Origin of the sequence: Streptococcus sp. HCA-5024 (assembly GCF_037890265.1) — a bacterium.
In the GTDB taxonomy this organism is placed as follows: domain Bacteria; phylum Bacillota; class Bacilli; order Lactobacillales; family Streptococcaceae; genus Streptococcus; species Streptococcus lingualis.
The window spans coordinates 1-51,711 of sequence record NZ_JBBKBR010000010.1 but is presented as its reverse complement, the minus strand read 5'-3'; the positions used below and the strand labels follow the sequence as shown (position 1 = coordinate 51,711).

Sequence of the window (51,711 nt, the reverse complement as noted above, 5' to 3'; positions counted from 1 at the left end):
TAAAAATTTTTTATTTTTTTGAAAGTTTTTTTTAAAAGTAATAAAGAAAAGCCTGTATTACAGGCTTTTCTATTATTCTAGTTCTTTGTTAATGATGAGAAATTTTTCTTCTCCGTAACCTCTTTTCATTAAACCTGCTTCAGCTATGTCTAGAAGATCTTTTGAAAAGGATTGGATCGCTTCTTTTTCTTCTTTACTTAGAATTTTCTTTGAATATTTCTTTCTAAGTTTTCGATAGTCCTGTTCTTCATTTTTAAAAAATGAACAATCTTCTAAAAAGTTTTCCAGTTTTTCTAATTCTACAAACAAGCCCAACTCAAAGGCAATCGGGGCAAAAGTGGTTTCTAATGGTTGCGTACAAACACTTCTAAATTCCACAGTCCCACGAGCAGTTAGATCTTGAAATTGGTAACTTCGATGTTGTTTTAGATCTTCTTTTACAGGGTTAATGATCTTCTCATTTCCATCAGCCGTATAGGCCGTAATTTCTTTTTGATCTAGATAGTTTTCCACTCGAATTGGTTTAAAATAATATGATTTGCCCTCTCTAATTGCCGTAAAAATAGCTGTTCTAGCGAGATTATTAAAAAACTCTTCTTCGCTTTGGTAGTCCTTAGGATAAATCCCTACATTTTCCTTATAATAACCATGTAAGGATTCTTCCCAGAAAATATCTCTGGCAATTTTTGTATCCCAAACCTCTGCTGAAAATTCTGAGTTAGAAAACAAATATGCTTTTACTGCTTCAATTTTATTAAATGCATTAATGATGCGAAGATAGTTATCGCGCCTTACATCCAATTGAACCTGGTTTCCGCATATAAATGCTCCGTACGAAGGATAGGAGTGTGTTTTCATCCCTGTACCATTCATTGCAAGGAAAGCCATTAACATCTTGTATCGTTCGATTTTCACTGGGCTATTATCATTTTCTTTCCACAAAGGATGGATTCCGCGCCCTTGGATTTCGTGATTATTTTCTTGCAAAATCGGTTGAATGATCTTTAAATAGGCCTCAAAACGTTTGGCTACCTCATTTATAGAATGAGCTCTCTCAAATGCAAATTCAATTGTATTGTAACTCAACTCGAATAGAATACGATCTTTAGAAGAGCAGTGAATCAATTGAATGGGATTTTGATCGTCATCTATTTTTTCAACTTCAAAATCTGATAAGTTGGCTAAGGTTCGAAAAAGATTTTTCGTCACCTCTATATTTGTTTTGTTTCCATTTGTTTCTACAATCGGAAACTCTAATTCAACTCCGACAAAGAGTTCCGAATCCTCTTTCATATTACTAAGGTACTTCTCTTTTAGTAATTTAATTGCTTGTTGTTTTGTCATTGAATCCTTTTTCTTCTATTGGAGATATGGGTTCCATTATATCATTTTTTGCTATTCTCGACTACTCATGAAAAAGCAAGACAAAACGCCTGCTTACGAAATTGTTTTAAATTAAAGCAATTTCGTAAACAAGCGTCTACCATTCATTCAATATGATGAGTGTTCCCGCTGGGGAAAATCCCCAGCGGTAGACCAGAGCTAGACTAAGAATAACAGTGTATTCCATCATCATAACACTCAACAAAATTGATGATATTATACCAATTCGATGATAGCCATTGGCGCAGCATCACCACGACGTGGTTCAGTTTTAAGGATACGAGTATATCCACCATTGCGCTCAGCATAACGAGGTGCTAATTCAGAGAACAATTTTTGAAGTGCAGTTGTTTCTGAGTATTTACCTGTTTCTTCATCAAAGTTTTGTGATGCAACTTCGTTACGTACGAATGCAGCAGCTTGACGACGTGCATGCAAATCACCACGTTTACCCAAAGTAATCATTTTTTCAACTGATTTACGGATTTCTTTCGCACGTGCTTCAGTTGTTACAATTGCTTCATTGATGATAAGATCTGTAGTCAAATCGCGAAGCATCGCTTTACGTTGTGAGCTAGTGCGTCCTAGTTTACGGTAAGCCATGTATTCCTCCTCTATTTATCGTTTTTTAACCCAAGGCCTAAGTCGGCAAGTTTGATTTTAACTTCTTCAAGACTCTTACGTCCCAAGTTACGAACTTTCATCATTTCTGCTTCTGATTTTTCAGTCAAATCGTAAACAGTATTAATGCCAGCACGTTTCAAACAGTTATATGAACGAACTGAAAGATCTAATTCTTCGATCGTACGTTCTAAAATGCGATCATCAGAAGTTGTATCCACTTCCTTCATAACATCTGTTGCAATAGCAATTTCAGTTAAGTTTGTGAATAGATTTAGGTGTTCTGTCAAAATACGAGCAGACAAACCTAAGGCATCTTCTGGAATGATTGTCCCATTTGTCAAAATTTCAAGGGTTAGCTTGTCAAAGCCATCGTTGCTACCAACGCGTGCTGGTTCAACTTGGTAATTGACTTTTGTCACTGGCGTATAGATTGAATCTACAGCAAGTGTTCCCACTGGTGCATCATCTTTTTTGTTTTGATCAGCTGGAACATAGCCACGTCCACTGTTTACAGTAAGCGTTGCTTTCAAAGATGCTCCTTCTCCGATTGTAAATAGATAATGATCAGGGTTTACAATTTCGATGTCACTATCAGTAAGAATATCTCCAGCAGTTACTTCTGCAGGTCCTTCTACATCAAGTTCAATAATCTTTTCGTCTTGGACGTAAGATTTAACGGCGATTCCTTTAACGTTAAGAATAATTTGCATAACGTCTTCACGGACTCCTGGAACGGTATCAAATTCGTGGAGTACACCTTCAATGTTGATTGAAGTGACAGCTGCACCTGGAAGTGAAGCCAGAAGTACACGACGAAGTGAGTTTCCAAGTGTTGTACCATAGCCACGTTCAAGTGGTTCTACGACAAACACGCCATAATCTTTGTTTTCATCAATTTTTGTTATATTTGGTTTTTCAAACTCAATCATTTGCTATACTCCCTCTTAAACGAAAAGCTGTGTAATTGTTGATGATTATACACGGCGACGTTTTGGAGGACGAGCACCATTGTGTGGTACAGGAGTTACATCGCGGATTGCAGTTACTTCAAGACCAGCAGCAGCAAGTGCACGAATAGCAGACTCACGACCTGAACCAGGACCTTTAACAGTTACTTCAACAGATTTAAGTCCGTGTTCTTGAGCAGCTTTTGCAGCAGCTTCTGATGCCATTTGAGCAGCAAATGGTGTAGATTTACGAGAACCTTTAAATCCAAGTGCACCTGCAGATGACCAAGCGATTGCGTTACCATGCACATCAGTAATCATAACAATTGTGTTGTTAAATGTAGCGTGAATATGAGCAATACCAGATTCGATATTCTTTTTCACACGACGTTTACGTGTTGGTTTAGCCAAGATTTTTACCTCCTTATTTTATTTTATTTTTTCTTACCTGCAATCGCAACAGCTTTACCTTTACGAGTGCGAGCATTGTTTTTAGTGTTTTGTCCACGAACTGGAAGTCCACGACGGTGACGGATACCACGGTATGAACCGATTTCCATCAAGCGTTTGATGTTCAAGTTTACTTCACGACGAAGGTCACCTTCAACTTTGATTGCGTCAACTTCACGACGGATAGCATCTTCTTGATCTGGTGTAAGATCGCGAACACGAATATCTTCAGAAACACCTGCAGCAGCAAGGATTTTCTTAGATGTTGGAAGTCCGATACCGTACACATAAGTCAATGAAATTACTACACGTTTGTCATTTGGAATGTCAACTCCAGCAATACGAGCCATGTTTTCTCCTTTCTATCTTATCCTTGACGTTGTTTGTGTTTTGGATTTGCTGGGCAAATTACCATAACACGACCATTACGACGAATTACTTTACAGTATTCGCAAATTGGTTTGACCGATGGTCTTACTTTCATTTTTATCCCTCCAAGTTTTTCGATTATTTAAAGCGGTATGTGATACGTCCACGTGTCAAATCGTACGGACTCATCTCCACTGTAACACGATCTCCCGCTAAAATACGAATATAGTTTTTACGAATTTTACCAGAAACTGTTGCTAAAATCTGATGTCCATTTTCAAGTTCAACCGTAAACATAGCATTCGGCATTGTATCGACTACTTTGCCTTCTACTTCAATCACATCGTCTTTTGCCACGCAAAAGTACCTCCATAAATTTCGATTCATTCCTCTGAGCACAGAGGTAACAATTATAAGTCAGACTAACTAATTGTAACACTAGTTGTCCAATATTGCAAGCATGAAAAACGCTTTTATTTCAAATTTGACAAGACTTTTTCAATGTCTGAAAATACATCATTGATATCTTGGTTCCCTTGGATGTCATGTACGAGTCCTTTTGAACGATAAAATTCAATGATTGGTTCACCTTGGGCAATATTAACATCCAAACGACGTTTTACTGTCTCAGGTTTATCATCTTCACGTTGGTAGTAATCTTCCTCTTTGTAATCAACTGGTGGATTGAATACTTTATGGAAAGTTTCTCCAGTTTGACGATGAATGATACGTCCGCTCAAACGCTCTAAAAGACTGTCTGGATTTACTTCGATGTTGATAACACCTTCAAGCTCAATACCAAGTTCAGCCAATGTTTTATCTAAAGCATGAGCTTGCTCAATGGTACGTGGATATCCGTCTAACAAGAAACCTGTTTCTTTAATATCATCTTGAGCAAGGCGTTCTTTTACAATTCCATTGGTTACTTCATCTGGTACCAACTCACCTTTATCAATGTATGATTTTGCAAGCACACCCATTTCAGTTTGGTTAGCCATCGCTGCGCGGAACATATCTCCAGTGGAGATATGCGCTACGTGAAACTCTTCAACGATTTTAGCTGCTTGAGTTCCTTTACCTGCTCCAGGCAACCCCATAATTAAAAGATTCATGATGAATTCTCCTTATTTTGTTTTTAAATGGAAGCAGGAGCGAATTCCTATTTCCATTTAAAAACAAAATAGAAGGCTGACAAAGTCAACCTTATTCTATTCTGTTGTTGTGTCCATAAATCCGACATACTTACGTTTTAATAAGTAGCCTTCTAATTGTTTCATTCCCTCAATACCTGTTGAAATAATGATTAACAAACTAGTTCCTCCAAGAGCAACTGCATCTGTCAAACCAAATAAATCTCGAGCCAGGATTGGAATGATAGTAATAAAGCCAAGGAATACTGATCCGACGCTTGCTAAACGACGTAGCAAACGAGACATAAACTCTTCTGTCCCCTTACCAGGGCGGACGCCTGGGATATAGGCACCACTCTTTTGAAGGTTTTCTGCCGTTTTTTCAGGATTGATCTGAACAAACGTGTAGAAGAAGGTGAAGAGAATGATCAATAAGGCATACATTGCCACACCAGTTGGTGTGTTTGTAGCCAACATGGCTTGAGCTGTTTTCACCCATCCTGCATTGTAACCCATAGCGCTAATCACTTGGAAAATTGCAGCAGGCGCTGCTGTAATCGAACTAGCGAAGATGACAGGAATAACTCCTGCTGGGTTTACTTTCAAAGGAAGGTAAGAACTTGATGGAGCTCCTTGTGCAATCTTTGTATATTGGATTGGAATCTTGTATTGTGCTTGCTCTACAAAGGTTGTAAAGTAAACAATAACCAAGACAGCAAGGATTAGTACCCCAACAAAAATGAGGGAATTGGTCATTTGACCAGAACGAACGTTCACAAATGCATTTTCATAGATTTCTTTAATCATCTCAGGAATCGATGACACAATCCCTGCAAAGATAATCATTGATACACCATTACCGTAGCCTTTATCTGTGATTTGTTCTCCAAGCCAAGTCACAATCATGGAACCGGTCGTTAGAATCGCACCGATTAATAGATAGGTCTTGGTATTTGGAGTTGCGACTAATTTCGCCTGAGACAAGGTGTGGAAGGTTGCTGTAATCCCGATGGATTGAACAAAGGCTAGAACCAAAGAAATATAGCGTGTTGCTTGGTTAAGCTTTCTTCGACCAACTTCCCCTTGTTTGCCCCATTCAACAAACTTAGGTAACAGATCCATTTGCAAAAGTTGCACGACGATCGAAGCTGTGATGTATGGGCTAACCCCTAATGCGAAAACTGAGAAGTTCCTCATGGCATTCCCAGAAACCAAACTGAGCATGTTCAAGAAGGACACATCTTGAAGGTTGTTCAGAATTTTCGCATTTACACCAGGCACTGTAATCGTGGTCCCAATGCGGAAAACAAGAATGATGAAGATCGTAAATAAAATCTTCGACCGTACTTGTTTCACCTTAAATGCATCTTTTAATAATTTAAAAAACATAGGTCACCTCACTTAGATGACTTCAACTGAACCACCTTTAGCAGTGATAGCTTCTTCAGCTGATTTAGAGAATTTAGCTGCTTTAACAGTCAACTTCTTAGTCAATTCTCCGTTACCAAGAATTTTGATACCTGATTTTTCAGCTTTTACAATTCCTGATTCTACAAGTACTACTGGAGTTACTTCAGCACCATCTTCAAAGGCGTTCAATTGATCAAGGTTCACAATAGCATATTCTTTAGCGTTGATGTTTGTAAATCCACGTTTTGGAAGACGACGGAACAATGGAGTTTGTCCACCTTCAAAACCAAGACGTACACCGCCACCGCTACGAGCTTTTTGACCTTTTTGACCACGGCCAGAAGTTTTACCATTACCAGATGAAGTACCACGACCAACACGGTTGCGAACTTTACGTGAACCTGTAGCAGGTTGTAATTCATGAAGTTTCATTATTAATTTTCTCCTCTTTTGTAAATTGCTAACGCATGTAATCAGGAAAAGGTGTCCTAACTACAAACTCGCCTATACTTATATTTAGTTTTAGGGGATGAGAACCTCTCATACCCCTGAAAACTTTGTTTCTATTTTTAAATAGATTATTTTACTTCTTCAACTGTTACCAAGTGAGATACAGCAGTGATCATACCACGTACTGCTGGGTTATCTTCTTTAATAACAGAGCTGTTCAATTTGCCAAGTCCAAGTGCTACAACAGTTTTACGTTGTGACGGGATGCGTCCGATTGGAGACTTAGTCAAAGTAATTTTAATTTGAGCCATTTGAATCTCCTTTCTTAAGCCAAGTCAGAAACTGAAATACCACGAAGGGCAGCAACTTCATCAGCGCGTTTCAATTGTGCCAAACCGTTAACAGTTGCACGAACGATGTTGATTGGAGTGTTTGATCCAAGTGATTTAGATGTAACATCTGCAATACCTGCCAATTCGACAACGGCACGAACTGCTCCACCTGCAGCAACCCCAGCCCCTTCGATAGCTGGTTTCAACAATACACGAGCTCCACCAAATACTGATGTTACTTCGTGTGGAATTGTTGTTCCAACCATAGGAACTTCGATCAAGTTTTTCTTAGCATCTTCAACAGCCTTACGGATTGCTTCTGGAACTTCTTGAGCTTTACCAGTACCAAATCCAACACGGCCATTACGGTCACCAACAACTACAAGAGCTGCAAAACGAAGACGACGTCCACCTTTAACAACTTTTGTTACACGGTTGATGGCAACTACGCGTTCTTCAAGTTCAACTGCATTATCTTTAAATGCCATTTTCTAGTGTCCTCCTATTAGAATTTCAATCCGTTTTCACGAGCTGCATCAGCCAAAGCTTTAACACGTCCGTGATATAGATATCCACCGCGGTCGAACACCACTTCAGAAATACCTTTAGCAACTGCACGTTCAGCAACAAGTTTGCCGACAACAACGGCTTGTTCAGTTTTAGTTCCTTTTGAAACTTCTTTGTCAAGAGTTGAAGCGCTTGCGAGCGTTACACCCGCTACGTCATCAATCACTTGAGCGTAGATGCCTGTATTAGAACGGAATACGTTCAAACGTGGGCGATCAGCAGTTCCAGAGAGTTTTCCGCGAACGCGACGGTGGCGTTTTTGACGGATTTTGTTTTTATCTGGTTTCGAAATCACAATTTTCACCTCTTAATTTTAAAATCATGTGCTAAGCACTGAGTTGGTAAGATGAAGGTTGGTTGAAAAACAACCAAACTACATTATTTACCTGTTTTACCTTCTTTGCGGCGAACGTATTCACCAACATAACGGATCCCTTTACCTTTGTATGGTTCAGGTGAACGAAGGCTACGTACATAAGCAGCTGTTTGACCAACTACTTCTTTTGAAATTCCGCTAACAACGATTGTTGTTGGGTTTGGAAGTTCAAAAGTAATTCCTTCTGGAGCTTCAACTTCGTCTGGGTGTGATTTACCAACAGCCAAAACAAGTTTTGATCCTTGAAGTTGTGCACGGTATCCAACCCCGCGCATTTCAAGTTCTTTCTTGAATCCTTCTGATACACCAGTAACCATGTTGTTCAAAAGGGCACGAGTTGTTCCGTGGATTGTTTTCATTTCTTTTGAATCGTTTGGACGGTGAAGTGTTACTTCATTACCTTCCACACGGATTTCAATATCTTTTGAGAACGTACGAGTAAGTTCTCCTTTAGGTCCTTTTACAGTTACAACGTTGTCATTGTTAGTGAGTTCAACACCAGCAGGCAACACGATAACTTTATTACCAATACGTGACATGTTTTATATTCTCCTGTTAAATTGTCAGGCCTTTGCGGGCCAGTTTTCACGGGGTTTAAGATACTTATTTAGTTCAAGAGCTGAACTGAACACGCTCTAAGAACTGTGTAAAATAGATAAGTTGGCTTGTTTGTCAACAAACTGCTCCAACTTCCTAATTTTGCTTTGTTCTTTACAAGCTTTGTATCTTGATTTTACCAAACGTAAGCGATAACTTCCCCACCAACGTTCTTTTGGCGTGCTTCTTTATCAGTAAGCAAACCTTCAGAAGTTGAAAGGATAGCAATTCCAAGTCCGTTAAGAACTTTTGGAAGATCTTCACGTTTTTTGTAAACACGCAAACCTGGTTTTGATACACGTTTCAAGTTTGTGATAACTTTTTCACCGTTTTGTCCGTATTTCAAGAATACACGGATGATGCCTTGTTTGTCATCTTCGATAAATTCAACGTTTTTTACAAAACCTTCGCGTTTAAGGATTTCAGCAATCCCTTTTTTGATGTTTGATGCAGGTACTTCAAGTACTTCGTGTTTTGCTTGGTTAGCGTTACGAATACGTGTAAGGAAGTCTGCGATTGGGTCAGTCATAACCATTATAATTTCTCCTCTTACTAGTAGTTTGCAAGTTGCACTTGCTAGTTAATGATTGAGCTAGGCTCAGAAAGTTTTGATACATGCAAACGAGATTATACTCATTTGAACACGAGCTACAACCTGGGCAAAAAAGATAGATTTGTCTTGGAGCAACGCTCCTGCACCAAATCTCCTATTTTTGCTGGGGTTGTTACGCTCTTTATATCATGCTATTACCAAGATGCTTTTGTGACACCTGGGATTTGACCTTTGTATGCCAATTCACGGAAGCAAACACGGCAAAGTTTAAACTTGCGGTAAACTGAGTGTGGACGTCCACAACGTTCACAGCGAGTGTATGCTTGAGTAGAGAACTTCGCTGGGCGTTTGTTCTTAGCAATCATAGATTTTTTAGCCATTAGTTTTACCTCCTATATTATTTTGCAAACGGCATACCGAGGCCAGTAAGCAATGCACGTGATTCTTCGTCTGTGTTCGCTGTAGTTACGATTACGATATCCAAACCACGAGTTTTATCAACATCATCAAAGTTGATTTCTGGGAAGATCAATTGTTCTTTCACACCAAGTGTGTAGTTTCCGCGTCCATCAAATGATTTTGTTGGAACACCATGGAAGTCACGTACACGTGGAAGTGAAACTGTTACCAATTTATCCAAGAATTCGTACATACGTTCACCACGAAGGGTAACTTTTGCACCGATCGCAACACCTTCACGAAGACGGAAGCCGGCGATTGATTTTTTAGCCTTAGTGATCAATGGTTTTTGACCTGAGATCAAAGCAAGCTCTTCAGCAGCTTTTTCAAGGTTTTTAGCATTTGATACTGCATCACCAACACCCATGTTCAAAACGATTTTATCAACTTTTGGCACAGCCATAACTGATGAATAGTTGAACTGTTCAGTCAATGATGGTACTACTTCATTAAGGTATTTTTCTTTTAAACGATTAGCCATTATACTTCTCCTTTCCTTCGTGATTAGTCAAGCACTTCGCCTGATTTTTTGTTGTAGCGAACTTTTTTGCCGTCTACAAATTTGTAGCCAACACGTCCAGCAACACCGTTTTTGTCCAAAACTTGAACGTTAGAAGCATGGATTGGAGCTTCTTTTTCAACGATCGCACCTTGAGGGTTTTCGTTATTTGGACGTTGGTGTTTCTTAATGATGTTTACACCTTCTACAACAACTTTATTTACTTTTGGAAGAGCAGTAAGAACAACAGCTTCTACGCCTTTGTCTTTACCAGCGATAACGCGAACTTTGTCGCCTTTTTTTACAAACATTTTATTCTCCTTTTATTCTTACGCCCGATGGGCACCCTGGCTAAGCCAGGGGACTGTGTTTGTTTTTTTATTGATTAAAGTACTTCTGGAGCAAGTGATACGATCTTCATGAAACCACCGTCACGCAATTCACGTGCAACTGGGCCAAAGATACGAGTTCCGCGAGGAGTTTTGTCGTCACGGATGATCACTGCTGCATTTTCGTCGAACTTGATGTATGAACCATCTTTACGACGAGCACCTGATTTAGTACGAACGATAACAGCTTTTACAACGTCACCTTTCTTAACCGCACCACCAGGAGTAGCTTGTTTTACAGATGCAACGATTACATCACCGATGCTCGCGAATTTACGTTTTGAACCACCAAGAACTTTGATTGTCAAGATTTCGCGTGCGCCACTGTTGTCAGCGACTTTCAAACGAGTTTCTGTTTGAATCATTTACGTTTTCTCCTTTCAGGTATGATTAGATGATGACCGCTTCTTCAACGACTTCTACAAGACGGAAGCGTTTTGTAGCTGAAAGCGGACGAGTTTCCATGATACGAACGATATCGCCTTCTTTAGCAACATTGTTTTCATCATGAGCTTTGTATTTTTTAGAATAGTTGATACGTTTACCATAGACTGGGTGGTTACGTTTAGTTTCAACTACAACTGTGATTGTTTTGTCCATTTTGTCAGACACAACGCGTCCAACAAGAACTTTACGATTATTGCGTTCCATTGAAATTCTCCTTCCCTAGTCTATTATTTAGCTTCTGATTGAACAGTTTTGATACGAGCGATTTGTTTTTTCACTTCTTTCAAACGTCCAGTTTGTTCCAATTGACCAGCAGCTGCTTGGAAACGAAGTTCAAACAATTCTTTCTTCAATTCATTTTCACGCTTCGCGAGTTCTTCTTGAGAAAGACCACGAAGTTCTTTAACAAATTCTTTTACTTCTGTAAGTTTCATGACCTCTCCTTATTCTGCTTCACGTTTCACAAATTTAGTTTTAACTGGCAATTTGTGGCTAGCAAGACGAAGTGCTTCGCGTGCGATCTCTTCAGATACACCAGCGATTTCGAACATCACTTTACCACGTTTAACTGGTGCTACCCAACCTTCAGGAGCCCCTTTACCAGATCCCATACGTACCCCGATAGCTTTAGCGGTGTATGATTTGTGTGGGAAAATCTTAATCCAAACTTTACCACCACGTTTCATGTAACGAGTCATGGCGATACGAGCAGCTTCGATTTGACGGTTTGTGATCCAGTGGCTAGTTGTAGCTTGAAGACCGTATTCACCGAATGCTACTTCTTTTCCACCTTTTGCTTCACCGCGCATTTTACCACGGAATTCGCGACGGTGTTTTACACGTTTAGGTACTAACATTGGTTATTTACCTCCTTTAGCGTCTTTACGAGCCGGAAGAACTTCACCACGGTAGATCCATACTTTAACACCAAGTTTACCGTAAGTAGTGTCTGCTTCTTCCCAAGCGTAATCGATATCAGCGCGAAGTGTGTGGAGTGGAACAGTTCCTTCAGAGTATCCTTCTGCACGGGCAATATCTGCACCGTTCAAACGACCTGATACTTGAGTTTTGATTCCTTTAGCTCCAGCACGCATAGCACGTTGGATTGCTTGTTTTTGTGCACGACGGAAAGCAACACGTTGTTCCAATTGACGAGCGATTCCTTCACCAACAAGGTGAGCATCCAAGTCAGGACGTTTGATCTCAATGATGTTGATGTGTACTTGTTTACCAGTCAATTTGTTAAGAGCTGCACGAAGTGCATCAACGTTTGCTCCACCTTTACCGATAACCATACCTGGTTTAGCAGTGTGAAGAGAAACGTTAACTTTGTTTACTGCGCGTTCGATTTCAATAGTTGAAACGGCTGCGTCAGCCAATTCTTTTTGAATGAATTTACGGATTGTAAGATCTTCATGAAGGTAATCCGCGTATTCTTTTTCAGCATACCATTTGGCATCCCAATCACGGATGATACCAACACGCATACCAATTGGATGTACTTTTTGACCCACGAGTTTACCTCCTTATTTTTCTGCAACAGCTACTGTGATGTGAGCTGTACGTTTGTTGATTGGTGAAGCTGAACCTTTCGCACGTGGACGGAAACGTTTCATTGTTGGTCCTTCGTTTGCGAATGCTTCAGATACTACCAAGTTAGCTTTTTCCAAACCAAAGTTGTTTTCAGCGTTTGCTACTGCTGAGTTCAACACTTTAAGGATGATCCCTGCAGCTTTGTTTGGTGTGAATGTCAAAATAGCGATGGCATCGGCTACGCTTTTACCACGGATGTTGTCAAGAACAAGACGTGATTTACGAGGTGAAACACGCACTGTACGAGCCATTGCTTTAGCTGAAGTAATTTCTGCCATTTATGTTCTCCTTATTTTCTACGTGTCTTCTTGTCGTCTGCCGCGTGACCTTTGTAAGTACGAGTTGGTGCAAATTCACCAAGCTTGTGACCTACCATGTCTTCTTGGATGTAAACAGGTACATGTTTACGTCCATCATAAACTGCGATAGTGTATCCGATGAAACTTGGGAAGATCGTTGAACGACGTGACCAAGTTTTAATTACTTTTTTCTTTTCGTCGTTAGCTTGAGCTTCAACTTTTTTCATCAAATGCTCATCGACGAAAGGTCCTTTTTTAAGACTACGTCCCATTTTGTAATGTTCTCCTTTAAAATTTAGTACCACAGCGGCTTGCGCTGCTAAGCAGCGCTACCGAGCTGGCGGAAAGCGTAAGCTAGTTGCTTATGATTATTTTTGGTTGCGACGACGAACGATAAGTTTGTCAGATTTCGCTTTCTTGTTACGAGTTTTAAGACCAAGCGCAGGTTTACCCCAAGGAGTAGATGGCGCTTTACGTCCAACTGGTGCTTTACCTTCACCACCACCGTGTGGGTGATCATTCGGGTTCATTACAGAACCACGAACTGTAGGGCGAACACCTTTCCAGCGGTTACGTCCCGCTTTACCAAGGTTAACAAGTCCATGTTGTTCGTTTCCGACAACACCAACTGTAGCACGGCAAGTTCCAAGAATCATACGAACTTCGCCTGATTGAAGACGAACAAGTACATATTTACCTTCAGAACCCAATACTTGAGCAGAAGCTCCAGCAGCACGTACCAATTCTCCACCTTTACCAGGTTTCAATTCGATGTTGTGGATCAAAGTACCAACTGGGATGTTAGCAAGTGGAAGAGCGTTTCCGACTTTGATATCTGCTTCTGGTCCTGATACGATACGTTGACCTACTTCAAGACCTTTAGGGGCGATGATGTAAGCTTTCACACCGTCAGTGTAGTGTACAAGCGCGATGTTAGCTGAGCGGTTTGGATCGTATTCGATCGTTTTAACGACTGCTTCAACTCCATCTTTGTTACGTTTGAAATCGATCAAACGGTAATGACGTTTGTGTCCACCACCTTGGTGACGAACAGTGATACGACCGTTGTTGTTACGACCTGCTTTGTTTTTAAGAGAAACAAGCAAAGTTTTCTCAGGTGTGTTTGTTGTGATTTCAGCGAAATCCAAAGAAGTCATATTACGGCGACCGTTTGTTGTTGGTTTATAAACACGAATTCCCACGATATTTCCTCCTTAGATTATTCAGCTTCAGTAGCAAACAACTCGATTGCTTTAGAATCAGCTGCAAGCGTGATGATAGCTTTTTTAGTTTTTGAAGTAAAACCAGTGTAACGTCCAACGCGTTTTGCTTTAGGTTTTACGTTTACAGTGTTCACATTCGCAACTTTTACACCTTCAAACGCAGCTTCAACAGCTTGTTTGATCAAAAGTTTGTGAGCGCGAGTGTCAACTTCGAATACATATTTGCCTGCTTCAAGTTGAGCCATTGACTTTTCAGTGATAACAGGTTTTTTGATAACATCATACAAATTCATTATGCAAGAACCTCCTCGATTTTAGAGATAGCTGCTTGAGTAACAAGAAGTTTGTCACTATTTGCGATGTCAAGAACACTTGCAGTTGTAGCAGTCGCAACTTTCACGTTTGGAAGGTTACGAGCTGAAAGAGCTGCGAATTCATTTCCTTCTTCAAGAATAACAAGGACTTTAGAATCGATGCTCAAAGCTGCAAGAACTTTTGCAAATTCAGCAGTTTTTGGAGCTGTAAATTCAAGAGAATCAACGGCTACAAATTTGTTTTCAGCAACTTTTTCTGAGTAAACAGATTTAAGTGCAAGGCGACGAACTTTTTGAGGAAGTTTGTACGCATAGCTACGTGGAGTTGGTCCGAAGACAATTCCACCACCACGCCATTGTGGAGAGCGGATAGAACCTTGACGAGCACGTCCAGTTCCTTTTTGACGCCATGGTTTGCGTCCGCCACCTGAAACGGCTGAACGGTTTTTAACTGCGTGAGTTCCTTGACGAAGGCTAGCACGTTGGCTGATGATCACATCAAATACAACTGCTTGGTTTGGTTCGATACCAAAGATCGCATCGTTAAGAACAACTTCGCCCGCTTGTTTACCAGTTTGGTCGAATAATGTTACATTTGCCATTTTGACTGTATTCCCCTTTCCTTATTATTTACCAGCTTTAACTGCTGACTTGATAGTGATAAGAGATTTCTTAGCACCTGGTACGTTACCTTTGATAAGGATAACGTTCTTTTCTGGAACAACTTGTACAACTTCAAGGTTTTGAATTGTTACACGATCGCCACCCATGCGTCCTGCAAGGTTTTTACCTTTGAATACGCGGTTAGGTGCAACAGGTCCCATAGAACCTGGACGACGGTGGTAACGAGAACCGTGGGCCATAGGTCCACGTGATTGTCCGTGGCGTTTGATAACACCTTGGAAACCTTTACCTTTAGAAGTACCAGTTACATCAACAATGTCTCCAGCTTCGAAAGTGTCAACTGTGATTTCAGCACCAACTTCCAAGCCTTCAACGTTTTTGAATTCACGAATGAAGCGCTTAGGAGCCGTGTTAGCTTTTGCTACATGTCCTTTAGCAGGTTTGTTGCTCAATACTTCGCGTTTGTCATCGAAACCAACTTGGATAGCGTTGTAACCATCTGTTTCAACAGTTTTAACTTGAAGAACAACGTTTGGAGTTGCTTCGATAACTGTTACAGGGATCAATTCGCCAGCTTCAGTGAAGATTTGAGTCATTCCCACTTTTTTCCCTAAGATTCCTTTTGTCATGAGAAAATAGTTCCTTTTCTATAGTTTTTTATTCAAAAAGTTTTTAACGAGCGTTTTTTATGCTCTAGATCAAGCTTTAGATTAAAGTTTGATTTCTACGTTTACACCACTTGGAAGATCCAATTTCATCAAAGCGTCAACTGTTTTTTGAGTTGGGTTGATGATGTCGATCAAACGTTTGTGTGTACGCATTTCGAATTGTTCGCGAGAATCTTTGTATTTGTGAGTCGCACGAATGATTGTGTAGAGGCTACGTTCAGTTGGAAGTGGGATTGGCCCCGCAACTTGTGCACCTGTACGAGTAGCTGATTCTACGATTTTTGCAGCCGCTGTGTCGAGTGTACGGTGTTCGTACGCTTTCAAACGGATGCGGATTTTTTTGTTTGCCATCTTTTTCTCCTTTTCGTCTATTTAAGATAATAGGCTAGCTCCACAAGAAAACCGACGCGCGTTGCGTGGCAATGCAACCGAGCGTGTCGCAACCTCTTGCATCAAAGCTAATAGCTGTTTTTCACAGCACCATAGTAGTTTAACACAAACAAAGGCCCAATGCAAGGGATTTGAGAAGATTTTTTTCGTTTTTTTGATGAAAGTGTTTTCGAAAGAAATAGAGTGCTAAAAAAGTTGCTATTATATAGAAAAAAGTTCTACTTTTTAGCAAAGTAGAACTTTTTAACGTAAAGTGATACGCTAATTACTTCCTTTCACTTTTTATTTATTGATTTTCAAGGCCGCTTTTATTTCACCAATTGTTGATGCAGTGCTTGTATCTTGAAATGACTTTAACTCTTTATTCCCTCTCTCATCAATAGTTTCAACTGGATTACTATAATCATTTGTGGAACTCGTTGTAAATCCACCGGATTCATCAGCAATAATTACTTTACTATCAGGTAAATTCCCAAAATAATCATTTATTTCTTTTTCTGATTTACCTCTTAAGATTTTTTTATAAATTTGTATTGTTTGGTTTTCCTTTTGATCAATTCCTGTTGATTCAGCAATGGCGTTTTTTTGTAATGCATACGATACAATCCCAATAGATAAAACTATTGCTATTAGAGATATGATCTTTTTAGTTTGATTAGCCATTTTTTTCACCTACTTTCTTAATACACTTATTATAGGTTTTTGATATATAGTTTAACAGGACAAAAATGTCCTGCTATTTATTTAATATCCTGTTGCCATTCCTGTTTTAGTTTTTTTAATAGCATATCTTCTTTAATCATTTCTGCAAAGTGTATAGCTGATTCGTAATACTCTTTAGCCTCTTTTTTATCATTCTTGTAACTGAGATAATATTTCCATTCGAACATATCTATCAAAGATTTTTTTTGATAGTCTTGAGTTCGTTCCATAATTTGGATTAACCTGTCTAATATTTCTCTAACTTTTTTATAATCACCTAATCTAAAAAACAACCCTAAAGCTAGAAAAAGTGTATCTCTCAATACAAATTGCTGATAGATTAATAATTCACCATCATCTACCAATAACCTTTGTACAATTTGCGGTAACAATTGCCATCCTGGATTACAGTATATGTCATCATCGTGTATCATTATTATTAAAAGTAATTTAATCAACAATAGATCATTTAAGGTATATGTATTCTTCTTTTTTAGTTGATCAAGATAATCCTCCAATAAATGATTTCCAAGTTCAATCAATTCACTCTCATTAACATCGGATATAGTGGTTAAGATATCAACAATCAATTGCTCCTCTTCAGGCAAATCTTCATAATAATTCTCATATATGATTTCGAAACGTTTTTCCTCTTCATAAATCTTTCTTTTATCCGAATACGTCGTATTTCTTAATAATTGGTATTTTAAGTCTAAATATTCTTTTGGTAATTCTGTATAGTCTGGCATCAATGAAAATAAATTCATGTCTAGTCGTTCAGCTAAAAAATTTATCTTAGTTAATGTTGGTCTCGACAAGCCTGACTCTATTCGAGTTAATTGACGCACAGTCAACTCGCTCTCATCCTGACACAACTCTTCTTTGGTCATTCCTTTTTGTTTTCTATATTTTTTCACAAGAGTTGCAAATTTTCGAAGATCTTCTACCATAGTTATCATCCTTCCTGAATACATTATACCCAATAACAATTCTGCTTACAACAATATCGATGCTCTATGAAATTTAATCAAAAAAGTTCTACTTTTCAGTAGAACTTTCTTTATTTTTTATCTATTCCTAGAAATTCCGTCCTGATTTGTTATAGCCATATTTTTCGACGAAATGCTCCCGGAATTCTAAGAGATTGTCATCCATGATGGCTTGACGGACCTGTTTCATGAGGTTGATCAAGAAGTATAGGTTGTGGTAGCTAGTCAAGCGAATGCCGAAGGTCTCATCTGCCTTGAGGAGGTGGCGAAGGTAAGCTCGGGTATAGTTCTTACAAGTGTAGCAATCACATTCAGGATCCAGCGGTGTAAAGTCTTCTGCAAATTGCGCATTTTTCACTACTAGGCGTCCTTGGCTAGTCATACAGGTACCATTTCGCGCAATCCGCGTCGGCAAGACACAGTCAAACATGTCCACTCCACGAATAACGCCATCAATCAGACTGTCTGGAGCTCCTACTCCCATGAGATAGCGTGGCTTGTTCTCTGGTAAGAGCGGAGTTGTGAAATCTAGTACCGCATTCATCTCTTCATGGCTTTCCCCAACAGCTAAGCCACCGATGGAATAGCCTGGAAAGTCCATGCTGACCAAATCTTGGGCAGACTGACGGCGCAAGTCTTCAAATCCAGCCCCTTGGACAATCCCGAAAAGACCTTGATCATGAGGGCGACGGTGAGCCTTTAGGCCACGTTCTGCCCAACGACTGGTCCGTTCGATTGATTTTTTCACATAATCATAGGGCTGATAGAACTGAGGACATTCATCAAAGGACATCATGATGTCGCTTCCTAGATTGTTTTGGATGGAGATGGCCTTTTCTGGAGAGAGGAACATCTTCGAGCCGTTGAGGTGGTTTTTAAAGGTTACCCCTTCTTCGGTGATGTTGCGGGTATCCGCTAATGAATAGACTTGGAAGCCTCCACTATCTGTCAAAATTGGCTGGTCCCAGTTCATGAACTGGTGCAGTCCTCCTGCTTTTGCAACCAAGTCGTCCCCCGGACGAAGCCAGAGATGGTAGGTGTTGGCCAAAATAATTCCGGAGCCCATTTCCTTGAGTTCTTCTGGCGATTGGGTCTTAACGGTTGCCTGAGTCCCTACAGGCATAAACATTGGGGTTGGGAAGGTCCCGTGAGGGGTGATAATTTCTCCCAGACGAGCTCCTGTATGCTTTTCTTTTTTGATTAATCGATATTGAATCGGTGAATCTGTCATGGTTACCTCCGTACTGGGAAAAACATTCCCAGCCTTCTTATTCCTGTCACAGTTTTCCTGTGAGCACCTGTACGATTGTACCAAATTTTACCAGCTCTGTCACGGACTTATGTTATAATAAAAAGTACTACTATGAAGAGAGTGTCATCTATGAACCTTAAACTGATTCGCCTCCGGGCACGCACCATGCAAGTCCAGCAACCGGGCTTAGCTATCCTTTTTGCTCTTCCGGTCCTGTTGACCATTCTTGCTAACTTTCTCTTAAGCGGGCAAGATCTGATCGATCTACTACCGGATATGACCTTGCAGCAAGCAAGTATCTACATGATCCAGCGACAGCTCTTTCCTTCTGTCGTCTCCTTTGTCATCTCCATTTTAGTGGTTGGTGCGACTTTTAGCTATTTAGATACGATTAATCCCAAGATCGAACACCGAACACGCGTCTTAGATATCTTTAAACAAGATCGCTTTACCTCTGTATTTGCCACCTTGATCTTGAAGCAAGTCGTCCTCTTTTTATGGGGAGTCATTCTCTATGCGGGTAGTCTCATCAGCACCTACGCCAGCATTCGATTTTTGGCGATCTACGATAAGGTGAGCAACCCTAGCACTCTGAGTGCTTCCAGTCCTGAATTCCAATCTCTCATGCAACAAATGCCTCTGATGACTGCTGGTGTCATACTTGGCCTACTTGGCCTCCTCTTTTACCTGCCACAATACTACAGTCTCAGCCTGGTCGAATTGATCCTCTACGAGCAATTACGAGACGGCAACTACAAGGGAGCCTTTGGAGTCCTTCGCCAAAGTCGTGAAACCATGAAAGGGTTCCGCAGCAATCGCTTGGTGCTCGATCTAACCTTGATTGGTTGGTACTTCTTGAATTACTTCACGCGCGATGTCATCGGCTTTTATACCATGCCTTACTTTATCAACTGCCAAATTGCCTTTTATGATCAAATCAAGCAGATTAAACAAGGGCCGCGCCATTTTACAGGCCATCCAAACCATGAAACTGAATAAGAGTAAGAAGAAAACCCCAGCAAGCTGGGGTTTTCTTCTATGTCAATTGTTTATCATTTATAAACCGTATAGGGAGTCTCCTAAGATCAGTCGGGTGTGTTCCCGTTTGATACAGCGGTTCATGACAATATCTTCTCGTCCAGCTCCACGAAGGATTTCTTCTGCTTCTTGATTTTCCAGCTCCAATTGTGCCCAGAAAATTTTCGCATCCGTCTCAATAAAATCACGTGCCACATCTGGTAAAAACTCACTGCGACGGTATACATCGACGATATCTACTGGGAAAGGAATCTCCTGCAAGCTAGCGTACACCGTTTCTCCAAGAATCTGGCCACCGGCTGCACGAGGATTAACGGGAATAATCCGATAGCCCCGCTCTTGCATCTCCTTGCTAACACGATGACTGGTCGTGTCTTCACGGTCAGATAATCCAACCACAGCGATAATCTTGCTGGTTTCTAGGTAATGTTTGATAATGCCATCACTAGGATTGCGAAATGAATAAGCCATAAGAATCTCCTTTTGTATGCGTTTCCTTTCTTTAAATAGTATAACAATACGGAAGGCATTGCAAGTGTTTGTCGTTAAAAGCGGTAGGGAACTGAAAAGTCTCCTACCGCTTTCTGTTTTGGACAAACTCAATCTTATTTGGCTTCATACCATGTCTTGCCTTCGTTTTCATCGGCTTCCAGTGGTACTGCAAGTTCGATAGCGGATTCCATGGTCTCTTTGACGAGTTCTTTGATCGCCGTCAGTTCATCACTTGGTACTTGCAGAACGATTTCATCGTGCACTTGAAGAAGCATCTTGGTCTTGTATGCTCCTCTTTCTAGCGCTTGGTCCAAGTGGATCATGGCAATTTTCAAGATGTCTGCTGCAGATCCTTGGATTGGTGAGTTGATAGCTGTCCGCTCCGCAAAGCCTCGAACATTGAAGTTGCGAGAATTGATATCTGGAATCTCCCGACGACGCTTGAAGAGGGTCTCCACATAGCCTTTGTCACGCGCTTCCCGTACCACTCTCTCCATATAGTCCTTGATGCCAGGGTAGCGTTTGAAGTAAGTCTCAATGTAGGCCTTGGCTTCTTTTCGACTGATCCCTAGGTTATTAGACAGTCCAAAGTCGGAAATTCCATAAACCACACCGAAGTTTACTGCTTTTGCATTGCGACGGTCATTCGGCGTCACGTCTTCTGGTTTTTCAATATTGAAGACGCGCATAGCAGTCGATGTATGGATATCTGCCCCATGCTTAAAGGCATCAATCAAATGCTCATCTCCCGAAATATGGGCCAAGACGCGCAGTTCGATCTGTGAATAGTCCGAACTCAACAAGACACTGTTTTCCTCTTCTGGGACAAAGGCTTTACGAATGAGACGGCCTTGTTCCAAACGGACAGGAATGTTTTGCAGATTGGGATCCACGCTAGACAAACGGCCTGTCTGCGTCAAGTCTTGCACATAGCGGGTATGGATTTTCCCATCTTCCAAAATCCAGTCTTGAAGCCCGATGACATAGGTTGACTGAATCTTAGCAATCTGGCGGTATTCGAGAATCTTAGACACAATCGGTGCAATTGGAGCCAGGCGTTCCAAGACATCAACAGCCGTCGAATAGCCGGTTTTAGTCTTTTTGGTGTATTCAAGAGGGAGTTCCAATTTTTCAAAGAGGATGACCCCCAATTGTTTTGGAGAATTGATATTGAACTCTTCTCCTGCCAACTCGTAGATTTCTTGGGTCAGGCGCTCCAAGACTGCTTCGTTTTCCACCTGCATGTCTTGGAGGGTCTGGCGTTCTACTTTAATCCCTGCGATTTCCATCTTGGCTAGAACAGCCGCTAGTGGTTGCTCCATATCATAGAGCAAATCTAGTTGGTCATGGGCTTGCAACTGCTCCTTCATAGGCTCTTCCGTGTCTAGTAGAACAGCGACTTTTCGTGCCAAATGCTCTAATAGAACCGGCTTTTCTGGAATGGCTTTTTTGGCCCCCTTGCCATAAACAACTTCGTCGAGCGGTAGCGCAATCTGGCTATAGAGGCTCGCAATCGTTGAAATTTCATTGTCCTCTACGGTCGACAAGAGATACTTGGCCAACCGACTATCAAAAGCCGGCTTTTGCAGGGTAATGCCCAAGTGGCTGAGCAAGACCTTGGCCCGCTTGAAGTCATAAACCTTGAGGGGCGTTTTTTCGAGAAATTCTTTAAAAATCGGTGTTTGTAAAAGACTACTGTCTGTGCTAGCGTAGAGCTGACCTTTTGTCCCCCATGCAAAACCGATGATGGGTTCTATGTGGTAATTGTCTCCAAAGATCTCAAAATGGAAGAAACTATCTTCTGTGAGCATATCCGAGGTGACCTGCTCTACCTCCATGTAGTTAATGGTTACGGGAGCAGCTTCTTCTCCGCCTAGATCCAAGGCCTGACGGAGTTGCTTGAAGCCCATCTCCTCATAAAACTTAGCCAGATTTTCAAGATGGGGACCTGTATAGGTGATATCGTCCAGGCCAATCTCAATAGGTGCATTGGTATCGATGGTCGCAAGGGTCTTGGACAGGTAAGCCTGTTCCTTGTCGTTGATGAGATTTTCCTTCATTTTAGAAGGCTTCATCTCGTCAATATGCTCGTAAATGCCATCAAGAGAGCCGTACTCTAGGAGTAGTTTGATCCCGGTCTTTTCTCCAATCTTGGTAACACCTGGGATATTATCCGACTTATCTCCCATCAAGGCCTTGAGGTCGATAAATTGCTCCGGTGTCAGTCCCATCTTTTCTTTCAGATAGGCTGGAGTGAATTCTTCAAACTCTGCCACCCCTTTTTTGGAGATTTCAACCACCGTATTGTCATCTGTTAGCTGGATCAAGTCCTTGTCCCCAGAAACGATGGTCACATCAAAAGGAACAGAAGTGGATTCTGCCAACTTATCCAGCGTTCCAATAATGTCATCCGCTTCATACTGGGCCAGCTCATAATGACGAATTCCCAGATGGTCTAATTGCTCACGAATAAAAGGGAACTGCTCGCGGAATTCATCTGGTGTTTTTGCACGCCCCCCTTTGTAGTCAGCATACATCTCCGTCCGAAAAGTCGTCTTTCCTGCATCAAAGGCGACGAGGACATGGGTTGGTTGGATGCGCTCCAAGAGATGGCTCAACATGAGATTAAAGCCATAGACCGCATTGGTATGCAACCCATTAGCATTTTTGAAGCGATCGATTTGATTATAAAGTGCGAAAAAGGCACGAAAAGCGACGGAAGAGCCGTCGATGAGTAGTAATTTATTCTTTTTTTCCATAGGCCTATTATACCATGAATCGCAAGGTCTCTGGTACATAAAAACTCTACCCTTTCGGGTAGAGTCTTTTTTAGGAGTTTCTTATGAAAAATGAAGAGAAGTGTTTACTCGCCGTAACAAGAACCTTGTTGTGGCAATTTCTTAAAGCGTTTTGGATAATTAACTGAGATTTTCATTTTCTGTACCTCATTTCTTATTGGATGAGTACAGTATACAAGAGAAACCTAAACGATTCCTTATAGAAAGCTTCAAGAAAACTAAAAGCTGAGGCGCAAAACACGCGGTTGTTTTTTCCTACAAGCTGGTAACTGAAGATGGAGCCCTGTCTCATCTTGGCTCCAAGAAAGAAGCTGACTTTCTCCAAGGAGTTCTAGCTTTTGAATGCGCGCATGAAGAATTCTCGGTTGCTTGAGATCATAGGCGAGAGACGGCAAGGTCAACTCTTCCGTCCTTCCACTTGGTTCCAGCTGGATGGCATAAAGAAAGCCATCACGCATGGTATAGCGGAAATCTTGGCTGGTATAGAGTGGCGCTTGCCCGTCTGAGAAGGAACCTTCCTGGGCCTCGGTCGGTCCGTCCGATGACACCCGCCAAGGCCGACTCTGATAAATGGCTTCTCCATTTACCGCCAGCCAGTCCCCGATCTCTGTGAGGATGTCTTGGTCTTGCTCAGGTATAGTGCCATCTGCCTTGGGTCCAATATTGAGCAGAAGATTGCCATTTTTGGCCACAACATCAACTAAATTTTGTAGCAATTCCTTACTGGTCTTGTAGGCTAGATCCTGGGTATAACACCAAGAATTACGGGCGATCGCGGTATCCATTTGCCACGGAAAGGCTTGCGTCTCTCCGTATCCTCCCCGCTCCATCTCAACGATTCCTGAACCGAAAGGGAGGGCGTCCTGTTTGTAACAAACAGCCACCTTGCGATCCTCTTGTGCTGCTAGATTGTAATAATAAGCCAAAAAGCGCATCAAGTAGGGACGGAAACTCTCATGCTGGATCCACCAGTCAAAATATAGGAGCTCTGGTTGGTAGTCCCGCACCAGTTCACAGGTTCGCAACAGCCAATCTTCCAAGAATTCTTTACTTGGATAAGGCTTAGAAGTCAGATCAAAATGATCCTTGGGCTCTGGCTCCGCTGGCCAATAAAGGCTGTCTCTTGGGACTTCTTGCGGAATGTCACTAGTGAATTCCTTGCCATGTGAAAAGAAAAACTGGTGTTCTGCCCGGTGAGAAGACGTACAAAAGTGCAGACCACGTTTTTCTGCTTCCTCCCTCAGCTCTCCTAAGACATCTCGTCTCGGCCCCATTTCTAAGCTATTATAAGGCGAGAGAGTAGAGGCATACATCTGAAAACCATCGTGGTGCTCCGCAACTGGAAAAAGATACTGGGCTCCCGCTTTTTGAAAGAGATCTAGCCAAGATGCCGGATCAAAGCGATCGGCTGTAAAAAGAGGAATGAGATCCTTGTAGCCAAAGCCGGCCTGGTCTCCAAAATGCTCTCGATGATAGTCACAACAAGGATTCCCTTGGATATACATATTTCGCGAATACCATTCTGAACCAAAGGCAGGTACACTGTAGACGCCCCAGTGGATAAACATTCCAAATTTGGCATCCCGATACCAATCCGGACAGACTTGATGGCTAAGAGAGTCCCAGGTGGGTTCAAAAGGACCTGACTGGATGACTTGATCAATCTCTTCAAGGCTTATCATTCTCTTCTCCTCTTTTCTTGTTACTACCTCTATTGTAACGAGAAAGCCTCGTTTGTAAAGACCAACGAGGGGAATGTTTAAAATAGTAGACAAAGAGCTTGATCTAGGAGAATCAAGCTGATGATGAATGGAATGAAGCTTCTAACCCTTCACTGCTTGAGAAATAAAACGAGCAATGGCGTCTGTCTCCCCTTGGTGGAGAGCCTTAACGATTTTGGACCCCACAATAACCCCATCTGAGACCTTGTTGAAACGGTGAACATCCTCCATGCTGGAAACTCCAAAACCTGTTAAAACAGGAATAGACGCTATTTCATGTAATTGGGCCAAATGGTGATCCAAATCATCTCGATAGCTACCAGCTTTCCCCGTCACTCCATTGACGGCAACGGCATAGATAAATCCTTCTGCATCTTGGATCAATTTCTTCTGGCGCTTGATTCCTGTGGTTAAGCTCACTAGCGGCACCAAAGCGATGTCTTTATCCACTAAGAGAGGTTCTACCAGATCCGCATGCTCATGGGGGAGGTCCGGAATAATCACTCCCTTGACTGCTGTTCCTTCTACATCTCTAAAAAAGTTTTCTAGACCATATTGGAACAAGGGGTTGAAATAGGTCATGATGACCAAAGGAACACTTGTCTCTAAGTGCTGGATCGTTTGCACCAGTTCCTCTGTCGTCGTCCCATGGGCTAAACTTCGTAGTCCCGCCTCTTCAATCACAGGACCATCTGCCACCGGATCCGAAAAAGGAATACCAACCTCAATAGCTGAGACACCAAGTTCCTCCAAAAATTGGATGGTTTCCTGCAAACCTGCCAAGCCTTTTTCATGATCTCCTGCCATAATATAAGGAACAAAGATCCCTTGCTGCTGGTCTTTCAGCTTTTGTAAATGCTCTGTTAAGGTCTTTCCCATCTTACTCTCCTCTCTCTTTTTCTAGGCGGTCTTTGACTTGTACCACATCTTTATCCCCACGACCTGATAAGCAAACAATCATAGATTTTTCAGGTCCCATCTCCTTAGCCAACTTCACCGCATAGGCGATAACATGGCTCGATTCCAGAGCTGGAATGATTCCTTCTACTTTCGAAAGCAATTGAAAGGCTTCTAGGGCTTCTTGGTCTGTCACAGGCACATAGGTTGCCCGCTTGATGTCATGGAAATAAGAATGCTCTGGCCCAATCCCTGGATAATCGAGACCTGCCGAAATCGAGAAGGCTTCTAAAATCTGTCCATGGGCATCCTGTAAAACATCCATCAAGGCGCCGTGAAGGACTCCCGGACGTCCCTTGGTTAAGGTTGCTGCATGCTGGTCTGTATCTACCCCAAGGCCAGCAGCTTCCGCCCCATACATGGCAACAGAGGCATCCTCAACAAAAGGATAAAAGAGCCCAATGGCGTTCGATCCGCCTCCTACACAGGCTAAGACTGCATCTGGTAGCGCACCATCATTTTGCTCTGCAAATTGGCGTTTGGCTTCTCGACCGATGACACTTTGAAAATCACGGACAATCTCTGGGAATGGATGAGGCCCTAGAGCAGACCCCATGATATAGTGGGTATCCTCCACATTTGCTACCCAGGCTCTAAGGGCAGCATTGACCGCATCCTTGAGAACCCGTGACCCATCTGTTACTGATTGAACCTTGGCGCCCAACAATTCCATCCGAAAGACATTGAGGGCTTGGCGTTTGACATCTTCTTCCCCCATGTAGATGGTACATTCCATATCAAATAAAGCAGCAGCTGTTGCTGTTGCAACACCGTGCTGTCCGGCCCCTGTTTCTGCGATGATCTTCTTTTTGCCCATCCGGTGTGCCAACAAAACCTGTCCTAGAGCATTATTAATTTTATGAGCCCCTGTGTGGTTGAGGTCTTCTCTTTTAAGAAAAATCTTGGCTCCACCAACATACTTGGTTAGATTCTTAGCGTAATAGAGCGGTGTTTCCCGACCGACATATTGTTTCAGAAGCTGATCCAATTCTGCTTGAAAAGAAGGATCTGCTTGACTTTCTCTATAGGCTTCTTCTAATTCTAAAACTGCTGTCATCAAGGTTTCAGGGACAAATCGTCCCCCGAACCGCCCGTAAAATCCGTTTTTATCTGGTTGTTTATATGCCATGCTTGACCCTTTCTATAAATCGTTTTATCTTTTCTTGATCTTTTATTCCATTTGTCTCGACCCCACTGGATACATCCACCGCATAAGGATGAAAGAAGCGAATAGCATCTGCTACATTATCTACTGTCAAGCCCCCTGCAATAAAGAAGGGCTTTGTGAAATTTTGGGTTTCGAGTTCTTGCCAGTTAAAGGTCTGCCCACTTCCTGCTACAGGAGCATCAAAGAGCAGATAATCAGCACCAGTCTCAGGAAGAGTTGCGTCTTTCCCCACTTGAACAGCTCGAATCGTTTGTTGGGGAAGGTCTTGCAAAATGGTTTCATCCATCGGTCCATGCACCTGTATCAGGTCCAAGCCCACAACTTGGCAAGCTTGCTCCACTTCTTCTCTTTGTGGTGATACAAAAACACCGACTTTTTGAACTCCCTTTGGAATGCCTGTAGCCAACTGCCGAGCTTGCTCCAACGTGACTTGCCGTTTGCTTGGTGCAAAGACAAAACCAATGTAGTCCGCACCAGCTTCAACAGCTGTCTGGACAGCTTCTGGAGTGGACAGTCCGCAAATTTTAACCTTTGTCAATCTGCAACTCCTTTACTTTTTCAGCCACATTGTCTGCCTTCATGAGAGCTGTCCCAACGAGAATGCCATTAAAATAAGGAGCCAGCATGCGCGCGTCTGCTGCTGTGAAAATAGCAGACTCAGAGACGTAAACCGGTTCTTGTTCAAAATTGGTCGCTAATTCAAGGCTAGTATGGAGATCTGTCTCAAAGGTCACCAAGTTGCGATTATTGACCCCTATGATCTGAGCCCCAATCCGGTGAGCCACCTCTAGTTCTGTCAGATTATGGGTCTCCACCAAAACCTCCAGGCCCAGATGGGTCGCAAAATCGAAGAGTTCTTTCAGACGAGCCTCTGGTAAGGCTGCAACTATCAACAAGATCACGGTCGCCCCTGCGTTTCGCGCCCGAATCACTTGTTTTTCATCCACAATAAAATCTTTGTTGAGGGTGGGGATACGTACTTGACTAGATATTTCCCGGAGATACTCGATACTACCCTTGAAAAACACTTCATCGGTCAAGACAGAAATCATCACGGCCCCATTTTCTTCGTAAGTCTTAGCCTGCGCGACGATATCCACATCAACATGAATATCTCCCAGACTCGGACTAGCCTTTTTCACTTCCGCAATAACCTGAAGCTTTTCTGGATGACTCTTTAGGTAATCATACAAGCGGTAGGTCTCGCGCAAAGGTTGGAGTTCCTCTTCTTTCAGCACAGCCACTTCACGCGCCTTTTCCTTTAGAATCTTTGGCAAGAATTCTTGACTCATTTTTGATACTCCTGTAATAATCTCAATTTCTCAAGGGCGGCCCCACTGGCAATCACTTCACGTGCCAAGGCAATCCCCTCTTTGATAGAATCTACCTTGCCGTTGGCATAAAAACCAAGGCCAGCATTCAAGACAGTCACCTCTAAGAAGGGACTTGCTTCATTCTCCAAGACGCTGAGCAAAATTTCCGCATTGCGTTTGGCGTCTCCACCACGTACTTGATCAATTTCAATGCGCTCCATTCCGATATCTTTTGGTTGAAAGCTGGATAAGGTAACCTGTCCATTTTCCAGAATAGCGAGCTGGGTTTCCCCATCAAGACCTGCCTCGTCCAAACCTTGTGGACCACTCACCACCACTGCGCGTTTTCGACCCAAATTCTTTAGAATCTCCGCCGTACTTTCCAGCATATCTGGACGACTGGTTCCCAATAGCTGGGTTTCTAGAGGAATCGGATTGATAAGAGGACCGGTTAAGTTCATCACCGTTGGAACCCCTAGCGCCAAGCGAGCGGGCATAATATAGCGCATGCCAGGGTGCAGATTTTTGGCGAACAGAAAGACAATGCCCGCCTTTTCAAACACTCGTCCCAAATCTTCTGGACCCAAATCAAGGTTAATCCCTAGAGCTTCTAGTACATCCGCAGAACCAGATTTAGAAGAGATCGAACGATTTCCGTGTTTCGCCATCTTGATGCCACCACCAGCAAGAACGAAGGCAGCTGTTGTTGAAATATTGAAACTATAAGAACGATCACCCCCAGTTCCACAATTGTCCATTGCTCCTTGAACTTCTGTAGGAATAGCGACTGCATAGGCCTGCATCACTTTTGCAATAGCCGTCCGCTCTTCAACCGTTTCTCCCTTCATTTTGAGACCTAGAAGAAGGGCCGTCACCTGTGCTTCTGAAGCACGACCAGCAACGACTTCCTCCATAGCAGCTTCTAACTCTGCACTGGTTAGATCCATTCCTTCTGCTACTTTTGCAAGCACTTGTTTCATCTTCCGCTTCTTGACTAGTTTGACAAAATTTTCGATGGTCTTGAGCCCATCTGGCGTCCCAATACTTTCTGGATGGTATTGAAAACCATAAATCGGTAAGCTACGGTGTTGAATTCCCATAATGGCTTGATCATCCGTCGTCCGAGAGGTAATGACAAAATCCTCTGGCATGTCTTCAATCGTCAGCGAATGGTAACGCATGACTGGGACTTCTTTTGCGACACCCGCGTATAGAGGAGAGGGAGCTTCTAGCTGTATCTGGCTTTGTTTGCCATGCATGACCTGTGGTGCCAATCCCAAGCGCCCTCCAAAAACTTCCGCAATCGCTTGATGTCCCAGGCAAATCCCCAAGATTGGTTTGACCCCTGCGAAATCTCGGATCATCTCCTCCATCTTGCCCGCATCCTTTGGCCAACCTGGACCTGGAGAAAAGACCAAGGCAGCTGCTTCTTGGGCAACCTGGTACAAATCCGGATCATCATTTCGAAGCACCTGGACCTCATCAAATTTTCCGATATACTGTGCTAAATTGTAGGTAAATGAATCGTAATTATCTACTAATAAAATCATCCTTCTTCTCCAATCCTTGTCATTGATTTTGCCTTATTGACGGTTTCTTGGTATTCATTTTCAGCGATCGAATCATAAACGATTCCTGCTCCAGCCTGCACATAAGCCTTCTTATTTTTGAGGATCATGGTTCGAATCGCAATAGCAAAATCGAGATCCCCCGTCACAGAGAGATAGCCAATAGCCCCCGCATAGACCCCGCGTTTCTCTTTTTCTGCCTCATAGATTCGCTTCATGGCTCGAATCTTGGGAGCACCAGAAACTGTTCCAGCTGGAAGAGTTGCCTTCAGAGCCTCAATAGAGGCTAGTCCAGGAAGTAATTGCCCCTTGACCACACTGGTCAGGTGCATGACATAACGGAAGAATTCCACTTCCATATATTTGGTCACTTCAACTGACCCATTTTGAGCAATACGACCAATATCATTGCGCCCTAGATCCACCAACATCCGGTGCTCTGCGACTTCTTTTGGATCCCCTGCCAAATCAGCTGCCAATTTCCGATCACTCTCTTCATCGAGCCCTCTGGGACGCGTGCCCGCAATGGGATTAGTTGTCACCACTCGGTCCTTGACCGACACCAGACTTTCTGGACTAGCACCGATAATTTGGTACTCCCCAAAATCATAAAAGTAGAGATAATTCGAAGGGTTGGTCACGCGCAAATTGCGGTAATAATCTAGTGGTTTTCCTGAAAAGTCAGCTGAAAAACGTTGACTGAGCACGCATTGGAACATATCTCCTTTTCGAATATAGTCCCGCGCTAGGGCCACCATTTCCTCAAACTCTTTTTGCTCCAAATGATTGTGGAAATGAAGCGCATGCAGGTCCTTGTCCTGAAACTCTTCTTTTGCAGGTCTTGCCAATTGTGCTAATACTTGCTCCAAGCTCGACGCTTGCTCTGCTTCACTCCGTCCACTATAGAGGTTCTCTTCCACCACATAGACCTTTTCCTTTTTGTGATCAAAAATCACATAGCTCTCATATAAGAAAAAGTGAAGATCTGGTGTGCCAATCGTATCTTCAGGAATGGAACCAATGTTCTCATAGAGGCCAATCAAGTCATAGCCGACAAATCCAATCGCCCCACCGTTAAAAGGAAGCTCTTCAGAAGTTTTCGTTTTGACCGTGATGCGGTTCAAAAAGTCTAAAGGATCCTCTTCAACAATTTGATCATTGTAATAGAGGACGCCATGTTCAAACTTGACTTCACTGACTGGCCGATAGGCTACAATTGAAAAACGCGCATTCTCTTTTTCACGAGGAATTGACTCTAAGATCATTTTATGGGGCGCATCCAAACGCATATAAGCCAAAATTGGACTCAACACATCAGCAGATAAAACTTTTTTCATATCAGAAACCTCTCTTCTAGAACTCTTTTATTCTAAGGAATTCCGCCGGCCCATGCTTTTCTTGCTAAGGCGATCAAGGGTATCCCATCGCTCAATTCTCGCTTTGGGATCTATGTGCCTAAGCTCGCTTCGCTTGCTAAGGCACATAGAAAAGCCCTCACACAAAAACTGTGTGAGGGCGTAATGTCCGCGGTGCCACCTCTTTTATAGGGAAAAATAGCTGGTCTTTCCCTACATCTCTATCTCCTCTATCAAGGAGTTGCACGGTAAGGGGTGCCAACCGAATTCACATGGGTTAGAATTCATTAATCATAACAGTCCAATTTTCATCAGTCGCTATTGCTTGTTCACAATTCCCACAAGCTCCCTGGAAATAGCTGACTCATTACTTTTCTGTTGCTACCATTATAACCCTTTTTCTTCGAAAGTCAATAAAATTTTTAGTCTTTTTTTATACTTTTTTCTACACTTATTTAATACAATCAACTCAAAGTTCCCTATCGGCGCATCTTTTTTAACCCAAAAATAGGATACTTAACAAGGCCAAAATAGCAGGGCCACCTTGGGTCAAGATAATCTTTTTATTGGCTGTCATCGCACCGTAGGCCGCAGCTCCAATAATAAAGAGCACAAAAATCGTAACAACTTCACTATTTTTAGAGACAAACAATCCATACAAGAGGAACACCCCAATCAAGGCATTGTATATCCCTTGATTCTTAAATAAAGAGGTCACAGATGGACGAGCGAGTTCTTCTTTATCCATGTTGAAAACCCGACTTGTGGTATCAGATGTGGTTCTGATGCTCTCCAAATAAAAAATATATAGATGCTCCAATGCAGCAAGACTTGCTAAAATAATCGTCAGTAATGACATCGTAGATTCTCCTTTTTATTCAACTGTTATTTGTTCAATGCCAGATACTAATTTGTCCAGCAGGTAAGAAAATTGCTCTTGTTCTTGAGCAGTCAAAATCCGACTCATCTGTTCTTTCACCGCCACATGATAGCAAGGGGGATGTTTGACCAAACGATTATAGGCCGTATCCGTCAAATGAATTAAGATTTCCCGCTGGTTTTTTGGATTTCGACTCCGATGGACAAATCCTTCCTTTTCTAATATTTTGAAATGCCGGGTTAAAGCCGCTGGATCAATCTGCAAGCGCTCCTGAACCGCGATCTGATTGCAAGGTGCTTGTTCTAATAAATCCTGCAAAATTTGATAACGTGTTAAGCTAATCCCTAGGCGCTTTTCAAAGAGTTGCGTAGTTGATTGATCTGCCAAGCGTAGTTGGTAGAGCAAATCATTTATTTCTGCCATATTCCTTCTCCGTATTATTTTTGATAAATCAATAATTGACTAATCAATTATAAAATATTTCATATCCTCTTGCAAGGAAAAGAGCTTGCACTGTTTTTCCGCACAAAAAAAGCCGCCTGATTTGGCGACTCTTAGGGAGATTATTATGAAAAAGAAAAGTTTTAGGATTTTTCTAAACAAAGTTAGGAGGTCTTTGTTTATGGTTCTATTATAGCGGACATTTCTTAAAGAAAGCTTACGACTTTATTTCAAAATGAAAACAAATTCTTTACAGATTCTTTTCAGCGTTTAAAATAACTGGAATATCTAGTAAGGTGTTCATCTGATGATTACCTTGATAGTCAGACGCCAAGAAATTGATACTCTGAATCTGGCTATTTCTTGCAAAGTCAATATCCAGGCTCCGATCCCCAATATAGTAGGTATTTTCTGGCTCCACCCCGTACTTCTCCATCAGATACCTAGCAGCTTCTGGGTCAGGCTTGCGGGCAAAACCACTTTGACTGGTCAAAATCTCTGTAAAAAAAGATTCCAAACCCAAGTCCCGCAGGATGACAAAGGCGTTCTCTCCCTTATGGGTATAGACAAACTGCTCAATTCCAGCTTCTTGTGCCCAGGATAGGACATCAGGCGCCCCATCCATCAGAAGGACCTGGGCATTTTTCTCCGCTAGACTTTCTGCTCGACGATGATTCAAGTCAGTCACATCCAGATGATACTCCTCCGCCACGGCTACTAAAAGATCTTGGACCGAATGCTTCAAGATGAAATCTTTAATGCTGGCTCGGTCAAAGGGAAGCTGATAAGTTGCATAGGTCTCCTCAAGACCTGCCAGAATAGCATCATAGGAATCTAGCAAGGTCCCATCCAAATCCCAAATAAAGGCTCGTTTTGTCATTTTTTCTTCTCTCCTACTTTTCGTCTATATAGCTGACTCAAAAATAGCCAACGGAAGCCATTGTCGAGCAGCGTCCCCGTCCAGACCCCTGGAAGGCCAAAGCCAAGGGTTACTCCAAGCAGATAACCGGCTCCAATTCGAATGACCCACATGCCAATCGTCGTCGCATAAAATGGAAGCTTCCCATTTCCCAAGCCTTGCCAAACAGCTGTATAGATGACTGTCCCTGCCGTAAACGGCGTTCCTAACAAAGAAAAGAGGACAACCGATAAACTAGCTTCTACTGCTTTTGTATCTTGGGTGTAGAGATGGGTCAGAAGGGTGCCCCCAAAAAAGATTCCCAAGGCAATAGGTAACATTAACACGAAGGACAACCAGTAAGACTGCTTTCGAAGGCGAGCAATCTGCTCAAGATCACCTTCACCTAGGCTCCGTGCCACGAGCATGACCGTCGCTGTGGCCACTCCAAATACAGGCATATAGTTAAACTGGGTCAAGGTCTCTCCGATGGCATTTCCTGCGACTGCCTCGGTCCCAAAAGCAACCACGATCGCAATGATCACCACATCTCCAGCTCGCATCATCAGCCGCTCCCCGGCAGCTGGAAGCGCTAAGTTCAAGAGCTTACGATCCAATCCCCAACCAAGGGGGGCAAAGGGTAGCTGGACCTTTTGCCACAAGAGGATGACGCCCACCAGACGGGCCAGCACTGTCCCCAAAGCTGCACCAACAATGCCCCAACCAAAAAGGAAAATGGCTACAGAGGAGAACAGAGCGTTTAATAGATTGGTCAACAGGCTCACATACATAGGAAGACGTGGATTGTTGGCCACCCGAACCAAGGAGCCCAAGGTCGTCATCAATCCTAAGAGAACTATGGTCCCGCCAACCAAGGAAAGGTAAATCCCCCCGCTTTCGGCTACTGCAGCTTCAGTCCCCAACAGCGAAATCATCTGGCGTCCAAATAACAGCGAAGCCCCTCCTAGGAGAGCACTCAACAACAAGGTCACCTTCAGTGACTCTGTCGCATGGTAGGCAATGGTTTCTTTATTTTTTTCACCCAAGCTTTTGGACATTACACTGGCAACTGCCGCACCCAGTGCCAAAAAGATGGCTTGATAGATCGTGATGATATTCCCTGCGACGGAAACACCTGAAATGGCAATCAAGCCCAGGTGAGCCACTAAATAAGAGTCCACCATGCCCATCAGCATTTGTAAGAAATTTTCACCCATGGCAGGAAGGGCGATGTTTAAGATTTTTTTGTATGAATTCATGCGTATATAAAAGAGCCAAACGGCTCTTTTGATCTTTCTAATAGGAAGAATTAAAGTCCCAAGTAGTCTTCTACGGCTGCTTGCATGTCTTTGGCTGCCACGCTTGTACGATGGCGAACCGGTGCAGTTTCAAGGCCGTCTACAGCCGGTGGCACAGGAACACCTGAGAGTGTGTGTAATTTAGCCAAGGCTTCGAAATCACCTAGACCTGTCTCGCCCGTCACCGCTTCTACTGCCACAACCGGGAATTTATAAGGACTTGCTGTAGAGGCAATGACTGTTTTAGCAGTATCCCCTGTTTGGGTCCGGTATTTTTGATAAACGGCTGATGCTACGGCTGTATGAGGGTCTTCGATGTAATCAGACGCTTCATAGACCCGCTTGATCTCTGCAGCAGTTTCTGCTTCATCTGCGTATGCAGCCGCAAACAAATCTAAGATGTCTGCATCAAAGTTGGACAATTGGTACTGACCTGTTGCAACAAGGCTTTCCATCAACTCTTTGGTCTTTGTGGCATCATTGCCTACCAAGTGGAAAATCAAGCGTTCCAAGTTTGAAGAGACCAAAATATCCATTGATGGGCTAGTGGTCACCTTGAACTCACGTTTCTTATCATAGACATGTGTTTTGAAGAAGTCTGTCAAGACATTGTTTTCATTTGACGCACAGATCAATTTCCCAACTGGAAGACCGATTTGTTTGGCATAGAAAGCTGCCAAGATATTTCCAAAGTTTCCTGTTGGAACAGTGAAATTGACTTTTTCTCCCGCTGTGATTTGGCCTGTCTTGACCAATTGCGCATAGGCGTATACGTAATAGACAACCTGAGGCACCAAACGGCCAATGTTCATAGAGTTGGCTGATGAGAATTGCATCTTGTTGGCTGCTAATTTTTCACGGAGCGCCACATCATTGAACATGTGTTTGACATTGGTTTGGGCATCGTCAAAGTTTCCATCGATCGCGATGACATGGGTATTGTCCCCCGTTTGAGTCGTCATTTGCAATTCTTGCACCTTGCTGACACCATCTTTTGGATAAAAGACAATGATCTCTGTTCCTGGAACATCGGCAAAACCTGCCATCGCAGCTTTTCCAGTATCTCCAGAAGTCGCCGTCAAGATGACAATTTTATTTTCCAAACCGTGCTTTTTAGCTGCTGTTGTCATAAAGTAAGGCAAGATCGACAAAGCCATATCTTTAAAGGCAATGGTGGAACCGTGGAAAAGTTCCAAGTTGTATTGCCCATCGAGTTTGACAAGCGGAGCAATAGCTGGGGTATCAAACTTGCTGTCATAAGCATGAGAAATACAGTAGTCCAACTCTTCTGCTGTAAAGTCGTCCAAAAAGGCTGACAAAACAAGCTTGGCCACTTCTTGGTAAGAAGCGTCTTTGAGGGTATCAAAATCCAGCTCTACTTGAGGATAAGAGACTGGAGTAAACAAACCGCCATCTGTCGCCAATCCTTGAAGGATGGCTTGACTAGCTGTTACAGTATTTTTTTCATCTCGTGTTGATTGATAAACTAATGTCATGACTGTTTCATTCCTTTACTAGTAGTCTTCTCATTATATCATAAATGTCAGAAAATTTAACGGCTTTTCGCCAAATCTTGGCAAAGGTCGGCAAACAGAAGCTAGATAAAAGAGAGCAGGCGCAACGACTTTGCTCCTACTCCCATGCGAATCTGTTTTTCAGGTGTCTGCAAGACTTGATCAAGCCAATCCCAACTCTGCTAAAACAGATGGGAAGTCTTTCTTCAAGGTTTCAAGAGCTACCGTTACTTCTTGACGAGTTTGGTTATTTTTCACAGTAACTTGACCGCTCTCAACTTCACTACTTCCTAAGGTAATCAAGGCTTTGGCCGCAAAGACATCTGCTGACTTAAATTGTGCCTTGAGCTTGCGTCCAAGGTAATCACGTTCTGCCTTGAAACCTTGGATTCGAAGGGCCTGAACCAAGCTAAGCGCTGCTTCATTGACTTCATCTCCTAGGACAGCGATATAGGCATCTAGGCCTGTTTCGATCGGTAATTCAATGCCTTTCTTTTCAAGAACGAGAAGGATCCGTTCCAGACCAATCCCAAATCCAAAACCAGCTGTCGCAGGGCCACCGAAGTATTCAACCAAACCATCATAGCGACCACCCGCACAGACTGTTAATTCATTGCCTTCAATTTCTGTAATGAACTCAAAAATCGTGTGGTTGTAGTAATCCAAGCCACGCACCATATTGGTATCGATGACATAGGCTACCCCCAAGTCTTCTAACATCCGACGAACCGCATCAAAATGCGCTTGGCTTTCTTCATCTAGATAGTCTAGGATGGAAGGAGCCTGTTCAACCGCGGCCTTGTCTTCTTTTTCTTTTGAATCCAAAACACGAAGCGGATTTTCTTCTAAGCGACGTTGGCTGTCCTTAGACAATTGATCCTTCATTGGCAAGAGGTAATCAATCAAGGCTTGACGATAAGCCTGACGACTAGCAGGGCTTCCCAAGGTGTTCAAGTGCAAGGTCACATTATCAATCCCTAGTTCTTTCAGGAATTGCGCGGCCATGGCAATTGTTTCGACATCCGTTGCAGGATTGCTCGATCCAAAGCATTCTACCCCAATTTGGTGGAATTGACGCAAACGACCTGCTTGAGGACGTTCGTAGCGGAACATTGGGCCTATGTAATAGAACTTACTTGGTTTTTGTACCTCAGGCGCAAAGAGTTTATTTTCTACATAGGAGCGGACAACAGGAGCTGTTCCTTCTGGACGAAGCGTGATATGACGGTCTCCCTTGTCATAGAAATCATACATTTCTTTGGTAACGATATCCGTCGTATCCCCTACTGAACGGCTGATGACTTCATAATGTTCGAAGATCGGTGTGCGGATTTCATCATAATTGTATCGCGCAAAGACCTTGCGTGCAAAGCCTTCTACATATTGCCATTTCGCTGAATCGTCAGGAAGGATATCCTGGGTCCCTTTTGGTTTTTGTAATTTCATAGCCTTCATCCTTTGTCTTACTTTTGCCTCTATTTTACCACAAATTCGAAGAGAAATGGAGGCTGGACCGAATTTCCTTCGTTCGACACGTTCAAAACCTCTTTCTCTTCTTGCCTTATCAGCCGAATTATGAGAAAATGGAAGCCATACTACACTGAAAGGATCTTGCGATGAGAGAGGATATCAAAATCAATGACCGCGCCCTGGCACTAGAGAAGCCGTTAATCGAAAAATTGGAGCTTGTATTTGATACCGATGTTGAGTTAGATGTTTATAATCTGGGACTGATCTACGAGATCCATCTAGATGAAGCCGGCACTTGCAAGGTGGTTATGACCTTTACCGATACGGCTTGTAGCTGTGCTGAGAGCCTTCCGATCGAAATCGTCGCTCGCCTAAAAGAAATCGAGGGGATCGAAGATGTCAAGGTTGAAGTGACTTGGTCACCCGCTTGGAAAATTACACGAATCAGCCGATACGGGCGCATCGCCCTTGGTCTTCCACCACGATAATAAGCATTACCTTTTAAAAAATGCATTCAACTAACGAAGGAAGGCCTCTTTGGAAATCCGATCCACAATAAAAACGAGGAACACCAGCTCTGACATCAGAGTCTGTTCCTCGTTTTTTATAATGTTTAAATCCATTCAAACTTTTTCACTACCAGAATGGACTAAGCCTCATCAGCTTTTGGTTCTGGAAGGATTTGATACAACACAATCCCAAGAATGGTTGACGTTGCGACACCAGTGATTTGAAGACCACCGAGGTCAATCATCAAACCACCGATCCCTGATACCAAGATCACACTTGCAATCAAGAGATTCTTTTTATTATCAAAATCAATCTTATGTTCAACTAAAATTTTCAAACCACTAGCAGCGATAACCCCAAAGAGGGCAATAGACAAACCTCCCAATACAGGAGTTGGAATAGAGTGCAAGAGTGCTGATAGCTTCCCAATAAAGCTCATGACAACCGCAATCACTGCCGCGCCTGAAATAACGTAAACTGAGTAGACCTTACTAAGGGCCATCACCCCAATGTTTTCCCCATAAGAAGTTACTGGAGGAGCTCCAAAGAATCCAGCAATAATCTGTGCCAAGCCATCACCAGTAAGCGTATGATCAAGCCCTGGATCCTTGAAGTAATCACGCTCAGTCAAACTGTTTAAAACCATGAGATGGCCAAAATGTTCCGTCATGGTCACAAAGGCAATCGGAGCCATGGTCAAAATCGCACTTGGATAGAGCTTAAAGCTATAATCCACAAATGGAATGTCAAAGTTTGGAACTTGAATCCAATGCGCCGCACTTACCTCTGAGAAATTGACAAAACTATGTCCTGTCAGCAAACCAAGAGCCAATGAGAAAATATAGCCCACAATTAATCCAAGTAAAATTGGGACGACACCGACAATCTTCTTGCCATACATGTTAAAGAGGATAACCGCAAAGAGGGTCACCATCGAAATCAATAGAGCATAACCACTATAGCTTTTATTTAAGGTTGTCGCATCAGTGACTGCATTTGCCGCAAGACTCAAACCAATTACCATGATAATGGGACCAACCACGATTGGTGGAAGGACCTTATTAATCCAATCTTTACCCGCATGCTTAACAATCAGAGCTACAAACAAGTAGACCAAACCACCCGCCATAGCACCCTGGGCAACTGCTGCGATTCCATCTGACTTCATCAGCATCTGCATAGCAGCAATATAAGCAAAACTAGACCCCATGTAAGCAGGAATCTTATACTTGGTCACTGTCAAGTGAGCCAAGGTCCCCAAACCAGATGAGAACAAAGCAATGGCAGGATCAATCCCAACCAAAATCGGCACCAGCACTGTCGCCCCAAACATGGCAAACAAATGCTGGAAAGATAAACCAATCAATAAACCAGGTTTTGGCATATCATTCACATCATATTTAACGTCATTCACGATCGTAAAAACCTCCTAAAATTAAGATGCGACAAGCTATGGCTGAACAAAAACGTCTACCTTCGATGACCAAATCGTAAGGATGCACTCCCTACTTCCATCATCGACGATTTCTTTTTTGATCAAACCACTTTTCAACTATACAAAAAAATCCCCCACAACAAGGAGATACACAAAATATAGGCTGGTCTTCCCAGGCCTTTCATTTCCATAGCTCCTTGCCTGCCTCTCTGGACAGTATTAAAGGATTAATTCGATTAGTCACAATTATAGCAAATTATAGACGGATTTACAAGAAAAATGACAGATAATACACTCAAATCCCCCAAAAAGTAATATTCATACGCTTCAGCGACAGGGTTAAAAATAGCGACTTTGAGCCAAAAAAGAGGCTGGGACAAAAGTCCTAGCCTCTCAATTATTTTTGGATTGTCGAGCAAGACGCAGTGGTTGAGTGGGCTCTACTACGCTGATTTCATCAGCTTTTACAGCCCTACTCAACTGTGCGGAGGTGGGACGACGAAATCGAATTCTAACGAATGACCGATTTCTGTCCCACTCTCTCTTTGGACAAAGTCGTCCTTGTAATTACTGTTTACCAGACTGTTCCATATTCCAGAAGTCGGTTACAGCACCACGTGATGCGGAAGAAACGATATGAGCGTATTTACCCAAAACCCCACGGCTATACAGTGGTGGCAAAGTTGTTTCAGCCTTGCGTTTCGCTAACTCTTCGTCTGAAACATGCATGGTAATTTCTTTGGTATCTTGATCAACTGTTACCATGTCCCCTGTGTGGAGGTAGGCGATTGGGCCACCGACCTGAGCTTCAGGCGCAATGTGACCGACAACGAGACCATAAGTACCACCAGAGAAGCGTCCATCTGTCAAGAGGGCCACCTTGTCCCCTTGACCTTTCCCAACGATCATAGATGACAAGGACAGCATTTCCGGCATACCAGGACCACCCTTAGGACCTACAAAACGAACAACAACAACGTCGCCATCCACGATTTCATCCGAAAGAACGGCTTCAATGGCAGCTTCTTCTGAGTCAAAAACCTTAGCAGGACCAGTGATGTTACGAACTTTCACACCTGATACTTTGGCAACTGCCCCTTCTGGAGCCAAGTTCCCTTTCAAGATAATCAATGGACCATCCGCACGTTTTGGATTGTCAAGTGGCATGATGACTTTTTGACCTGGTGTCAAATCAGCGAAGGCTTCTAAGTTTTCAGCCACCGTTTTACCAGTACATGTGATTCGATCCCCATGAAGGAAACCATTCTTCAGAAGGTATTTCATGACGGCCGGTACACCACCAACATTGTAAAGGTCTTGGAAGACATATTTCCCTGAAGGTTTCAAGTCCGCCAAGTGAGGGACGCGCTCTTGGAAATCATTAAAGTCTTCAAGGGTCAAGTCCACATTGGCTGCGTGAGCAATCGCGAGCAAGTGAAGAGTGGCATTGGTGGAACCACCTAGCGCCATGGTCACGGTAATAGCATCTTCAAAGGCTTCACGGGTCAAGATGTCAGATGGCTTGAGTCCCATTTCCAGCATCTTGACAACAGCACGACCTGCTTCTTCGATATCGGCCTTCTTATCCGCTGATTCAGCAGGGTGAGAAGAGGAACCTGGCAAGCTCATCCCAAGGACCTCGATCGCTGTCGCCATGGTGTTGGCCGTATACATCCCACCACAGCCACCAGGGCCAGGGCAGGCGTTACATTCCAGTTGCTTCACTTCTTCAGCCGTCATATCACCGTGATTCCATTTCCCAATTCCTTCGAAAACCGAAACCAGGTCGATATCTTTTCCATCAAGATTCCCTGGGGCAATAGTCCCACCATAAGCAAAGATCGCTGGGATATCCATATTGGCAATGGCAATCATCGAACCAGGCATGTTCTTATCACAGCCCCCGATGGCTACAAAAGCATCCACGTTGTGACCACCCATAGCTGCTTCGATAGAATCCGCAATGATATCGCGAGATGTTAGGGAGAAGCGCATACCAGGAGTCCCCATAGCAATCCCGTCCGCAACCGTAATGGTTCCGAATTGGACCGGCCAAGCTCCTGCATCCTTCACACCTTCTTTAGCCAATTTTCCAAAATCGTGAAGGTGGATGTTACAAGGGGTATTTTCCGCCCATGTCGAAATCACTCCAACAATCGGTTTCTCAAAACTTTCATCGGTCATTCCCGTCGCGCGAAGCATGGCACGGTTGGGAGATTTTACCATGCTATCGTAGACACTACTACGATGGCGTTTGTCTAATTCTGTCATGTCATTCCTCTCGTTTCATTTTTTACCATTATAGCATAAAAGAAGGCCCAAAGGCAGATCCAAACTTTGAGATTAACTGTGGAGAAGAAACTTTTCCCAAAAATTTCAATTTTTTTGTCAAGTAACTTTACTTTACAAAAAAGTTTTGTTATACTGTTACAGTTGATGAAAATCAAACCTAATTGAATTTATATCTTAAAAGGAGAAAAACGAAATGGCAGTACCTGCACGTCGCACATCAAAAGCGAAGAAAAACAAACGTCGTACGCACTACAAAGTAACAGCTCCATCTGTAAACTTTGACGAAGCAACTGGAGATTACTCACGTTCACACCGTGTATCACTTAAAGGATACTACAAAGGACGTAAGATCGCTAAAGCTGCATCAGCTGAATAATAGAAGGGAGATACCATGCGCGTAAATATTACACTTGAACACAAAGAATCTGGTGAACGCTTGTACCTTACTTCTAAAAACAAACGTAACACTCCAGACCGTCTTCAATTGAAGAAATACTCACCAAAACTTCGCAAACACGTTGTGTTTACAGAAGTGAAGTAAGCATTCAATACGAATCAATACAGAAGAAAAACGCTGATTTCAAGCGTTTTTTCTTTTTGCTAAATGCGATATATTGCACTGTATTTCAATTCAAACACTACCTTTTTCACTACCTTTTTGAAATAAGAATAATGATTCGGATATATAAAAGAAGAGGAACTTTAGTATGAAGCTCCTCTTTTTGTTATGTGTTCTTTTTCTCACAGATCGTATGACCTGGTTTGACACAGTTGGATTTCAGGTACTTTCAGTTTAGCTTTATATCAACCATCATCAAAATCCAACTATTTTCTTATTTTAAAAAATATGAATAAGTTTGATTGAATGAGGGAATTTCTTTAAATTTTTTCTTAGCACCTATAAGTTAATAATACTATTCTTTAAATTATAGTTTATAATTATCTGATGTTTCAATGACCACAAAACAAAGTACAGCGAATCACTTCCTTTAGTCAAACATATAACTGAACAACATTGTTTATCTTCCTGCACTTTCATATTTTTTCAATCCTTTTCTAAAAATTGTACGACTGATAATAATCAAAAAAACTGTAAAAACTATTTGATATAAAAATAGGTTCAATGTATCTTTCCCTAAAAATATTAATACTGCAGGATTGGCAATTAATAAATTGGGAACAAATAACATAGTGATCAATCTGTTAATACCTGTAAAAATATTATATGGATACTTAGAAATTCCAATATAATTCAAAAATACATCTACTTTTGAAAATTTAGTTGGGAACCAAAATGAACTAATCGTTATTAGAAACCAAATTGAATAATATATAATACAACCACACATTAAAGAAAGGATATAAAATAATATTTTTAATGAATTTAAATGTACATTTAAATTTCCATAACTTATAAAAATGATCGCAAGACCAAAAAAAGTATTCACGAATTGAACTAAATTAAATGATCTAAAAATATAGAACAACTGAGTATCAAACGGCCTCAATAAAATTTGATCCAAGTTACCACTCAAAATATCTGATTCTAAAATTCCCATACTTCTAATTAACAATCCCATCATAACTCCATCTACAATAGTGTAGGAACCTACCAAAAATAAAATTTGATAATAGTCCCAACCATTAAAAGAGTCTATGTTTAAGAAAATCAATCTAAAAAATACAATAGGTAAACCAATCCACAGTATCGACGAAAATAGACCACAAAAGAAGTCAAAATGAAAATTCATATCAGATTTAAAACCAAAATGAAGTAGCCTAAAAATTACTTTTATTCTAAACATTTTATCCTCCCACATTTGAGAAGTGCTCCACTCCTTTTCTCAATATGAATCTTGATATAATATAAAAAATGATGCACCAAATCAATTGAATACAAATAATTCTCAAATAGTCTATTAATTTATATGTATCATTACTAAACATCTGAAGCGGTTCATATACTAAGTATTTAAAAGGTAATACATCTAAAAACAGACGAAAATTATTTGAAAAAAAACTTAAAGGCAATAATATTCCTGATAAAAACTGAATTACTATTTCTTTAACAGTAAGGACAAAAAATATATTTTCTAACCAAAAAGAAAGCATACCTACACAACATGATATTAAAAACCATAGAACCATAGATAGAATAATTGCAATACTTCCTAAAATAAGAATTTCAATGGTTAATAACTCATTCTTGTAATAAACACTGGAGAATAAAATGACAGGAATGATGATAAATAATAAATGAGCAATCCTATCTCCAAGCATTTTACAAAAATAATACTTATAAAAAGTAACAGGTTTTATTAATATGCTAAAAAAATTTCCTGAATGAACATCGTCATTGATTTCCCAATCAACTGGATAAAAAACAAAATATGAAAAAATTATAGTCCCCAAATAGTATTGAACCATTGAGGTAAAATCATATCCTGCTATATTTATCTGGTTACTCTGATATATATACGTCCATAAAAATACTGATATCATAATTTGTATACTTGCCTGTAACATTAACAATAGTACACTTGATTTATAGTTCAAAATAGATCGAAATGATATCAGAATAATAGACATTTCTTTTTTCAATTGTGCTCCTTTTTTGTAAAATAGTTTTGTAAAATAATTTCTTCTAAAGAAAGATTTGATATTTCAAAATCTTCTATATCTACAAGCTTATTGATTGATTCTAATGTCTCAAAGACAAAATCTCTAGGTATTTTTAGTATACATTCCGATTTTGTTTGAGAAATGACTACTACTCCTTTAACAGAGCATAACTCTGGTACCAAATCTAATGTCATTTTTATCTTTAAATATTTAAAATCAGAAAATTTAGATAAAATAACATCCATTGACTCCTGCAAAATAATTTTTCCTTTGTCAATGACGATTAATTCGTCACAAACAGACGAAATATCATCCATATCATGACTCGTTAAAATAATAGTAGTATGACATTCTTCATTCATTTTCTTTAAAAATGTTCTGATATCTTTTTTAGACTGTATATCTAACCCTATAGTAGGCTCGTCTAAAAATAATATTTCCGGACTTGTTAAAGATGCCGCGATAAACTCCATTTTCATTTTTTGTCCAAGAGAGAGGGTCCGGACCTGCTGGTAAAGCTGATCTTTTACATTCAACAAATTGCTTAATTCCTGAATTCGTTCTTGTAAAATCGCCGGTTCTACCTCATATAAAGTACCAATCAATTGAAAATAATCCATAGCCGAAACATCTTGAAATAACTGTAATTTATTTCCTACTACTATTGAAATTTTTTTTCTAAAATTTATACTTCTTTTAAATGGAATTTCTCCATTCACTTCTAATTTTCCGGAACTAGGATAAAGAGTCCCAGTCAACATTTTAATCGTTGTGGATTTACCAGCTCCATTACTCCCAATAAAGCCAACTATACTCCCTCTCTTAATCGTAAAACTAATATCTTGAACAGCTCGAATCGTTATTTGATTACGTTTCAAAAATCTCTTGATAAATGGGAGTCTTGAATCAAAATTATAAAAATTTTTAGATAAATTCTGAGCATTAATAACTATTTCACTCATATATCTCTCCTTTCGATAAAATATATTTACTTGTACTTTTTCCATACTTTACCAAAATGCTAAAGATTGAGCTAAAATCTTCGGGATGGGTAAAATAATATTTGTCTTTAAAAAGTTTCTCAAAACCTTCAAGGCGATTATTGAAATCATTAAATTATGTATTGTCTAGCTGGTTGAATGTCTCTTTAATATCCATAAACTTTCTCCGTGATTCTTTATTTCACTTTATAAATAGAAGAGTGTCTATATATTTATAGATCCTCAAGGACTTGCATTTTATCAAGTATAAGTAGAATAGTATGTAAGGGTTTACATATTCGTATTATATGATTATTTAAGGAATCCGTCAATTTTCCACATTATTATATGACGAAATGTATTTTTTAAAAATGCAAAAATCTATGAGCAAGATGTTTGACTTCCTTTTTTAAAGTATATATACTTATATTAACCTTAGAAAAGAAAGAATGTTTGAACAGATATTCAATAATAATTACTTTTTTTAAAATTAAAATTCGAACTTTAAATTTTTATCTTTTTTATATTATTGAGTAACCTAAATTGCCCACTTTGTAAAATTAAGCTAGACAAAAAAAGACATCCAAGAGAAATTTCTTAAATGTCTGTAAACGTTGATATAAGCGTGTTGATTAACGTTTTGATAATTGTGATGCTTTACGAGCTTTCTTAAGACCTGGTTTGGAAAGTATGGATTTCAGTTGGACTAAAAACAGCGTAATATCAAGGATTTTCTGAACAATATCTACTTTTTAATTTCATAAAATCTGAATCAATATTTTTAAAATAGGGGAATAGTTTAGGTCTCTAAGCATTAAAATAATACACCTAACTTTGGTCACCGTTTTTTAGTTATTCACTCTTTTTTCAGATAGTGTTTTTAAAGTTATGATGTAAAATGCCGCAATTAAAACACTATACATCATAATCGGAGGATAGACAATTAAAGATAGAATCAATCCCACTCCTTTAATTATTAGGTCAGGTATCAATAACTTCCTATATTGTGCGGTAGCTTCAAGTAATTCTTTCTGATCTATATTGGGTTTATCAATTACTTTATGTAAAAACCAGTTTGCTACCGTTGAAACAATAACAATCAGTCCATAAAAGAGCTGTGCCGTATGATTCATGAAATGACTACTAACTATTCCAGTAGCATAGGGCATAAATGAAACAAAAAATAAAAGATACAAATTCTTTCAAATTTCTCCCTTTTCAACTTGGCTAACTTGACCTGCATTACCTAGGTCGCTTTGCTTTAAATTATACTTTTTTCTTAAACATTTGATACGAGCAGGTATTTCTTGTGAGTAATTTTCATCAAAAAATTTCATATATAATCTCCCTATAATCATGGAAAAGTAGTAAAAATAGTTGTTATCCTAGTTGATTAAAAAAATCTCTGATTTCCTCATCTTTTATAAAATAATATATAATTTTCCCCTCTCTTCTAGTGTCCAAGATGTTTTGATTGGCTAGTTTACGAAGATGGTGGGAGGCAGATGCCATACTGAGATTTAATAAACAGGCTATATCGCAGACACAGAGTTCTTCGACGGCAAGGAGATAAAAGATGATATTTATCTGTTTATTATCGGTAAATTTTGATAAAATGCGAAGTGATTTTTGGACTTTTTCCTTTTCAAGGTAGTTCGTTGCGGTTGTAACATTTTGTTGATTTATAACATCCACTTGACAGATACTATCTTTTTTCATAATTTTTTCTCCTAGCCTAACACAGCCCATAGCATGTCAAAGCTGTTGTTTTCAATCAGGATATACATCCCCAATCCTAAATAGACAACGGCAATAAACCATCTGCTATATTTTTCCAAAGTTTCTCCAACAGAAGGGACTTGTGCTAATTTTTGGGCAGAAAAAACCAAGAGATAAATCATGACTAGAAAAGTAAGTAAAGTCACTATCAAATTCGCTAAATTTAAGGTGGTAAAATATGGGACAAAGACACCAATATTGTCAGCGCCACAACTTGCAAAAGTAATCATAGCGACTAGAAAAATCAGGTTTTTATTGTCTTTTCGCAAACCATCTTTTGCAATAGCTTCTCCATCAGAATCTCCTAAAAGCAAAACTTTGAGGCCTAGGAAAATTGGAATCAAACCGAGTAAACCTAAAATCTCTTTACTAGGAATATAATTCAAGACAAATGCAAAAAGCAAACTTAGGAATATTAGACTAACAGAGCCTAGAAATTGTCCTAAATAGATGTTAATGATGTCCTTTCTGCTTTTTCTTTTGGCAAAAAATAACATTAGGATAATAAGTAAGTCTACGGCTGTCCCAGAATACAGGATTATTGAAGTAACAACATTTTGAACCATAAAGCACCTCATTCAAATATATTTTTGAATGTATTTTAACATTAAACTTTGTTGATGTCAACTTAAAATCCACCAATTAATAATTGCATGTCAATATTTGTATTGTGAAACTAGTTTCAGAAATATATAGTCTTAAAGTATGTCCACTGCCAATGGTTTTTTCAATATTTAAAAGGAGAGAACCAATTTGGTCCTCTCCAGGGTATAATTTTCCACCAACCCACTACAGTTGACAAAGAGCCGTTATTCTCAAATGAGACAACTCCTTTTAGTTTTTATAACCTCAGCTTCTCGGTCTCTTACCTACTTTTAATAGAAAGACTACGAAGGACGATTCTTAAAGTAGTCAGATTGTGCAATATCGAAAGATTAGATGGGCTTAACCAATTTAACAACCCAAATCCAATTAAACTTCCATTTATTACAACTGTTTCTTGAATATTTCTTTGAATTAATTTCTGCAACGATTCAGATAAAGAATTCAATTCCTCGAAGAAATCTAAACGATTATCTAATAATAAAATATCACTCATCTGCTTAGAAATATCAGCACTTTCATTCATCACAACCCCAATATCTGCAAGCGTCAAGGCAGCAGAGTCGTTTAACCCGTCTCCAACCATCAAAATAGTTCGGCCAGCTTTCTGTAATTCCTGAACCAACTGAAACTTACCATCTGGTTTTAAATCAGTATAAACGTTGTCAAATGGCAGATCTTTAACCAACTCTTCTGTTCTAGCCAACGTATCACCAGTTGCCAGAATCAGTTTTTTCCCTTGGCGCTTTAGCTTTTTCAATGCAACTTTCGCCTCGCTTCTCAAGGGAGTGTGGATACAAAACATCCCAATTAATTCTTTCTTATAAGCCAAAAACAATAAATTGTAATGAGTCTTATATTGCTCAATCAAGGCCAGCTGCTCAGAACTAATTCTTACCTGTTCGTCTTGCATTAGTACATAATTTCCAATGACAACCGATTGACCATCAATTTGCGATTTAATCCCTTTGCTTGCAACATACTGAAGCTTGCCATGCATTTCTTCGTGTTCAATGCCTTCAATTTCAGCTTGTTTAACAATTGCATTGGCAATAGGATGATAGATATGTTCCTCCAAACATGCACTTATTCTTAAAATATCTTTCTCAGTATAATCTCCGAAAGGAAGAACCTTTTCAACCAAAGGATAACTCGTCGTGATGGTACCCGTTTTATCAAACAAGAAAGTATCCACTTCCAGATATTTTTCTAATACATCACCATCTTTAATAACCATTTCTCGATTTAGACCTTCCTTTATGGCCGTAAGGTAGGCTACAGGTGTGGATATTTTTAGAGCACATGAAAAATCCACCAATAAAAAGGAAATGGCTTTTGAAAACGAACCTGTTAACAGATAAGTCAAACCAGCACCTAAGAAGTTATATTTTACAACCTTGTCTGCCATCCTAATAAAATGACGTTGTTTTGTCTTCTTACTCTCTTCAGATTTTTTCATCAGATTGATGAGTTGCAAAATACGACTGTTTATCTGATTATCAGTCACACGAATTCTTAACTCTCCTGTTTCCAAAACAGTATTCGCACATACAGAATCTCCCTCTTTCTTTTCAACAGGGAAGCTCTCTCCAGTCAAGGAACTCTCATTGACCATGCCTAATCCTGAAACCACTTGGCCGTCAAACAAGATTTCATTCCCTTGGGAGACAACTAATACATCACCTACTTGAACATCAGAACTCTTGATGCTGATGACCATGTCTCCCCGCACTAAGAAAACATCACTTTCTTTAGCAAGAAGGCTTTGTTCCAAATCTGTTGCTGTTTTTTTAAAAGACCACTGATCCAGATGATTACCCAAATCAAGCATAAACATGATGTTGCTAGCTGTCTTGGATTGGTTCATAAACAAGGACAACAAAATGGCCGAACAGTCCAAGACCTCCATGGTTAGTTCCTTGCGCGCTAAAGTTTGATAGGCTTCTTTGACATAACCCAAAGCCTGATAACAAGTCCAAATATAACGAATAGGGTAGGGTACAAAACTTCGAAACAGCAAACGCTTAATCGCTGCACCCGATACAATTGAATAAGCACTCTCTTCTCTACGAATGGGAAGAGTCATCAAGTCCGAAACTTTCCCCTTGTCAATTTTTTTTAAAAAGGCCTCTGCATTTTCTAATACAGAGAAGCCTTCTTTCATACGTAGAGTAAAGTGCTGCTGATCCATATAAAACTGAATAGAGTCGATCCCTTTTTCATCTTTAGCCAAGGAACGAAGATAATCTTGAATATCCAAGGTCAGTGAAAACGAGGACGATAATCGGATATGTTGATATCCTCTGTGTAGCACTTTAAAAGACATATTATTCACCTGTCAGGCTATCTAATTGTTCTTCTTTCTTTTCCTGTTCGTATAAATATTTAGCGTCTTGTAAAACATCATCACCGTGTTGTTTTACAACAGAAACAGATGCATCCAGTCCATCTTTCAATTTGTAAGCTTTAGCCAAGGCCTTAGAATAGCCTTTCTTAGCTTCTTTACTTGCTAAGACTTTCAAGCCAAGCGTCCCAAATGCTACCCCTCCTAAGAAGAGAGATGATTTTTTCGCAACTTTTGCGACGTTTAATACTTCTTTTAACATGTTTATTTCCTCCTTGTAACTATTGTAGCGAAAAATGACAGCAAAAGCAATTGCTGATATCTGATATATAGATAAAATTCTCTATACTGATATTTAATTATATTATGATGAAAACAATATACTTTATTTTTTGATACTGTCAATAATTATGTGTAAACACTTAAGTAGAGTTACGGAGTGTTAATTAAATAAGCTTTCAAGTGTATCAGAACATTGACCAAACCCTTTATGGATTCGTTGACTTTGCTTGAAATTATAATCTTCAAACAACGTAACTAAGTAACGTTCCAGAGCCTCCTCATTAGGAAAAAGAACCTTCTTTTTCGTTTGATGTTTGATTTCTTTGTTAAGAGACTCAATGAGGTTTGTCGAATACATGCTGTGCCAAATCTGGTAGGGAAACTGATAAAAAGTTAAAAGATTATCCGTCTTCTCCAGACTTTCCATGACTTTCCTATACTTTGGTTTCCATTCGGCGAGAAAGTCCTCTAAAGCTTGTCCTGCCATTTCTAAATTTTCAGCACGATAAATCATTATAAATTGCCCCAGAATAACCGCTCTATCTGCTCGTTTCACTTTACTAGCTAGATTTCGACTAATATGAATTAAGCAACATTGTTGTTTAGCTAATGGGTGAGCCTGACTGATAATCTGCTCAAGCCCCTTAAAGCCATCTGTAACTACAAGAGAAATCTGTTGGATTCCTTGGTTTTGAAGCTTGTCTAACAGGGTGGACCAAGAAGCATTGTTTTCTTGAGGCAACTGTGCATAGCATATCTCTATGCGACTAAAGTCGCTAGAGCTATCCTAATTGCGCACCGCCAGTTCTCATAGAAAAAAACACCTTGCAAGATGCAAAGTGTTTTCGTTTGTATTCTGCTGTCCAGTAACGAATTAACGTTTACTAAATTGTGATGCTTTACGGGCCTTTTTCAAG

The 51,711-nt window shown here is 40.9% G+C and carries 63 protein-coding genes and 2 pseudogenes; 4 read left to right on the top strand and 61 right to left on the bottom strand.

Translation table 11 applies throughout. The features are described from left to right. Positions 1 to 72: 72 nt before the first annotated feature. The 33 genes from WKT08_RS10305 to tgt form a co-directional block, all read right to left on the bottom strand. Entirely contained in the window at positions 73 to 1,344 is a 1,272-nt protein-coding gene (locus WKT08_RS10305) for a gamma-glutamylcysteine synthetase (protein ID WP_340281911.1), read from the bottom strand. Positions 1,345 to 1,599: 255 nt separating this feature from the next. Beyond that, positions 1,600 to 1,986, bottom strand: a complete 387-nt coding sequence (gene rplQ, locus WKT08_RS10300; protein WP_003002399.1) for a 50S ribosomal protein L17 — start codon at positions 1,984 to 1,986, stop codon at positions 1,600 to 1,602. Between the two features lie 11 nt (positions 1,987 to 1,997). Continuing rightward, positions 1,998 to 2,936: a DNA-directed RNA polymerase subunit alpha gene (locus WKT08_RS10295; protein WP_003009635.1), complete on the bottom strand. Its 939-nt coding sequence runs from the start codon at positions 2,934 to 2,936 to the stop codon at positions 1,998 to 2,000. 45 nt (positions 2,937 to 2,981) lie between these two features. Beyond that, complete coding sequence (rpsK, locus tag WKT08_RS10290) at positions 2,982 to 3,365, bottom strand: 30S ribosomal protein S11 (RefSeq protein WP_003002390.1); 384 nt, start codon at positions 3,363 to 3,365, stop codon at positions 2,982 to 2,984. A 23-nt stretch (positions 3,366 to 3,388) separates the two neighbouring features. Further along, positions 3,389 to 3,754, bottom strand: coding sequence for a 30S ribosomal protein S13 (gene rpsM / locus WKT08_RS10285; protein WP_003009631.1), 366 nt, complete (start codon positions 3,752 to 3,754; stop codon positions 3,389 to 3,391). 17 nt (positions 3,755 to 3,771) lie between these two features. Next, positions 3,772 to 3,888 carry a 50S ribosomal protein L36 gene (gene rpmJ / locus WKT08_RS10280; protein ID WP_001808836.1) on the bottom strand — a complete coding sequence of 39 codons (117 nt, stop codon included), beginning with the start codon at positions 3,886 to 3,888 and terminating at the stop codon, positions 3,772 to 3,774. A gap of 23 nt (positions 3,889 to 3,911) precedes the next feature. Then, complete coding sequence (gene infA, locus WKT08_RS10275) at positions 3,912 to 4,130, bottom strand: translation initiation factor IF-1 (RefSeq protein WP_001029883.1); 219 nt, start codon at positions 4,128 to 4,130, stop codon at positions 3,912 to 3,914. 116 nt (positions 4,131 to 4,246) lie between these two features. Further along, positions 4,247 to 4,885 carry an adenylate kinase gene (locus tag WKT08_RS10270; protein ID WP_021154254.1) on the bottom strand — a complete coding sequence of 213 codons (639 nt, stop codon included), beginning with the start codon at positions 4,883 to 4,885 and terminating at the stop codon, positions 4,247 to 4,249. A 96-nt stretch (positions 4,886 to 4,981) separates the two neighbouring features. Further along, positions 4,982 to 6,292 (bottom strand): preprotein translocase subunit SecY, encoded by a 1,311-nt coding sequence (secY, locus tag WKT08_RS10265; RefSeq protein ID WP_023920186.1) that lies wholly within the window; start codon positions 6,290 to 6,292, stop codon positions 4,982 to 4,984. Positions 6,293 to 6,304: 12 nt separating this feature from the next. Then, positions 6,305 to 6,745, bottom strand: a complete 441-nt coding sequence (rplO, locus tag WKT08_RS10260; protein WP_003002405.1) for a 50S ribosomal protein L15 — start codon at positions 6,743 to 6,745, stop codon at positions 6,305 to 6,307. A gap of 146 nt (positions 6,746 to 6,891) precedes the next feature. Continuing rightward, on the bottom strand, positions 6,892 to 7,074 hold the full coding sequence (gene rpmD / locus WKT08_RS10255) for a 50S ribosomal protein L30 (protein WP_002894509.1): 183 nt from the start codon (positions 7,072 to 7,074) through the stop codon (positions 6,892 to 6,894). Between the two features lie 14 nt (positions 7,075 to 7,088). Continuing rightward, positions 7,089 to 7,583, bottom strand: a complete 495-nt coding sequence (rpsE, locus tag WKT08_RS10250; RefSeq protein ID WP_003009617.1) for a 30S ribosomal protein S5 — start codon at positions 7,581 to 7,583, stop codon at positions 7,089 to 7,091. Between the two features lie 17 nt (positions 7,584 to 7,600). Beyond that, positions 7,601 to 7,957, bottom strand: coding sequence for a 50S ribosomal protein L18 (rplR, locus tag WKT08_RS10245; RefSeq protein WP_003010871.1), 357 nt, complete (start codon positions 7,955 to 7,957; stop codon positions 7,601 to 7,603). 83 nt (positions 7,958 to 8,040) lie between these two features. Continuing rightward, positions 8,041 to 8,577: a 50S ribosomal protein L6 gene (gene rplF / locus WKT08_RS10240; RefSeq protein WP_223346042.1), complete on the bottom strand. Its 537-nt coding sequence runs from the start codon at positions 8,575 to 8,577 to the stop codon at positions 8,041 to 8,043. 194 nt (positions 8,578 to 8,771) lie between these two features. After that, complete coding sequence (rpsH, locus tag WKT08_RS10235) at positions 8,772 to 9,170, bottom strand: 30S ribosomal protein S8 (protein ID WP_003010897.1); 399 nt, start codon at positions 9,168 to 9,170, stop codon at positions 8,772 to 8,774. A gap of 212 nt (positions 9,171 to 9,382) precedes the next feature. Further along, entirely contained in the window at positions 9,383 to 9,568 is a 186-nt protein-coding gene (locus WKT08_RS10230; RefSeq protein WP_001085699.1) for a type Z 30S ribosomal protein S14, read from the bottom strand. Between the two features lie 17 nt (positions 9,569 to 9,585). Then, positions 9,586 to 10,128 carry a 50S ribosomal protein L5 gene (rplE, locus tag WKT08_RS10225; RefSeq protein ID WP_003009606.1) on the bottom strand — a complete coding sequence of 181 codons (543 nt, stop codon included), beginning with the start codon at positions 10,126 to 10,128 and terminating at the stop codon, positions 9,586 to 9,588. Between the two features lie 23 nt (positions 10,129 to 10,151). After that, positions 10,152 to 10,457, bottom strand: a complete 306-nt coding sequence (gene rplX, locus WKT08_RS10220) for a 50S ribosomal protein L24 (protein ID WP_003002315.1) — start codon at positions 10,455 to 10,457, stop codon at positions 10,152 to 10,154. 74 nt (positions 10,458 to 10,531) lie between these two features. Further along, complete coding sequence (gene rplN, locus WKT08_RS10215) at positions 10,532 to 10,900, bottom strand: 50S ribosomal protein L14 (protein ID WP_003002384.1); 369 nt, start codon at positions 10,898 to 10,900, stop codon at positions 10,532 to 10,534. 25 nt (positions 10,901 to 10,925) lie between these two features. Next, positions 10,926 to 11,186 (bottom strand): 30S ribosomal protein S17, encoded by a 261-nt coding sequence (gene rpsQ / locus WKT08_RS10210; protein WP_000440801.1) that lies wholly within the window; start codon positions 11,184 to 11,186, stop codon positions 10,926 to 10,928. A gap of 23 nt (positions 11,187 to 11,209) precedes the next feature. After that, entirely contained in the window at positions 11,210 to 11,416 is a 207-nt protein-coding gene (rpmC, locus tag WKT08_RS10205) for a 50S ribosomal protein L29 (protein WP_003002350.1), read from the bottom strand. A gap of 9 nt (positions 11,417 to 11,425) precedes the next feature. After that, positions 11,426 to 11,839 carry a 50S ribosomal protein L16 gene (gene rplP / locus WKT08_RS10200; RefSeq protein ID WP_000960947.1) on the bottom strand — a complete coding sequence of 138 codons (414 nt, stop codon included), beginning with the start codon at positions 11,837 to 11,839 and terminating at the stop codon, positions 11,426 to 11,428. Between the two features lie 3 nt (positions 11,840 to 11,842). Then, entirely contained in the window at positions 11,843 to 12,496 is a 654-nt protein-coding gene (rpsC, locus tag WKT08_RS10195) for a 30S ribosomal protein S3 (RefSeq protein ID WP_340281885.1), read from the bottom strand. 12 nt (positions 12,497 to 12,508) lie between these two features. Then, positions 12,509 to 12,853, bottom strand: a complete 345-nt coding sequence (gene rplV / locus WKT08_RS10190; protein WP_000818139.1) for a 50S ribosomal protein L22 — start codon at positions 12,851 to 12,853, stop codon at positions 12,509 to 12,511. 11 nt (positions 12,854 to 12,864) lie between these two features. Then, positions 12,865 to 13,146, bottom strand: a complete 282-nt coding sequence (gene rpsS / locus WKT08_RS10185; RefSeq protein WP_000533766.1) for a 30S ribosomal protein S19 — start codon at positions 13,144 to 13,146, stop codon at positions 12,865 to 12,867. A 96-nt stretch (positions 13,147 to 13,242) separates the two neighbouring features. Next, on the bottom strand, positions 13,243 to 14,076 hold the full coding sequence (gene rplB, locus WKT08_RS10180; RefSeq protein ID WP_000512900.1) for a 50S ribosomal protein L2: 834 nt from the start codon (positions 14,074 to 14,076) through the stop codon (positions 13,243 to 13,245). A 17-nt stretch (positions 14,077 to 14,093) separates the two neighbouring features. Further along, positions 14,094 to 14,390: a 50S ribosomal protein L23 gene (locus WKT08_RS10175; RefSeq protein ID WP_003009593.1), complete on the bottom strand. Its 297-nt coding sequence runs from the start codon at positions 14,388 to 14,390 to the stop codon at positions 14,094 to 14,096. Continuing rightward, complete coding sequence (rplD, locus tag WKT08_RS10170; protein WP_003009591.1) at positions 14,390 to 15,013, bottom strand: 50S ribosomal protein L4; 624 nt, start codon at positions 15,011 to 15,013, stop codon at positions 14,390 to 14,392. Before rplD ends, WKT08_RS10175 begins: the two co-directional genes overlap by 1 nt. A 24-nt stretch (positions 15,014 to 15,037) precedes the next feature. Next, positions 15,038 to 15,664: a 50S ribosomal protein L3 gene (rplC, locus tag WKT08_RS10165; protein WP_003010846.1), complete on the bottom strand. Its 627-nt coding sequence runs from the start codon at positions 15,662 to 15,664 to the stop codon at positions 15,038 to 15,040. An 81-nt stretch (positions 15,665 to 15,745) separates the two neighbouring features. Further along, positions 15,746 to 16,054: a 30S ribosomal protein S10 gene (rpsJ, locus tag WKT08_RS10160; RefSeq protein ID WP_003009585.1), complete on the bottom strand. Its 309-nt coding sequence runs from the start codon at positions 16,052 to 16,054 to the stop codon at positions 15,746 to 15,748. A gap of 321 nt (positions 16,055 to 16,375) precedes the next feature. Continuing rightward, positions 16,376 to 16,756, bottom strand: a complete 381-nt coding sequence (locus WKT08_RS10155) for a hypothetical protein (protein ID WP_223141438.1) — start codon at positions 16,754 to 16,756, stop codon at positions 16,376 to 16,378. Between the two features lie 77 nt (positions 16,757 to 16,833). Beyond that, entirely contained in the window at positions 16,834 to 17,745 is a 912-nt protein-coding gene (locus WKT08_RS10150) for a helix-turn-helix domain-containing protein (protein ID WP_340281875.1), read from the bottom strand. 127 nt (positions 17,746 to 17,872) lie between these two features. Further along, positions 17,873 to 19,015 carry a tRNA guanosine(34) transglycosylase Tgt gene (gene tgt, locus WKT08_RS10145; RefSeq protein ID WP_003010858.1) on the bottom strand — a complete coding sequence of 381 codons (1,143 nt, stop codon included), beginning with the start codon at positions 19,013 to 19,015 and terminating at the stop codon, positions 17,873 to 17,875. A gap of 150 nt (positions 19,016 to 19,165) precedes the next feature. Here tgt and WKT08_RS10140 point away from each other — a divergent pair, with 150 nt between their 5' ends. Further along, complete coding sequence (locus WKT08_RS10140) at positions 19,166 to 20,035, top strand: DUF975 family protein (RefSeq protein WP_340281871.1); 870 nt, start codon at positions 19,166 to 19,168, stop codon at positions 20,033 to 20,035. 57 nt (positions 20,036 to 20,092) lie between these two features. Here the strand turns inward: WKT08_RS10140 and WKT08_RS10135 are convergent, their stop codons facing one another. The 16 genes and pseudogenes from WKT08_RS10135 to hisS all read right to left on the bottom strand — a co-directional run bounded on the left by WKT08_RS10135 (position 20,093) and on the right by hisS (position 37,923). Next, on the bottom strand, positions 20,093 to 20,545 hold the full coding sequence (locus WKT08_RS10135) for a CoA-binding protein (RefSeq protein WP_021154247.1): 453 nt from the start codon (positions 20,543 to 20,545) through the stop codon (positions 20,093 to 20,095). Positions 20,546 to 20,679: 134 nt separating this feature from the next. Beyond that, entirely contained in the window at positions 20,680 to 23,325 is a 2,646-nt protein-coding gene (gene polA, locus WKT08_RS10130; RefSeq protein ID WP_340281868.1) for a DNA polymerase I, read from the bottom strand. Positions 23,326 to 23,582: 257 nt separating this feature from the next. Next, complete coding sequence (locus WKT08_RS10125) at positions 23,583 to 25,046, bottom strand: alpha-L-fucosidase (protein ID WP_340281865.1); 1,464 nt, start codon at positions 25,044 to 25,046, stop codon at positions 23,583 to 23,585. Between the two features lie 141 nt (positions 25,047 to 25,187). After that, positions 25,188 to 25,964: a tryptophan synthase subunit alpha gene (trpA, locus tag WKT08_RS10120; protein WP_023920174.1), complete on the bottom strand. Its 777-nt coding sequence runs from the start codon at positions 25,962 to 25,964 to the stop codon at positions 25,188 to 25,190. Position 25,965: 1 nt separating this feature from the next. Further along, entirely contained in the window at positions 25,966 to 27,171 is a 1,206-nt protein-coding gene (gene trpB / locus WKT08_RS10115) for a tryptophan synthase subunit beta (RefSeq protein ID WP_340281862.1), read from the bottom strand. After that, the gene (locus WKT08_RS10110) at positions 27,161 to 27,748 is read right to left on the bottom strand and encodes a phosphoribosylanthranilate isomerase (protein WP_061604686.1); all 588 of its coding nucleotides are present in this window, start codon (positions 27,746 to 27,748) and stop codon (positions 27,161 to 27,163) included. Before WKT08_RS10110 ends, trpB begins: the two co-directional genes overlap by 11 nt. Then, positions 27,735 to 28,502 (bottom strand): indole-3-glycerol phosphate synthase TrpC, encoded by a 768-nt coding sequence (trpC, locus tag WKT08_RS10105; protein WP_340281858.1) that lies wholly within the window; start codon positions 28,500 to 28,502, stop codon positions 27,735 to 27,737. The genes WKT08_RS10110 and trpC overlap by 14 nt, the downstream gene beginning before the upstream one ends. After that, entirely contained in the window at positions 28,499 to 29,503 is a 1,005-nt protein-coding gene (trpD, locus tag WKT08_RS10100; RefSeq protein WP_340281917.1) for an anthranilate phosphoribosyltransferase, read from the bottom strand. Before trpD ends, trpC begins: the two co-directional genes overlap by 4 nt. Before the next feature lie 6 nt (positions 29,504 to 29,509). Next, a pseudogene (locus WKT08_RS10095) lies at positions 29,510 to 30,073 on the bottom strand (aminodeoxychorismate/anthranilate synthase component II); the annotation flags it as partial. Further along, positions 30,070 to 31,428, bottom strand: a complete 1,359-nt coding sequence (gene trpE, locus WKT08_RS10090; RefSeq protein ID WP_340281856.1) for an anthranilate synthase component I — start codon at positions 31,426 to 31,428, stop codon at positions 30,070 to 30,072. The pseudogene WKT08_RS10095 and the gene trpE, both read right to left, overlap by 4 nt. Positions 31,429 to 31,942: 514 nt before the next feature. Next, entirely contained in the window at positions 31,943 to 32,305 is a 363-nt protein-coding gene (locus tag WKT08_RS10085) for a DUF1304 domain-containing protein (RefSeq protein ID WP_023920162.1), read from the bottom strand. A gap of 15 nt (positions 32,306 to 32,320) precedes the next feature. Then, positions 32,321 to 32,749 (bottom strand): MarR family winged helix-turn-helix transcriptional regulator, encoded by a 429-nt coding sequence (locus WKT08_RS10080; RefSeq protein WP_021154236.1) that lies wholly within the window; start codon positions 32,747 to 32,749, stop codon positions 32,321 to 32,323. A gap of 268 nt (positions 32,750 to 33,017) precedes the next feature. After that, positions 33,018 to 33,647, bottom strand: coding sequence for an HAD-IA family hydrolase (locus tag WKT08_RS10075; RefSeq protein WP_151191237.1), 630 nt, complete (start codon positions 33,645 to 33,647; stop codon positions 33,018 to 33,020). Continuing rightward, complete coding sequence (locus tag WKT08_RS10070; protein WP_254728462.1) at positions 33,644 to 34,924, bottom strand: MATE family efflux transporter; 1,281 nt, start codon at positions 34,922 to 34,924, stop codon at positions 33,644 to 33,646. The genes WKT08_RS10075 and WKT08_RS10070 overlap by 4 nt, the downstream gene beginning before the upstream one ends. Positions 34,925 to 34,974: 50 nt before the next feature. Further along, on the bottom strand, positions 34,975 to 36,459 hold the full coding sequence (gene thrC / locus WKT08_RS10065) for a threonine synthase (protein WP_014712664.1): 1,485 nt from the start codon (positions 36,457 to 36,459) through the stop codon (positions 34,975 to 34,977). 180 nt (positions 36,460 to 36,639) lie between these two features. Further along, entirely contained in the window at positions 36,640 to 37,923 is a 1,284-nt protein-coding gene (gene hisS, locus WKT08_RS10060; RefSeq protein WP_340281845.1) for a histidine--tRNA ligase, read from the bottom strand. Positions 37,924 to 38,093: 170 nt separating this feature from the next. On the opposite strand from hisS, the gene WKT08_RS10055 reads away from it, so the two are divergent. After that, positions 38,094 to 38,435 (top strand): metal-sulfur cluster assembly factor, encoded by a 342-nt coding sequence (locus WKT08_RS10055; RefSeq protein ID WP_003010891.1) that lies wholly within the window; start codon positions 38,094 to 38,096, stop codon positions 38,433 to 38,435. A gap of 161 nt (positions 38,436 to 38,596) precedes the next feature. Here the strand turns inward: WKT08_RS10055 and WKT08_RS10050 are convergent, their stop codons facing one another. Both WKT08_RS10050 and ilvD read right to left on the bottom strand, forming a co-directional pair. Beyond that, positions 38,597 to 39,871, bottom strand: a complete 1,275-nt coding sequence (locus WKT08_RS10050) for a uracil-xanthine permease family protein (RefSeq protein ID WP_315378716.1) — start codon at positions 39,869 to 39,871, stop codon at positions 38,597 to 38,599. A 588-nt stretch (positions 39,872 to 40,459) separates the two neighbouring features. Next, complete coding sequence (gene ilvD / locus WKT08_RS10045; RefSeq protein WP_340281840.1) at positions 40,460 to 42,163, bottom strand: dihydroxy-acid dehydratase; 1,704 nt, start codon at positions 42,161 to 42,163, stop codon at positions 40,460 to 40,462. 214 nt (positions 42,164 to 42,377) lie between these two features. Here ilvD and rpmF point away from each other — a divergent pair, with 214 nt between their 5' ends. Further along, positions 42,378 to 42,560 (top strand): 50S ribosomal protein L32, encoded by a 183-nt coding sequence (rpmF, locus tag WKT08_RS10040; protein ID WP_003009516.1) that lies wholly within the window; start codon positions 42,378 to 42,380, stop codon positions 42,558 to 42,560. A 15-nt stretch (positions 42,561 to 42,575) separates the two neighbouring features. Beyond that, positions 42,576 to 42,725, top strand: a complete 150-nt coding sequence (gene rpmG, locus WKT08_RS10035; protein ID WP_001265622.1) for a 50S ribosomal protein L33 — start codon at positions 42,576 to 42,578, stop codon at positions 42,723 to 42,725. A gap of 478 nt (positions 42,726 to 43,203) precedes the next feature. Here rpmG and WKT08_RS10030 read toward each other — a convergent pair whose 3' ends face one another. The 10 genes and pseudogenes from WKT08_RS10030 to WKT08_RS09985 all read right to left on the bottom strand — a co-directional run. Further along, positions 43,204 to 43,989: an ABC transporter permease gene (locus WKT08_RS10030; protein WP_340281832.1), complete on the bottom strand. Its 786-nt coding sequence runs from the start codon at positions 43,987 to 43,989 to the stop codon at positions 43,204 to 43,206. Between the two features lies 1 nt (position 43,990). After that, entirely contained in the window at positions 43,991 to 44,785 is a 795-nt protein-coding gene (locus tag WKT08_RS10025) for an ABC transporter permease (RefSeq protein ID WP_061597418.1), read from the bottom strand. After that, positions 44,782 to 45,768 carry an ABC transporter ATP-binding protein gene (locus WKT08_RS10020; RefSeq protein WP_003010129.1) on the bottom strand — a complete coding sequence of 329 codons (987 nt, stop codon included), beginning with the start codon at positions 45,766 to 45,768 and terminating at the stop codon, positions 44,782 to 44,784. The genes WKT08_RS10025 and WKT08_RS10020 overlap by 4 nt, the downstream gene beginning before the upstream one ends. Positions 45,769 to 46,634: 866 nt before the next feature. Continuing rightward, positions 46,635 to 46,919 (bottom strand): hypothetical protein, encoded by a 285-nt coding sequence (locus tag WKT08_RS10015; RefSeq protein WP_225915803.1) that lies wholly within the window; start codon positions 46,917 to 46,919, stop codon positions 46,635 to 46,637. A gap of 69 nt (positions 46,920 to 46,988) precedes the next feature. Then, complete coding sequence (locus WKT08_RS10010; protein ID WP_255778472.1) at positions 46,989 to 47,123, bottom strand: hypothetical protein; 135 nt, start codon at positions 47,121 to 47,123, stop codon at positions 46,989 to 46,991. Positions 47,124 to 47,166: 43 nt separating this feature from the next. Then, entirely contained in the window at positions 47,167 to 47,505 is a 339-nt protein-coding gene (gene cadX / locus WKT08_RS10005; RefSeq protein ID WP_000711078.1) for a Cd(II)/Zn(II)-sensing metalloregulatory transcriptional regulator CadX, read from the bottom strand. Between the two features lie 11 nt (positions 47,506 to 47,516). Then, the gene (locus tag WKT08_RS10000) at positions 47,517 to 48,131 is read right to left on the bottom strand and encodes a CadD family cadmium resistance transporter (RefSeq protein ID WP_045759101.1); all 615 of its coding nucleotides are present in this window, start codon (positions 48,129 to 48,131) and stop codon (positions 47,517 to 47,519) included. A gap of 299 nt (positions 48,132 to 48,430) precedes the next feature. Next, positions 48,431 to 50,494: a heavy metal translocating P-type ATPase gene (locus WKT08_RS09995; protein WP_340281821.1), complete on the bottom strand. Its 2,064-nt coding sequence runs from the start codon at positions 50,492 to 50,494 to the stop codon at positions 48,431 to 48,433. A gap of 1 nt (position 50,495) precedes the next feature. Then, a complete protein-coding gene (locus tag WKT08_RS09990; protein ID WP_002893755.1) occupies positions 50,496 to 50,774 on the bottom strand; it encodes a DUF6110 family protein in 279 nt (92 codons plus the stop codon). A 180-nt stretch (positions 50,775 to 50,954) separates the two neighbouring features. Further along, a pseudogene (locus WKT08_RS09985) lies at positions 50,955 to 51,545 on the bottom strand (IS256 family transposase); the annotation flags it as partial. Between the last annotated feature and the right edge of the window lie 166 nt (positions 51,546 to 51,711).

What these genes read in the sequence shown, in the direction of transcription:
- WKT08_RS10140 (WP_340281871.1), top strand. Translation starts at nt 19,166, where the DNA reads ATGAACCTTAAACTGATTCGCCTCCGGGCACGCACCATGCAAGTCCAG.
- hisS (WP_340281845.1), bottom strand. Translation starts at nt 37,923, where the DNA reads ATGAAATTACAAAAACCAAAAGGGACCCAGGATATCCTTCCTGACGAT.
- WKT08_RS10010 (WP_255778472.1), bottom strand. Translation starts at nt 47,123, where the DNA reads ATGAAATTTTTTGATGAAAATTACTCACAAGAAATACCTGCTCGTATC.
- secY (WP_023920186.1), bottom strand. Translation starts at nt 6,292, where the DNA reads ATGTTTTTTAAATTATTAAAAGATGCATTTAAGGTGAAACAAGTACGG.
- trpD (WP_340281917.1), bottom strand. Translation starts at nt 29,503, where the DNA reads ATGAAACAAGTGCTTGCAAAAGTAGCAGAAGGAATGGATCTAACCAGT.
- cadX (WP_000711078.1), bottom strand. Translation starts at nt 47,505, where the DNA reads ATGAAAAAAGATAGTATCTGTCAAGTGGATGTTATAAATCAACAAAAT.
- thrC (WP_014712664.1), bottom strand. Translation starts at nt 36,459, where the DNA reads ATGACATTAGTTTATCAATCAACACGAGATGAAAAAAATACTGTAACA.
- WKT08_RS10085 (WP_023920162.1), bottom strand. Translation starts at nt 32,305, where the DNA reads ATGTCATTACTGACGATTATTTTAGCAAGTCTTGCTGCATTGGAGCAT.
- rpmJ (WP_001808836.1), bottom strand. Translation starts at nt 3,888, where the DNA reads ATGAAAGTAAGACCATCGGTCAAACCAATTTGCGAATACTGTAAAGTA.
- rpmG (WP_001265622.1), top strand. Translation starts at nt 42,576, where the DNA reads ATGCGCGTAAATATTACACTTGAACACAAAGAATCTGGTGAACGCTTG.
- rpsM (WP_003009631.1), bottom strand. Translation starts at nt 3,754, where the DNA reads ATGGCTCGTATTGCTGGAGTTGACATTCCAAATGACAAACGTGTAGTA.
- rpmC (WP_003002350.1), bottom strand. Translation starts at nt 11,416, where the DNA reads ATGAAACTTACAGAAGTAAAAGAATTTGTTAAAGAACTTCGTGGTCTT.
- WKT08_RS10070 (WP_254728462.1), bottom strand. Translation starts at nt 34,924, where the DNA reads ATGAATTCATACAAAAAAATCTTAAACATCGCCCTTCCTGCCATGGGT.
- WKT08_RS10155 (WP_223141438.1), bottom strand. Translation starts at nt 16,756, where the DNA reads ATGGCTAATCAAACTAAAAAGATCATATCTCTAATAGCAATAGTTTTA.
- rplO (WP_003002405.1), bottom strand. Translation starts at nt 6,745, where the DNA reads ATGAAACTTCATGAATTACAACCTGCTACAGGTTCACGTAAAGTTCGC.
- trpB (WP_340281862.1), bottom strand. Translation starts at nt 27,171, where the DNA reads ATGGCATATAAACAACCAGATAAAAACGGATTTTACGGGCGGTTCGGG.
- WKT08_RS10125 (WP_340281865.1), bottom strand. Translation starts at nt 25,046, where the DNA reads ATGATAAGCCTTGAAGAGATTGATCAAGTCATCCAGTCAGGTCCTTTT.
- WKT08_RS10020 (WP_003010129.1), bottom strand. Translation starts at nt 45,768, where the DNA reads ATGAGTGAAATAGTTATTAATGCTCAGAATTTATCTAAAAATTTTTAT.
- rpsS (WP_000533766.1), bottom strand. Translation starts at nt 13,146, where the DNA reads ATGGGACGTAGTCTTAAAAAAGGACCTTTCGTCGATGAGCATTTGATG.
- WKT08_RS10000 (WP_045759101.1), bottom strand. Translation starts at nt 48,131, where the DNA reads ATGGTTCAAAATGTTGTTACTTCAATAATCCTGTATTCTGGGACAGCC.
- WKT08_RS10075 (WP_151191237.1), bottom strand. Translation starts at nt 33,647, where the DNA reads ATGACAAAACGAGCCTTTATTTGGGATTTGGATGGGACCTTGCTAGAT.
- WKT08_RS10150 (WP_340281875.1), bottom strand. Translation starts at nt 17,745, where the DNA reads ATGGTAGAAGATCTTCGAAAATTTGCAACTCTTGTGAAAAAATATAGA.
- rplV (WP_000818139.1), bottom strand. Translation starts at nt 12,853, where the DNA reads ATGGCAGAAATTACTTCAGCTAAAGCAATGGCTCGTACAGTGCGTGTT.
- rplC (WP_003010846.1), bottom strand. Translation starts at nt 15,664, where the DNA reads ATGACAAAAGGAATCTTAGGGAAAAAAGTGGGAATGACTCAAATCTTC.
- WKT08_RS10305 (WP_340281911.1), bottom strand. Translation starts at nt 1,344, where the DNA reads ATGACAAAACAACAAGCAATTAAATTACTAAAAGAGAAGTACCTTAGT.
- tgt (WP_003010858.1), bottom strand. Translation starts at nt 19,015, where the DNA reads ATGACAGATTCACCGATTCAATATCGATTAATCAAAAAAGAAAAGCAT.
- rpsJ (WP_003009585.1), bottom strand. Translation starts at nt 16,054, where the DNA reads ATGGCAAACAAAAAAATCCGCATCCGTTTGAAAGCGTACGAACACCGT.
- polA (WP_340281868.1), bottom strand. Translation starts at nt 23,325, where the DNA reads ATGGAAAAAAAGAATAAATTACTACTCATCGACGGCTCTTCCGTCGCT.
- trpE (WP_340281856.1), bottom strand. Translation starts at nt 31,428, where the DNA reads ATGAAAAAAGTTTTATCTGCTGATGTGTTGAGTCCAATTTTGGCTTAT.
- WKT08_RS10030 (WP_340281832.1), bottom strand. Translation starts at nt 43,989, where the DNA reads ATGTTTAGAATAAAAGTAATTTTTAGGCTACTTCATTTTGGTTTTAAA.
- rplE (WP_003009606.1), bottom strand. Translation starts at nt 10,128, where the DNA reads ATGGCTAATCGTTTAAAAGAAAAATACCTTAATGAAGTAGTACCATCA.
- rpsE (WP_003009617.1), bottom strand. Translation starts at nt 7,583, where the DNA reads ATGGCATTTAAAGATAATGCAGTTGAACTTGAAGAACGCGTAGTTGCC.
- trpC (WP_340281858.1), bottom strand. Translation starts at nt 28,502, where the DNA reads ATGAGTCAAGAATTCTTGCCAAAGATTCTAAAGGAAAAGGCGCGTGAA.
- rpsH (WP_003010897.1), bottom strand. Translation starts at nt 9,170, where the DNA reads ATGGTTATGACTGACCCAATCGCAGACTTCCTTACACGTATTCGTAAC.
- WKT08_RS10175 (WP_003009593.1), bottom strand. Translation starts at nt 14,390, where the DNA reads ATGAATTTGTATGATGTTATCAAAAAACCTGTTATCACTGAAAAGTCA.
- WKT08_RS10015 (WP_225915803.1), bottom strand. Translation starts at nt 46,919, where the DNA reads ATGAATCATACGGCACAGCTCTTTTATGGACTGATTGTTATTGTTTCA.
- WKT08_RS10230 (WP_001085699.1), bottom strand. Translation starts at nt 9,568, where the DNA reads ATGGCTAAAAAATCTATGATTGCTAAGAACAAACGCCCAGCGAAGTTC.
- rplP (WP_000960947.1), bottom strand. Translation starts at nt 11,839, where the DNA reads ATGTTAGTACCTAAACGTGTAAAACACCGTCGCGAATTCCGTGGTAAA.
- rpmF (WP_003009516.1), top strand. Translation starts at nt 42,378, where the DNA reads ATGGCAGTACCTGCACGTCGCACATCAAAAGCGAAGAAAAACAAACGT.
- WKT08_RS10295 (WP_003009635.1), bottom strand. Translation starts at nt 2,936, where the DNA reads ATGATTGAGTTTGAAAAACCAAATATAACAAAAATTGATGAAAACAAA.
- rpsQ (WP_000440801.1), bottom strand. Translation starts at nt 11,186, where the DNA reads ATGGAACGCAATAATCGTAAAGTTCTTGTTGGACGCGTTGTGTCTGAC.
- rplD (WP_003009591.1), bottom strand. Translation starts at nt 15,013, where the DNA reads ATGGCAAATGTAACATTATTCGACCAAACTGGTAAACAAGCGGGCGAA.
- ilvD (WP_340281840.1), bottom strand. Translation starts at nt 42,163, where the DNA reads ATGACAGAATTAGACAAACGCCATCGTAGTAGTGTCTACGATAGCATG.
- rplQ (WP_003002399.1), bottom strand. Translation starts at nt 1,986, where the DNA reads ATGGCTTACCGTAAACTAGGACGCACTAGCTCACAACGTAAAGCGATG.
- rplF (WP_223346042.1), bottom strand. Translation starts at nt 8,577, where the DNA reads ATGTCACGTATTGGTAATAAAGTTATCGTGTTGCCTGCTGGTGTTGAA.
- WKT08_RS10080 (WP_021154236.1), bottom strand. Translation starts at nt 32,749, where the DNA reads ATGGCAGAAATAAATGATTTGCTCTACCAACTACGCTTGGCAGATCAA.
- trpA (WP_023920174.1), bottom strand. Translation starts at nt 25,964, where the DNA reads ATGGGAAAGACCTTAACAGAGCATTTACAAAAGCTGAAAGACCAGCAG.
- rplN (WP_003002384.1), bottom strand. Translation starts at nt 10,900, where the DNA reads ATGATTCAAACAGAAACTCGTTTGAAAGTCGCTGACAACAGTGGCGCA.
- WKT08_RS10135 (WP_021154247.1), bottom strand. Translation starts at nt 20,545, where the DNA reads ATGGCTTATTCATTTCGCAATCCTAGTGATGGCATTATCAAACATTAC.
- WKT08_RS10055 (WP_003010891.1), top strand. Translation starts at nt 38,094, where the DNA reads ATGAGAGAGGATATCAAAATCAATGACCGCGCCCTGGCACTAGAGAAG.
- rplX (WP_003002315.1), bottom strand. Translation starts at nt 10,457, where the DNA reads ATGTTTGTAAAAAAAGGCGACAAAGTTCGCGTTATCGCTGGTAAAGAC.
- WKT08_RS09990 (WP_002893755.1), bottom strand. Translation starts at nt 50,774, where the DNA reads ATGTTAAAAGAAGTATTAAACGTCGCAAAAGTTGCGAAAAAATCATCT.
- WKT08_RS09995 (WP_340281821.1), bottom strand. Translation starts at nt 50,494, where the DNA reads ATGTCTTTTAAAGTGCTACACAGAGGATATCAACATATCCGATTATCG.
- rpmD (WP_002894509.1), bottom strand. Translation starts at nt 7,074, where the DNA reads ATGGCTCAAATTAAAATTACTTTGACTAAGTCTCCAATCGGACGCATC.
- WKT08_RS10270 (WP_021154254.1), bottom strand. Translation starts at nt 4,885, where the DNA reads ATGAATCTTTTAATTATGGGGTTGCCTGGAGCAGGTAAAGGAACTCAA.